Origin of the sequence: Citricoccus sp., from assembly GCF_035445025.1 — a bacterium.
Taxonomy (GTDB): Bacteria; Actinomycetota; Actinomycetes; order Actinomycetales; family Micrococcaceae; genus Citricoccus.
The window spans coordinates 1-55,447 of record NZ_DAOMPX010000018.1; the positions used below are offsets into that span (position 1 = coordinate 1).

Genomic DNA, 55,447 nt, shown 5'->3' on the forward strand with positions numbered 1-55,447 from the left:
ACCACCTGGTCGCGGCCGGGGCCCACGCCGATCGCGGAGATCCGGGTGCCGGACATCTTCTCCAGGGCCAGGACGTAGTCACGCGCGTTGGCCGGCAGGTCCTCCATCGTGCGGGCGCCGGAGATGTCCTCGGTCCAGCCGTCGAAGTACTCGTAGACCGGCTGGGCGTGGTGGAACTCGGTCTGGGTCATCGGCATGTCGTCGTGCCGCACCCCGTCCACCTCATAGGCCACGCACACCGGGATCTGCTCGATGCCGGTGAGCACGTCCAGCTTGGTCACGAAGTAGTCGGTGAAGCCGTTGATGCGGGTGGCGTGGCGGGCCATGACGGCGTCGTACCACCCGGTGCGGCGGGGCCGGCCGGTGTTCACGCCGAACTCGCCGCCCACGGTGCGCAACCGGGTGCCCATGCCGTCCTCGTCGAACAGCTCGGTGGGGAACGGTCCGGAGCCCACGCGGGTGGTGTAGGCCTTGACGATCCCGATGGTGCGGGTGAAGCGCGTGGGGCCGATGCCGGCGCCCACGGAGGCCCCGCCCGCCGTCGGGTTGGAGCTGGTGACGAACGGGTAGGTGCCGTGGTCCACGTCCAGGTAGGTGGCCTGGCCGCCCTCCATGAGCACGACCTTGCCCTCGTCCAGGGCGTCGTTGAGCAGGATCGTCGAGTCCACGACCATCGGGCGCAACCGCTCGGCGAAGGACAGGAAGTACTCGGCGATCTCGTCCACCGTGATGGCCCGGCGGTTGTAGAGCTTGACCAGCAGCTCGTTCTTCTGCCGCAGGGCGCCCTCGATCTTCTGCCGCAGGATCGACTCGTCGAACACGTCCTGGACGCGGATGCCCAGGCGCCCGACCTTGTCCATGTAGGTGGGGCCGATGCCGCGGCCGGTGGTGCCGATGGCGCGCTTGCCGAGGAAGCGCTCGGTCACCTTGTCCATGGTCTGGTGGTACGGGGCCACCAGGTGGGCATTGGCGGAGATGCGCAGGTGGTCACAGCGCTGGCCCCGGGACTCGAGGCCGTCGATCTCCTCGAACAGTGCCTCGAGGTTCACCACCACGCCGTTGCCGATCACGGGCACGGCGTTCGGGGACAGGATGCCGGCCGGCAGCAGCTTCAGCTCGAACTTCTCGCCGCCCACGACCACGGTGTGCCCGGCGTTGTTGCCGCCGTTGGGCTTGACCACGTAGTCGACCCGGCCGCCGAGCAGATCGGTGGCCTTGCCCTTGCCTTCGTCGCCCCACTGGGCGCCGACGATCGCGATTGCTGGCATGAGTGCATCTCTCCTGAGCAGGCCGGAGGGATGTTCCCGCCCGGCCCTCGACATGGAAAACGCCCCCGGCGAGCGGTCCGACGGGGTCATCCCGGGACTCGACCGTGTGGTACATCACCTGAGGGCCTTACATCGGGAGTTTACCAGCCGTCGCCGGGGCCCTCCCGACGACGGCCACGCACCGTCACGCCGCACGACGCCGTGGGACCGCCGCCGGACTAGGGGGCCTTCTCCGCGTAGGCGCGGAACTCCTCCAGCTGGGCGGCCTCGGCGTCGGCGAGCGCGGTGGCCAGGTCCTCGGCCTCGTCGTGCAGGTCCTGGACGGAGCGGACGGCCACCCGCAGCTGCACCCGGGTCCAGTCACCGTCCGGGAGCAACAGGTAGCCGTACTCCACGCGCAGGTCCGAGTCGTCCGTGCCGTTGACCATGGTCAGGCCGTGGCCCGGGTCGAACGTGGACAGGGTGTACTGGCGTTCGTGCCCGCCGGCCACATAGGTGAGCTCCTGGCCCGGGCCCACCGGCCCGTTGACGTGCATCTCGTCCACTCCGGGCAGCCAGACGGGCGCGGCCGCCCAGTCCGTGAGCAGCTCCCAGACCCGCCCGGCGGGCAGGTGGACCACGATCTCGTCCTCGAGGGCGGTGAACGTCTCCATGCCTGAATCCTGACGGGCGGCGCCGGGTGACGGAAGGGCGCATGGGCGGGCGATCCTGGGTGACCGGGGAGGGGCGGATTGACCGGGGCATGGTCCCTCCATACCGTGAGAGGCGTCACGCTCGAGGCTGCAGGATCCCCTGCACGCCCCACCTGCCCGCCGCCGGGATACGGCGGCAGATGAGGAGACCGCACCATGTCCAGCGCGCCCGGTAGCACCGAGACCCGCCCCCGCAAGGAGGGGACGCCCCTGTCCCGGGCCATGCGCCCCATCAACAACGTGGTGGAGCGGTTCATCCCCTCCGCCCTCGTGTTCTCGATCGCCCTGACGTTCATCGTCGCGATCCTGGCCCTGATCCTCACCGACACCGGGCCGGCCGACCTGATCCTGTACTGGGGTGACGGCCTGGCCGGGCTGCTGTCGTTCATCACGCAGATGGCGCTGATCCTGCTCCTCGGACACATCCTGGCCAACACGGGACCGGTCCGCCGGCTGCTCGCCTTCCTGGGGAGCATCCCGAGCTCGCCGTTGATGGCGTACGTCTTCGTCTTCGTGGTGGCCGCCGTCGCCAGCCTCATCACGTGGGGCCTGGGGCTGGTGGTCGGCGGGCTGCTCGCCCGGGAGGTCGCCTACCAGGGCCGCGAGCGCGGGATGAAGCTGCACTTCCCCATGCTGGTGGCCTCGGGCTTCGCCGGGTTCGTGGTCTGGCACATGGGCTACTCGGCCTCCGGTCCCCTGACGGCCGCGACGGAGGGCTCGTTCCTCATCGAACCGCTGGGCGGGGAGACGCTGCCGATCACCGAGACCGTCTTCTCCTCGTGGAACATGATCGCCGCCGTCGCGACCATCCTGGTGGTGGGCCTGGCCCTGTTCCTGGTGGCCCCGCGCCCCGGGGACAGGATCAAGGAGCTGGAGATCGACGCCCGGGAGCAGGCCGACGACGGCCAGGAGGAGATCGTCACCCCGGCCGACCGGCTGGACGCCAGCCGGGTGGTGACCCTGCTGCTGGGCCTGATGCTCACGGCCTACCTGGTCCTGCACTTCGCCCAGGGCGGCACGCTGACCCTGGACACCGTGAACTGGTCCTTCCTGGCCCTGATCCTGCTCCTGGTGCGCAACCCCTTCGAGCTGATCGCCCTGACGAAGAACGCCGCCTCCAACGTGGGCGAGATCCTGCTGCAGTTCCCCCTCTACGCGGGCATCCTGGGCATGATGACCGGTTCCGGACTGATCCAGGTGTTCTCGGACGCCTTCGTGGCGATCTCCACCCCGGTCACCTTCGGGCTGCTGGCCTTCCTGTCCGCGGGCCTGGTGAACTTCTTCGTCCCCTCGGGCGGGGGGCAGTTCGCGGTGCAGGGCCCGATCATGCTCTCGGCCGGTGCCGAACTCGGGGTGGACCCGGCGATCACGGTCATGGCGGTGTCCTACGGCGACCAGTGGACCAACATGGTCCAGCCGTTCTGGGCCATTCCACTGCTGGCGATCGCCGGGCTGAAGATGCGGGACATCCTGGGGTACACCACGGTGGTGCTGATCGCCTCCGGCCTGGTCTTCGGCGGGACGCTGTTGCTCGTCTCCCTGTAGGGGCCCGGGGGCGAGCCCCGGGGTGGACACGGTCGGCGGCCCGCGGGCTTGAAAAAGTTAGCAGTACGTTGCTAACTTTGTTAACCGGCAGGCACCACCGCTGCCAGGGACATCAACGCGAGGAGACACCATGGCTGCAACCACCACCGCCGACCAGGCCCAGGCCACCGCCGACCAGGCCACCCAGACCACCACCACCATGCTGGAGGAGACCCTCGAACGCTTCGAGGAGAACTCCGAGCGCCTCACCCGGATGGTCGAGGACGCCGCCAAGCGCTTCGAGGAGAACTCCGAGCGCGTCAAGGCGTTCAACACCGAGATGATGGAGTCGGCCAAGGCCAACAGCCGCGTCGTCGTCGACAACTACGCCAAGGCCGCCAAGATGGCCGAGGAGACCACCAAGCGCCTCCAGGAGAACTCCGAGCACGTCGCCAAGATGACCCAGGAGGCCGCCAAGAGCTTCCAGGAGAACTCCGTGCGGGTGCACGAGGTCAACTCGGCGATGATGGACTCCTCCAAGTCCGGCAGCCGCCTCGTCGTGGACAACTACGCCCAGGCCGCCCGCAGCGTGTTCGCCGCGCAGCGCCAGATGGTCGACGCCGCCCAGGTCCAGTGGGTCCAGGACGCCGCCGTCACCCAGATCCGGTTCGCCGAGGACGTCACCGCCGCGTGGACCCGGGCCGCCCGCGCACTGCTGAAGTGAACTGAGCGGCACTGACCTGACGTCAGCGCCAGAGGGGCCCTACCGATCGCGGTAGGGCCCCTCTTTCGTCGTGCTTTCGTCGTGCCGGCAACGGCCGGTTCCCCCGAGGGACGGTACGACGGTGCGGTCAACGGCCCGGACGCGGCGGCAGCCTCACCGGCAGCACCCCGGCGAGCGCCGCGGCCAGCGCGGTGGCCGCCCGGGAGACGGCCTGCTCCGGGGCGGAGGACAGGCCCTCCGGCAGCGCTCCACCCCAGGCATAACCGTGGTCCCGGGCCGTGGCGCGCAACCGGCCCAGGTTGGCGCGGTGCACCGCGGTCGGTTCCACCGGCCAGCTGCCCACGATCAGCGTCCCCGGCCGCACGCCCCGGCGCGCGGCGGCCTCGAGCGTCAACCCGGTGTGGTTCAGCGTCCCCAGGTCGGGGCGCGTGATCACGGCCAGTGGCGCACCCGCGCCGAGGGCGAGGTCGGCAATGGTCGCCCCGCCAGGGGTCAGCTCCACGAGCAGTCCCCCGGCGCCCTCGACCAGGACGGTGTCCTGGTCGAGGGCCAGTGCCTCGATGCGCTCCAGGTGCCAGTCCAGTCCCGGCAGCGCCTCCACCGCGGCCTCTCCCCCGGCCTCGAGCGCGGCGTCCACCGGTGCCATCGCCGGGCCCAGCCTCACGCCCTCCGCCACGGTCAGCCGGTCCGGGTGCCCCAGCAGCCGCGCCACGGTCTCGACGTCCCCGGCCCCGACCGGGCCGACACCCGTCTGCGCCGGCTTGTACACGGCCACCCGGTCGCCCCGCGCCAGCGCCGCGGCGGCCAGGCATGCCGTGGCCATGGTCTTGCCGACGTCCGTGTCCGTGCCGGTGACGCACAGGACCGCCGCGCTCACGGGTCGACCCCGACGGCGGCGGACCGGACCGGGACCGTCCGCGGGGCCTGGAAGGAGAGCAGGTGCTCCCATTCCGGTTCGTCGGCGAGCTTCAGCCCCGGGAGGGCGCGGGCGGCCTCCTCGAGGATGAGCGCCGCCTCCAGCTCGGCAAGCCCGGCGCCCAGGCACCGGTGCACCCCGAACCCGAAGGCCAGGGAAGGATCTCCCGTCTCGCCCAGCGCCCCACCGGACAACCGCAGCACCAGGTGCTCGCCAGCGGCGAAGCGCTCAGGACCCACCTGCGTGTCCTTCACGACCAGCCGCCGCCAGGTCGGCACGGAAGAGGCTCTCGCCAGAGAGCGGCGGACCACCTCCCGGCTGGCCGCGGCGCCGCCGTCGGGATCCGCGCACTGTGCCCAGCGGCCCTCGGCCAGCGCCGTGACCAGCACGGTCTGGGCGAGCATCGCGGTGGTCTCCTGCCCGGCGATGACCAGGAAGTAGCCAAGCGATCGGATCCTCTCGCGGTCGACGCCTCCCGCGTGCAGTGCCGCGAACAGGTTCGGCCCGGGCGCTCCCGGGTCGGGGCCCGCCCCGGACCCTACGGTCGCGGTGGAGCGATCGACCTCGTCCCGCAGCCAGGCGTGGAAGTCGATCGCGCTGTCCGACAGGTCCAGTTGCCGCTCGGCGTCGGGCCAGCCCCAGAACAGTTCGAGCGAGTCCCGGCTCCAGCGCTTCAGGTCCGCCGGCGGCGGGGTGGCCACGCCGGTGAGAGCGGCCATGATCCTCGGTGGGACCACGGCGGCCAGGTGGGTGGCGAGGTCTACGGTACCTCCGGCGTCGAGCTCGGCCCGGAGCCCGTCGCAGACCCGTTGCACCAGCGCCCGGATGGGCTCCGACTGGGCTGCGACCTTGGCGGGGCTGAAGAAGCGAGCGACGATGCGGCGCACCTCGCGGTGCGGCTCGCCGGAGGCGCTGGCCAGGACAGGGGGGAGGCTGAAGCGCCGAGCGGCAAGCCGGCGCAGCGTGGCCGGGGCCAGGGGCATGGCCGTCGTCAGGGCGTTGTCCGCAGCGAAGTACTCGGGGCGCCGGAGGATCTCCCGGACGGTCGCCGGGTCCTCGACGCACCGGTGCTGAGCGAGGACCTGCTCCGGGTACACCGTGACCAGCGGATCGGACAGGGGCGCCCGCGCAGTGGGGGCGGTGCCGGTCGGGGCCGCCGTGGCGGTGGACGCGTAGGGGCAGCTCACGGGTCCTCCCGTCCGATCGCTGCGGCCACCGTCTCCAGGGCCCGCACCAGGCGGCGCGGTGCCAAGTCGGCGTGCACGGTGATCCGCAGCCGGGCGATCCCGTCCGGGACGCTGGGCGGGCGGAAGCAACCGACCGCGATGCCGTTCCGGCGCAGCGCCTCGGCCGTGCGCACAGCGGCGGCGGGGCTGCCCATCCGCACCGAGTGGACGGCCCCCTCCCCGCGCTCGACCCGGTTCGCGGTGACCGGGTGGGCGGCCAGCACCCGGTGCGCCAGGGCCGCATTGCGGACCAGCCGGCCGATACGTCGGTCGTCGGCCAGGGCGAGCGCACGCCGGGCGGCGCCGGCGGTCGGCGGGGCGAGGGCGGTGTCGAAGATGAAGGTCCGCGCGGTGTTGAGCAGGTGCGAGCGCCACCGTGCCGCGTCGTCACCACCGAGCAGGATCGCCCCGCCCTGGGCACCGAGGGCCTTGGACAGGGTGGCGGTCACGATCACGTGCCCGGTGTCCGCCAGGCCCGCGGCGCGCACGGCGGAACCCCCCGGCACGGCGGCCAGGGTGTGCGCCTCGTCCACGATGAGCAGGGCACCGTACCTCGCGCACAGTGCCGCGGCCTCGGCCAGGGGCGCGGTGTCCCCCAGCACGGAGTACAGGGACTCCATCACGACGGCGGCCCGGGCACCGGTCCCGGCCGTGGTGCGGTGGGCGAACAGCGCCTCCTCGACCGCCCCCAGGTCCCCGTGGCCGACGACGCGCACCTCGGCCTTGGCGAGCCGGGCGCCGTCGATCAGGCTGGCGTGGGCGTGGGCGTCGGAGACCAGCAGCGTCCCGGGCCCGCCGAGGGCCCCGAGCAGCCCCTGGTTCGCGGCGTAGCCGCTGGAGAAGACGAGGGCCTCCCGGCGGCCGGCGTAGCGGGCGAGGTCACGCTCCAGGGCGGGCAGCAGCGCGTGGGTGCCGGTGACCACGCGGCTGGCCCCGGCACCGGTGCCGTACCGGTGCGCGGCCCGGGCGGCCGCGCGGGCCACCGAGGCGTCCCGGGACAGGCCGAGGTAGTCGTTGGAGGCCAGGTCGATGTCACCCCGCGGCCGAGGGTGGTCGTGGCGTTCGCCGTCGCGGGTCCGCCGCACGCGGGCGCGGGTCTCGACCCAGTCCGTCCAGGGACCGGCCGCGGCACCGGTCGCACCCGTGCGTGCGGCGTGCTGTGACTCAACCGTGGACACGGTCCACCCCCTCAACGATCGCCGCACCCAGCGCCCGGACGTCCCCGGCGGTGCAGACGTAGGGCGGCATGACGTAGACCAGGTCCCGGAAGGGCCGCACCCAGGCGCCCCGGGCGACGACCTCACGGGTCACGGCGGTCACGTCCACGGGGCCACGCAACTGGACGACGCCGACCCCGCCGAGGACCCGCACGTCCCGGACGCAGGCCAGTTCCCCGGCCGGGGCCAGCGCCTGCCGCAGCCCCGAGTCCAGGGCGTGCACCTGGGCCCGCCACGGCTGGGACCCGTCCGGGCCGGTCAGCACGTCCAGGGAGGCGTTGGCGACCGCACAGGCCAGCGGGTTTCCCATGAACGTCGGCCCGTGCAGCAGCGCGCCGCCGTTCGGGCCGGAACCGAGGTCGGCGGCCACCTCGGCGGTGCACAGCATGGCCGCCAGCGTCAGGTACCCACCGGTCAGGGCCTTGCCCACGCAGAGGATGTCCGGGACGACCTCACCCCCGCCACGCGGCAGGGACTCCTCGCTCGCCCATTCCGCGGCGAAGAACCGGCCGGTCCGGCCAAAGCCCGTGGCGATCTCGTCGAGGATCAGCAGCAGGCCGTGCTCGTCCGCGATCTGGCGGAGGATCCCGACGGCGGCCGGCGGGTAAGCGTGCATCCCGCCGGCCCCCTGCAGCACCGGCTCGCAGATGATGCCCGCCAGCTCCGGGGCGAGTCCGGCCGCGATCTCCCGGGCCGTCTCCTCCCACGAGGCCAGGGCACCGTCGTCGTACGACCAGGTGCCGTCCACCCCCAGGCGGGCGGCCGGGGGACGGGGCAGGAAGACCTGTTGCGGGACGAGTCCCGTGAACTCGGCGTGCATCCCGTCCTCGGGATCACACACGCCCATGGTGGCGAAGGTGTCCCCGTGGTACCCGCCGCGCAGGGCCAGGAAACGACGCCGACGGCGCTCGCCGCGGGAGGCCTGGACCTGCAGGGCCAGCTTCAGGGCGACCTCGACGCTGATCGAGCCGGAGTCGGCCAGGAAGACGTGCCGCAGTCCGTCCGGGGCCGCGTCCACGAGCCGTTCGGCCAGGGCCACGGCGGGCTCGTGGGTGAGCCCGCCGAACATGACGTGGCTGAACGAGTCGAGCTGCGTGCGGGCCGCGGCGTCCAGTGCGGGGTGGCGGTACCCGTGCACGGCGGCCCACCACGAGGACATGCCGTCGATGACCTCGTGGGTGCCGCCGTCGGGTCCTTCCAGGCGCAGGCGCACGCCCTCGGCCCCGCGGACGGCGTAGAGCGCACCGGCGTCCACCGGGGCGTAGGGATGCCAGACCAGGCCGGCATCGCGCTGCAGCAGAGAGGGCGCGGCGGACGACACGGTGGTCGACGAGGTAGTGGTGGACGAGGCGGTGCCGGGCCGGGCCTGGTCGAGGGTGGGACTCGTCATGCGTTCGGCGCCTCGGCGGTGCCGGCCCCGCGCCGACGGATGCGGGGTTCTACGCCGGCCGCCTCCATGCCGGCCGCCTGCTCGGCGGGGTGGCCGCAGCCGCAGCCCGGCCCGGTCTCGGCGTGCGAACCGCAGGGCGAGGACGCCGGGCCGCCGGCACCGGCGGGACCTCCGCAGGGCCCCGGAATTGACGCCCCGGCCTGCGAGAGGGAGGCCTGCGGGGTGGAGTCCTGGGGGGAGGAGGTCTGGGTCGGGACCGCCGCCCAGGGCGCGGCCTGCCCGGTCGCCGCCTCCGCGCCGGGCCTCTCCCCGGTGCCGAGGACGCGGAAGCCGGAGTCGGCGATCATGGCCAGGTCCTGCTCGGCGGTCTGGCCCTCACTCGTGAGGTAGTCGCCCAGGAACAGGGAGTTGGCGACCTCCAGGGCGGTGGCCTGCAGGCCGCGCAGGTGCATCTCGCGGCCTCCGGCCAGGCGCAGTTCCGTGGCCGGGGCCGCCAGGCGGACCAGTGCGAGGATGCGCAGGCAGCGCAGCGGGGTGAGCTCCCACGTCCCGGCCAGCGGGGTGCCCTCGAAGGGCATCAGGAAGTTCACGGGGATGGAGTCGCTGTCCAGGTCCCGCAGGGCCAGCACGGCCTCGACGACCTGCTCGTCCGACTCCCCCATCCCCACGATCAGCCCGGAGCACGGCGACAGCCCGGCACCCTTGGCGCGCTCGACCGTCTCCACGCGGTCGGCGTAGGTGTGGGTGGTGGAGATGTCCGCGTACTTGGACTCGGCCGTGTTGAGGTTGTGGTTGTAGGCGTCCACCCCGGCCTCGCGGAGGCGGTCCGCCTGGCCGTCCTTGAGCAGGCCCAGGCAGGCGCAGACCTCGACCTCGGGATGTTCGGCCTTGAGCTGGTCCGTCATGGTGGCCACGCGCTCCACGTCCCGGTTGGACGGGCCGCGGCCGCTGGCGACGAGGCACACGCGGGAGGCGCCGCCGCCGATGCCCAGCTTGGCCTGCTCGACGGCCTCCTCCGGCTTCAGCCAGCTGTACTTGAGGATCTCCGCGGTCGAGCCGAGGCGCTGGGAGCAGTAGGTGCAGTCCTCCGGGCACAGTCCGGACTTCAGGTTGACGAGGTAGTTCACCTTGACGGTGTTGCCGAAGTGCCGCCGGCGCAGGCGCCCGGCCTCGGTGACGAGCCGGAGGGTGTCCGTGTCCGGGGTGGACAGGATCGCCAGCCCGTCCTCCGCGGTGAGCCGGTGACCCGTGGCGACGGCCGCGGCGATCGCGAACGGGTCGGCGGACACGGGGCGGGTCGAGACGGGGGGCTGGGTCGCCTCAGGGGTGTCGGCGGGGGCGTCGGCGGTGGTCTCGGGAGCGGTCTGGACCATGGGGGGCCTTCCGGTTCGGCCGCAGGCCCCAGGGGCCTTGAACGGCGTTCAAGTCTGTGTGCTCGGAAGTACAGCACAGTCCTGAACGGTGTTCAAGATCATGACGGGGCGCGGTCCGACGGCCAGGGGCGCGACGGAGCTGGCCCGGACCGAGTCGGGGTGCGGCCGGGGGCGCGGACGCAGGACCGGACTCGGAGCGGGGGCCGGACCCTACACTGGAGCGCATGACGCTGACCCGGGACCAGGTGGAGGACACGGCCCTGGCCATCCTCACCCGCTTCGGCCTGGCGGACCTGTCCATGCGCAGGCTCGCCCGGGAACTCGACGTCCAGGTCGGTGCGCTCTACTGGCACGTGAAGAGCAAGCAGGAGTTGTTGGTGGGCGTGGCCGCCCGCCTGCTCAGCGGGCTCGACGGTCCCGATGGCCTCGCCGGCCCCGATGACGCGGGCCGGCCGGGACCGTCGGCACCGCAGGACGCCTCTCCGGCGGGGGGCCGCAGGGCGGAGCGGCGGGATCACGCCGCCGGACGCGCCGGCGTCGCCGGCCTGGCGACGGGGATCCGCTCAGCGCTCGTGAACGTGCCGGACAGCGCCGAGGTCGTGCAGGTGGCCCAGTCGTTGCAGCCGGACGCGCTGAAGCCGCTGAACCGCCTGCGCTCCCTGCTGGAATCGGCGGGCGTCGCGCACCCCGCGTGGGCGCAGCACCTGGTCATGAACCACGTCCTGGGCTCCATCGCGGCGGCCCAGGAGGCCGCCCGGCTGGCCGCCGTGGACCCCACCGCCTCCGCGACGCCCCTGGGTGAGGACGCGTTCCAGTGGGGGCTGCAGGTCATCCTGGACGGGCTCTTCGGGACGGCGCCCGTGGCGGCGCGCCCCTGAGGGCGGTCCGGGCCGGTCAGCCGAGGTCGACGACCTCGAACTCCAGCAGCTCCGCCCCCGTGGCCACGGGCTGCCGGGCCGGTCCGCCGTCGTCATGACCGTTGTTGCGGGCGCTCCGCCAGGCCTCGAAGTCCTCCTCGGTGGCCCAGTGGGTGATCACGAAGTACCGCGACTCCCCCTTCACCGGGCGCAGGAGCTGGAATCCCTCGAAGCCGGGGGACTGGTCCACGGCGTGCTTGCGCGCGGCGAACCGGGCCTCGAGCTCGGGCCCCTGGCCCTCGGGAACGGTGATGGCGTTGATCTTCACGACGGTCATGCTCGGTCTCCTGGTCCTCCGACGGGTGTGGACTGGTGCGCCACGCCGTGCGGTCAGGGCACGGGCGGCGGCTAGGGGCAACCTACCCCAGCCTGCCGCCGGATTCCTCCAGGTAGCAGACGCCGCACAGGGACTCGTAGGTGACCTCGACGCCGTCGATCGCCACCTGGTCGCCCTCGAAGATGAACCGCTCCACGGCCTCGTCCCCGCCCACCTCGACGACCTTGCGGGTGTTGAAGATGGCCTTGCGCCCGCACCGGCAGATGGTCTTGAGCTCCTCGAGGGAGTGCGCCAGTTCCAGGAGCCGCGCCGAGCCGGGGAACGAGTCGGTACGGAAGTCGGTCCGGATGCCGTAGGCCATCACGGGAACACCCTGCAGCACGGCGATGCGCAGCAGGTCGTCCACCTGCGCCGGCTCCAGGAACTGCGCCTCGTCCACGAGCAGGCAGGCCACCGGCTTGACCACGGCGTCCACGTGCTCGATCAGCGCGGCCGGGTCATCCCCGGTGGCGTGGCGACGGAAGAGTTCCAGCAGGTCGGCCCCGTGGGGGATCAGGAAGTCGACCGCCCGGGTGACGCCGAGCCGGGACACGATCTCGTCGTCTCCCTTAGAGTCCACCTGCGGCTTGGCCAACAGGACCCGCTGGCCCCGTTCCTCGTAGTTGAAGGCGGCCTGGAGCAGTCCGGTGGACTTGCCCGAGTTCATCGCCCCGTAGCGGAAGTAGAGTTTGGCCACGGTCGACGAGTCTAGTTCGCCGCCGGGCCGGTCCCCCGCCCCGTGCTCACCGGATGGAGTTGGGGTGCTTCGCCAGCGGGGTGACCTTGATCTTCATGTACGGGTACATCGGGAAACCGGACAGGACGGCGTGGAGCTCGTCGTTGTCCGCCACGTCGTAGACGGAGTAGTTGGCGTACTCCCCGACGACCCGCCAGATGGACTGCATCTTCCCCTGCCGCTGCAGGTTGCCCGAGTACTCCTTCTCCTGGGCCACGAAGTCGGCCTTGACCTCATCCGTCATCGACTCGGGAAAAGTGACGTCCATGCGCGCCAGGAACAGCATCGTGCAGCCTCCAAAGGGTCTGGGATCGGGTCGAGGCCACCCTACCGGCCCCCGGGAGCCCTCCCGGGGCAGATGAACCCGGCTCAGTCCAGCGGCAGCACGAACCCGGGGCGCCGGACCGCGGTCCGTCCGGTGACGCCCCGCGGGATGCTCTCGGCATCGAACGGCAGGTGCACCACGGCGTCGCCCCGTTCCAGCGCGACGAGCAGTCCCTGCCCCCCGGGCGGCCCGGCCAGGGCGATGTGGCGGGGCCAGTCCCCGCCGCACGGCACCTCGGCGACCAGCTCGGGCGCCTCGCCGCGGCGGATCACCCCGATGGTGTTCCGCCCGCGGTTGGCCACGTAGACCAGGGCGCCGTCCGCCGAGACCACCAGGTGTGAGGGCAGGTTGTCCCGGGCCGACTCCGGATCCGCGTCCTGGGCGTGGGTCGGGACGATGCCGATCTCCGGGAAGCCCTCCGGCCCGGCCTCGAGGCCCAGGATGTGCAGTCGCGAGTCCAGTTCGCCCACGACCGCGAGGTGCGGCCCGGGCCGGTCGGACCCCGGGAGCGGGGGCAGCACCGCGAGGTGACGCGGTCCGGTGCCACCGGGCAGGCGGTGCACGGCGGTCGGTTCGGTCTCCACGCGCACGACGTCGGTCGCGTCGCCGTCCGCGGAGCTCCCGCCGTCGCGGTCGTCCAGTCCCTCCCCGACGACCCCGCTGGTCTCGCGGTAGGCCTGGCCGTCGGCCGCGCCGGGGGTCTCCTCCGTGGCGTCGCCCCCGGCGGCCCGGGCCGAGGCCTCGAGGGCGGCCACCGAGTACTCCAGGATCCGGTCGCCGCCGAGGTCCGTGACGAGCAGGCGGTCGTCGTCGAGGAACAGCACGAAGTGCAGGTGCGGGGCCTCCTGACGGGAGGGCACCGGCCCGGAGCCCTCCGGGGCCTGGACCGCGATCGGCCGGCCCAGCCGGCCGTCGTCGAGGACCCTGGCGACGGTCAGGGTGCCCGAGTCATAGGAGGCCGCAGCCAGCCACGTCCCGGCGGGGTTCAGGTCGGCGTGGCAGGTGTTCTCGCCCCCGCTGGGGATCCGCTGGGTGGTGATCCAGCCGACGTCCTCCGTCCCGGCGTCCGGCTCCGACGGTGACAGGACCGCCAGCGCTCCCTCGGGCACGTGCTGGGCGGCGTACAGCAGGCCCTCCGACGGGGTGCCCGGGCGCCCCGCGACCAGCCAGGACGGGGCGTCCGGACCGGAACCGGCCACCGCCTCCGGGCCCTCCGGCCAGCCGGTCGTGCGCACGATGCCCCCCGAGGTGGGCAGGGCGGGGACGTGCTCACCGGGTTCGTTGAAGGTGCCGACCAGGACGGAGGCGGTCACGGCTCAGCCCCGGGCGATCTCGTCTTTGGCGCGGGGGTCGGCGTCGGCCAGGAAGGCGTCGATCCGGTGGACCTCCTCGCCCTCGCCGATGGCCGCGGCGGCCTGGCCGAGCAGGTAGAGCGAGCGCAGGAAACCGCGGTTGGGCTCGTGGCTGTACGGCACGGGGCCGGCCCCGCGCCAACCGGCGCCGCGCAGGGCGTCCAGTCCGCGGTGGTAGCCGACGCGGGCATAGGCGTAGGCATCGATGGTGCGGCCCTCGCCCCAGGCGTCCTGCGCCATGAGGGCCCAGGCCAGCGAGGACTTCGGGAACCGGGTGGCGAGGTCCTCCGGCAGGTCACCGGCCTCGATCCGCGCGAGGACCTCGTGCTCCTCGGGCAGGTAGGTGGGTTCGGGCTGCATCAGGTTCCTGCCGACCAGGGACGCGTCAGACATGGTGCTCCTTCCGGGGCGGTCGTGGGCGGGGCGGGTTCACCCCCGACTCTAGCCGTGCCCCGGCTCCCCGCCCTCGTCCCATCCGAGCTCGCGGGCCTGCCGGGCCCACCGGTCGTGCTCCACGTCGCGCGCCTCCCGGCGGTCCTGCCGGGCCTCCAGACGGTCGACCCGCTGCTCCAGCTCCGGCCGGGCCGTGCCCTTCTCGAGCGCCTCGACCCGCTTGCGCAGTGCGTCCAGTTCCTGCGGATCGGCGCCCTCGGACCACGGCAGCGGCCTGCCCGTGGCCATGCTGAACACGGTGATCCCACCCCAGACGAGGATGGCGATGATGGCGATCCACGCGTACCACGGCATGGGCGTTCCTTCCGGTGGGCAGCCCGGGCCGGCCGGCCCGGGCTGTCGGTGGGGTTACTTGATGGACTTGCCTGCGGAGCCCAGTTCCTGACAGGCCTGGACGATGCGCTCGGCCATGGACGTCTCGGCCAGGGCACCCCAGACGCGCGGGTCGTACGCCTTCTTGTTGCCGACGTCGCCGTCCACCTTCAGCACGCCGTCGTAGTTGGTGAACATGTGCCCGGCCACCGGCCGGGTGAAGGCGTACTGGGTGTCCGTGTCCACGTTCATCTTGATGACGCCGTAGGAGACGGCATCGGAGATCTCCTGCTGGGAGGAGCCGGAGCCGCCGTGGAAGACCAGGTCGAAGGGGCGCTCCCTGCCGATCTTCGCCCCGACCTCGCGCTGGATCCCGTCCAGGATCTCCGGGCGCAGCTTCACGCCGCCCGGCTTGTAGACGCCGTGGACGTTGCCGAAGGTCAGCGCGGTGATGTACCGGCCGTTCTCCCCGGTGCCGAGGGCCTCGATGGTGGCGAGCCCGTCCTCGACGGTGGTGTAGAGCTTGTCGTTGATCTCGTGGGCCACGCCGTCCTCCTCCCCGCCGACGACGCCGATCTCCACCTCGAGGATCTGCCGGTTGGCGTGGGTCCGGGCCAGCAGCTCGCGGCCGATGCGCAGGTTCTCCTCCAGGGTCTCGGCGGAGCCGTCCCACATGTGGGAGTTGAAGAGCGGGTCCCGGCCGGCCTTCACCTCGGCCTCGGAGGCGTCCAGCAGCGGCATGACGAAGCCGTCCAGCTTGTCCTTCGGGCAGTGGTCGGTGTGCAGGGCGATGTTGACGTCGTACTTCTTCGCCACCTCACGGGCGAAGGCCACCATGGCCAGGGAACCGGTGACCATGTCCTTGACGGAGGAGCCGGAGAAGTATGCCGCGCCGCCGGTGGACGCCTGGATGATGCCGTCCGAACCGGCCTCGGCGAAACCGCGGATGGCCGCGTTCAGCGTCTGGGAACTGGTGACGTTGATCGCCGGGTAGGCGTAGCCGCCCTCCTTGGCGGAGTCGATCATCTCGGCGTACTTGTCCGGGGAAGCGATGGGCATTGCGGCTCCTTGGCATCTGGTGACCGTGAGCGCCGGCGAACATGCCGGCGTCGGGAAGTCCGGCCTGCGGGCGGGGCGGGCAGGCAGCCCCGGTGCAGACCCTGTCCGCAAGCCATCCTAGCGACCGGACGGGCACGGGGGCCGCGCCCGCACCAGGGTGACCTGGTCGCGGGCCCGGCGCCCGCCGGTTCAGCCCTGGGGCCCCCGGTCCGCGGTGGCGGCGTCGACGTCATCGCCCTCGGGTGGCGCCTGGGCGGGCCCGTGGGATCCGGCCGCCGCCGGGGTCACGCTCCTGCGGCGTTGGCGGCGCATGCGCTGGTAGCGCAGGCGCTGGGCCGGGGTGGCCTTGGCGGAGGCCCGGTCCTTCGGGTCGAGGGGGTCCTGGCCCAGCACCGGGTCGGGGCCGGTCTGGTAGCGATCGGACCAGACCTGGATCAGGGTCCACGCCACGGCGGTGTAGGGCACGGCCAGGATGGCACCGAAGATCCCGCCCACGATGGTGCCGACCGTCAGGGCCAGCAGCACGATCAGGGCGTGCAGGCTCAGGGTGCGGCCCATGACGACGGGCTGGAGCAGGTTGCCCTCGAGCTGGTTGACGGCGACCACGATCGCGACCACGATCAGGGCCTCGACCGGCCCGGTGGTGACCAGGGCGACCAGGGCGGCCAGGATCCCGGCGACCGTGGCCCCCACGATGGGCACGAACGCACCGATGAACACGATCACCGCCAGGGGCAGGGCCAGCGGGACGCCGATGATGAACAGGCCGAGCCCGATCAGCACGGCGTCCACCAGGGCCACGGTGGCGGTGCCGCGGACGTAGCCGCCGAGCACCTGCGAGGACCGGTCCACGGACTCGGCGAGTTTGGCGCGGGTCCCGTCCCGGAACCAGCGGAGGGTGAAGCTGGTGATCTTCCAGCCGTCCTTGAGCAGGAAGAACAGCACCACGACCATCAGCACCACGCCGGTGAGGAACTCGGTGGCCGCGGACAGGCCGGTCAGGGTGTTGCTGGCCAGGCCCCGGGCGAACTCACCACCGGTGAGGAAGTCCGTGACCTGACCGGTGGCGTCCTGCAGGGCCCCGGCGTCCACCGGCAGCGGGCCGGAGGTGATCCAGTCCTGCAGTTGCTGCCAGCCGGCGATCGCCGAGGCGGTGAGGGCGTCCCACTCGTTCCGGACGGCGACGACCACTCCGGTGACCACGCCACCGACGAGGACCAGGATGCCCAGGAAGGCCGCGAGGGTGGCCCAGAGGTGGGACCAGCCCCTGGCCACCAGCCACCGCACCAGCGGGGCCACGGCGGCCGCCAGGATGAACGCGACCAGCACCGCGACCAGCACGACGCTCACGCGCAGCAGGAGCCACAGGACCCCGACGACGACCGCGGCGATCAGCAGCGTCTGCCCGGCCCGGGCCCCGGCCCGGCCCATCCCGTCCGACCACGGTCCCGGTGGCCGTGCGGCCGGGGACCCGGTGGCGGGCTCGGCGTCACCGTCCGGGGTGGCGCCGGGGCCGGCCCGGTGCGGACCGGTGCCGGCCAAGGGATCCTGCGGGTGCTGCGGGGCATGCGGTGTGGTCACGGGCTGGCTCCTGAGGCCTGGAGGACGCGGTGCTGTGGTCCAGCCTACGAGCACGCGCGGCCGGTGGACTCCCGTGAGGGTGTCCGGCGGATGCCGCGGCGGCGGTCAGGTACCGAACACGTGGCGGCGGACCCAGGCGTGCATGGCGATCCCCGCCGCCACGCCGGCGTTGATGGACCGGGTGGAGCCGAACTGGGCGATGGACAGCGTCGCCTCCGCCGCGCGGTGCACCTCCTCGGACAGTCCCGGCCCCTCCTGGCCGAAGACCAGCACGCACCGCTCGGGCAGCCGGTAGGTCTCCAGCGGCACCGAGTCCGGGAAGATGTCGATGCCCAGCACCGTCAGTCCCTCGGACCGTGCCCAGTCGATGAAGTCCTCCACCGTCGGGTGGTGGTGCACGTGCAGGTAGCGGTCCGTGACCATGGCCCCGCGCCGGTTCCAGCGGCGCCGGCCGATGATGTGCACGCCGGCGGCGTTGAACGCGTTGGCGGTGCGCACCACGGTGCCGATGTTCAGGTCGTGCTGCCAGTTCTCGATGGCCACGTGGAAGGAGTGCCGGCGGGTGTCCAGGTCGGCGACGATCGCCTCCAGCGACCAGTAGCGGTAGTGGTCGGCCACGTTGCGCCGGTCCCCGTGCCGCAGCAGGTCCGGGTCCCAGTGCTCCCCCGTCGGCCAGTCACCCTCCCAGGGGCCCACGCCCACCTCGCGCGGGTGCCCCTCACCGGGCACGACGCCGGCGTCCGCCTCGGCCGGCACGTCCGGGTCCAGTGCGGCCGGCACCGGGGCACCCGGGGTGCCGGGTCCGGCGTCGGGCGTCACCCCTTGCGGTCCACCAGCGCCCACGAGGCCAGCGCCGAGGCGGCCGCCACGGTGAGCACCGAGGGCCAGGCGCCGATCTTCTTGGCCAGCGGGTGCGAGGCGCCGAACCCGCCCAGGTACACGGCGGACAGCGCGGCGGTGGTGCCCGCGCCGGCCTTCGCCGCCCAGGTGCGGCCCGCGTAGGCGCCGACCGCGGCCAGGACGACCCCGCCGAGGGGACGGATCCCGGTCTCGCGGGCGGTCAGGTAGCCGCCGATCAGCCCGAGTGCCGCCAGCGGGGCGGTGGTGACGGACTCGGCGGGCTTGAAGACTCCACGTTCACTCATGGCCCCTACGCTAGCCGCCCCAGCGGTGGGTATTGACGTGCTGACGCGCGCCGGAGGACAGTGGTCATGCACCCGCCGCGCCAGCCTCCGGGACGAGGCCCCCCGCACCACGCGGCACCGTGAGATGAGGGATGAGATGACCGAGAGTTCCGCGCCCACCACCGGATTGCCACCGACCGCCGTCGACCCCGAGGTAGCGGAGCAGGAGGACCGGAAGTGGACTCCGGGCAAGATCATCCTCTGGGCGGTCATCGCCCTGGTCGGCGGCATCGCGTGGGCCATCCTGGCCATCTCCCGCGGCGAGACGATCAACGCCATCTGGTTCGTGTTCGCCGCCGTGTGCACCTACCTCATCGCCTACCGGTTCTACTCGAAGTTCATCGAGCGGAAGATCACGCGGCCGGATGACACCCGGGCCACGCCGGCCGAGTACAACAACAACGGGCGGGACTTCATGCCGACGGACCGGCGGGTCCTGTTCGGCCACCACTTCGCGGCGATCGCGGGCGCCGGCCCCCTCGTCGGCCCCGTCCTGGCGGCCCAGATGGGCTACCTGCCCGGGACCGTGTGGATCATCATCGGCGTGGTGCTGGCCGGCGCGGTCCAGGACTACCTCGTCATGTTCTTCTCGATGCGCCGCGGGGGCCGCTCCCTGGGTCAGATGGCCCGGGAGGAACTGGGGATCATCGGTGGCACCGCCGCCCTGTTGGCGACCCTGATGATCATGATCATCATCGTGGCGATCCTGGCGCTGGTCGTCGTCAACGCCCTGGGCGAGTCCGCCTGGGGTGTCTACTCGGTCGCCCTGACCATTCCCATCGCCCTCTTCATGGGCGTCTACCTGCGCTTCCTACGCCCGGGCCGGGTCATGGAGGTTTCCGTGATCGGTTTCGCGCTGCTGATGTTCGCGATCATCTCGGGCCGCTGGGTCGCCGAGTCCGCGTGGGGCGCCGAGCTGTTCCACCTGGACCGGACCACCATCGCCTGGGCGATCATCATCTACGGTTTCGTGGCCGCCGTCCTGCCCGTGTGGCTGCTCCTGGCCCCCCGCGACTACCTCTCCACGTTCATGAAGATCGGCGTCATCGGCCTGCTGGCCATCGCGATCGTCGTGGTGCGCCCCGAGATCACCGTGCCGGCCATCTCAGAGTTCGCCGGACGCGAGGACGGTCCGGTCGTCCCCGGGTCACTGTTCCCCTTCCTCTTCGTCACCATCGCCTGCGGCGCGTTGTCGGGATTCCATGCCCTGATTTCCTCCGGGACCACGCCGAAGCTCGTGGAGAAGGAGAGGCAGACCCGCTTCCTGGGCTACGGCGGCATGCTCATGGAGTCCTTCGTGGCGATCATGGCGCTCGTCGCCGCGATCTCGATCGACCGCGGCGTCTACTTCGCGATGAACTCCTCGGGGGCCGTGACCGGGGGCACCGTGGAGGGCGCCGTCCAGTTCGTCAACTCGCTGGGGCTGATGGGCGTGAACCTGGCGCCCGAGACACTCACGGACCTTGCGGCCAATGTCGGCGAGGAGTCCGTGGTGTCCCGCACCGGTGGCGCCCCGACGCTCGCCGTGGGCATCGCGACGATCATGAACCAGTGGTTCGGCGGGCCCGCGATGATGGGCTTCTGGTACCACTTCGCGATCATGTTCGAGGCCCTGTTCATCCTCACCGCCGTGGACGCGGGTACCCGCGTGGCCCGGTTCATGCTGCAGGACACGATCGGCAACTTCATCCCCCGGTTCAAGGACACGTCCTGGCGCCCGGGCGCCTGGTTGTGTACGGCGATCATGGTCGCCGGCTGGGGATACATCCTCATCCTCGGCGTCACCGACCCCCTGGGGGGCATCAACACGTTCTTCCCGCTCTTCGGCATCGCCAACCAATTGCTCGCCGCGATCGCACTGGCCGTGGTCATGGCGATCGTGGCGAAGCGGGGCACCTTCAAGTACCTGTGGGTGGTGGTGCTCCCACTGGCGTTCGCCGCCGTGGTCACCATCACCGCCTCGCTGTACAAGATCTTCTCCCCGGTTCCGGCGGTCGGTTACTGGGCCCAGCACAACGCGTTCCGCCAGGCGCTCGAGGACGGGCAGACCAGCTTCGGCACGGCCAGATCGGTCGAGGCCATGGAGGCGGTCGTGCGCAACACCTTCGTGCAGGGGACGCTGTCGGTGGTGTTCATGGTGCTGACGATCATCGTCATCACCATGGCCGTCGTGGCGACCGTGAAGTCCTACCGGACGCGCGGCGTGCCGGAGAACGAGGATCCCCGGGTCGAGTCCCGCATCTACGCGCCCTCCGGGCTCATCTCCACCCCGGCCGAGAAGGCCCTCGAGGCGCAGTGGAAGGCCCTGCCGCCCGAGCGCCAGCCGGTCCGCGGGAGGCACTGACCGTGGCGGCGCAGGCACTGCGCACACTGGCCGCCTCGCTCACCACGGCCTGGCGGAGCACCGTGTGGTTCCTTCGCGGCGTGCTCGGGGCGGACGCCTACCAGCACTACCTGGCCCACCAGGCCCGGGTGCACCCGGGTGTCGAGCCGATGTCCGAGCGGGCCTTCTGGAAGGACAGGATGGACTGGCAGGACCGGAACCCGCAGGGACGCTGCTGCTAGCACACTGACTGGACGTCCGGCGCAGCACAGCCCGGAACGGGCGGCTCCCGGGGCATCGGGAGCGCTGGCTGCGCTGATCCGAGCGCTCCGCGCATCCAGGGGTCAGCGGAAGGGCGCCATGCCGTGTGGATCTCTGGGCCGAGAACCCTGAGTACGCCGAGAGGCCGCATGTGCCCGGCTGGGAGGAGGGCCCTAGGCGCCTGGAGTGAGGTGTTCCCGGATGGCGTGCGCGACGTCGAGGGGAGAGTCCTCGGTGGGGATGTGCTTGCCGTGTACCTCGACCAGGTCCGAACCGGGGATCTCGGTGACGTAGCGGCGGGCGTAGTGGAGCTTCTGGAAATCATCCTCCCGGCCCCACACCAGCCGGGTCGGAATGGCCGCCTCCTGCAAGGCGGGAATCAGGGCCAGGGTGTATTCGGGGGCGGCGGCCGCGGCCATCGCCGTCCAGGACCGCACCCTGGCCGGATCGCGCCAGGGACTGAGGTAGTCGGCCAGTTCGGCATCGCCCAGGGTGCGGTGGACGCTGCCCCGGGTGGAGGTGGTGCGCGCCTCGAGGAGGTCCTCGACGGTGGTGGCTGCCCGTACCTGGGGGTCGCGGTATCGTTCGACGGCCGGTACCGGCCAGGAGTCGAACATGACCGCGTTCATCAGCACCATCCTGTGGATCCGGCCGGTGGTCGCGGCCAGGTGTTGGGCGATGCCTCCGCCGATGTCATGGCCGGCCACGTCGAAAGTGCCCAGTCCTAGGGCATCGGCGGCCGCCAGGACGGTCCGCGCCAGAGCCGGGACGGTGGCCTGCTCGACGGGGAGTTCTCCGGCGCTGGCCCCGAAGCCCGGCAGGTCCAGGGCGATGCACCGGGCGGTGTGCCCCAGTTCGGGCAGGATCGGCGCCCACACCCGGCTCCAGAAGGTGCCGTGCACCAGGACCAGGGGCGGGGCGTCTTCATCTCCGCTGGTGAGGTAGGACAGGTCGGCGCCATCGACCGTGATGGTGCGGCGGGCCACCGGCTGGTGTTCCATGGTTCTCCTCTTCTGGCCAGCGTGGGTGTCGGCGGTGCCGGCCTGGATCGGGGGTTGCGTTCAGGATGCCGTGGTGAGGGCCGGAGCCAGATCCGTCAGGGCGGCCACTGTGAGGTCAGGGTGTGCGCAGGAGGAGGGGTAGACAGCTCCGTTTCGGTTCACCCAGGTGGTGCATGGCCGACATGTCCGAGAGGGGCTCGTTGACATCGAAGACGATGACCGTCGGTGTTCCGGTCATGGTGAGATTCCTTCCAGTGGTCCTGGGAGCGGCCGCCGCGTGCCGCCGCGGCACGGTGACCGTGTCCACCCTGCCATCTCATCGGCCGCCGCACCACGGCCCCCGGTGATGGGCGGTGTCCCGGACGCCGGCCACGGGGCGGGCCCAGGCTGAGCGGACGGAGGCCTTCAGCGTGACGTCCGCTCAGCTGCGCGACACCCTGGGGATCGAACTGTGGCGCATCCCCGTGGTGGTCGTCACGGCGATCGCGATCCACCTGGTCTTCCTGCTGCCGATCCGCCTGTCCGGTCCTCGGCATGATGGCTTCTCTCCGGGTTGCGGTATCAGGCTCCTCTGGTCTGTCGTCACCCCGGGCGGAAGGGGCCACGCAGGCCAGCCGCCAGTCCGGGTCATGCCGATCAGGCTCTCACCGCACCGGACGGCGCGGCCAGTGGCTGTGCCCGCGGGCCCGGTCCGCAGGGCGCACAATGGAGCCGTGACCATCGTCGACAACGCCATCTACAAGGACGGCAAGCGCATCCTGGCCCCCACCAGCCTCCAGGAGACCTTCGAGGAGTGTGAACGGCTGGGTGGCATGGCCTGGGTCGGGCTGTACCGGCCGGACGAGGCGGAGCTGCAGGAGGTCGCCGAGGAGCTGAACCTGCACGAGCTGGCGGTCGAGGACGCGCTGGCCGGCGGGCAGCGGGCCAAGCTCGAGCACTACGACGACGACCGGTTCTTCGTGCTGATCCCAGCCCGCTACATCGACGAGACCGAGACGGTCGAGTTCGGCGAGCTCAACGTGTTCGTCGGGGCGAACTTCGTGGTCACGGTGCGCCACTCCGAGGTGCCGGACCTCTCCCGCGTGCGGTTGCACCTGGAGCGGGACCGGCCCGAACGGCTCGCCGCGGGGACCTCCGCCGTGGTGCACGGGATCCTGGACACGGTGGTGGACGACTACTTCCCGGTCGCGGACGGCCTGGACAACGACATCGCGGAGATCGAGGACCAGATCTTCGCGGGGGACGGCAACGTCTCCCGGCGCATCTACCAGCTCTCCCGGGAGGTGGTGAACTTCCAGCGGGCGATCCGGTCCCTGCCGTACATGCTCGACAACATGATCGAGAACCTGGAGACGGACCCGTCCAAGGTCGAGGTGGTCCGCAAGCTGCGGGACGTCCAGGACCACACGGAGCAGCTCAACGACCGCGTCATGGCCATGCGGACCATGCTCGAGCACGCCCTGGAGCTGGACTCGACCCTGACCTCCAAGAAGCTCGCCGAGGAGTCCGTGCGGCAGAACGACCAGGTGAAGAAGATCTCGTCCTGGGCGGCCATCATCTTCGCCCCGCAGTTGATCGGCTCCATCTACGGCATGAACTTCGACCGCATGCCGGAACTCCACTGGGCCTGGGGCTACCCCTTCGCCCTCGGGCTCATGCTGGCGATCGCCGTGGTGCTCTACGTCCTGTTCAGGCGCAACGACTGGCTGTAAGCGCGCTCCGGCGCCCCGCCGTCAGTCGAGGCCCAGGTCGTCCTTGCCGAAGGCGAAGAGGTAGGGCACGCCGGCCTCGGACTCGATCCGTTCGGCGGCACCGGTGGAACGGTCCACGATCACGGCCACGGCCCGCACGGTGCCACCGGCGGCGCGGACGCCCTCCACGGCGGTCAGGGCGGAGCCACCGGTGGTCGAGGTGTCCTCGAGCACGACGACGTCCCGGCCCTCGACGGCGGGACCCTCGACCTGGCGGCCCATCCCGTAGGACTTCTGGGCCTTGCGCACCACGAACGCGTCGACGCCCCGGCCCTGCCGGCCGGCCTCGTGCAGGATCGCGGTGCCGACCGGATCGGCCCCCATGGTCAGCCCGCCCGCGGCGCTGAACCCGATGCCGGCCCCATCCAGCAGGTCGAGCATGACGCGGCCGACCAACGGTGCGGCCTCATGGTGCAGGGTGACCCGGCGCAGGTCGATGTAGTAGTCGGCCTCCTGCCCGGAGGACAGCGTGACCCGGCCCCGGACGACGGCCAGTTCCTGGATGAGCTCGAGCAACCGGGCACGGTCCCGCGCCTTCTGGTCCGCCGAGCGGGCGGCGGGGGAATCCGGGGTCTGAGTAGTCATGCCGTCCATCCTAGATTCTCGGGCGGACCCCTCCTAGGGTGGTGACATGAGCGATCCCCAGCCTCCCCAGGAACCCCTGTCGGACCGTCCCACCGAACAGCTGCTCAGCTACTGGCTCAACATGGTGGACACGCTGCTCACCCAGCGCGTCAACGAGTCCCTGGCCGAACACGGCCTGACCCGGGCCCAGTGGCAGCTGATGAACGCCCTGACCTCCCGCCCGCAGTCCGCCGAGGAGCTCGGGCACGTGCTGCCGCCGCCCGTGGCCGGGTCGGACGAGGGCCCGCGCACGGTGAAGGAGAACCTGGACGAACTGGTGGAGTCCGGCTGGCTCGTGGTGGAGGGCGATCTCTACACCCTCACGAGCACCGGACGCACCAGCGGCGAGCGCGTGGCCGCCGTGGTCGAGGAGATGCGGGCCGACATCACCGAGGGCCTGGACGAGGAGCAGTACGAGACCGTGATGACCGCGTTGCAGACCATGGCGCGGAACCTCGGCTGGTCGCGCACCTAAAACCGCCCCTAGGCTGGGCCCATGCGCGAAATGCAGAAGGCCATCATTGCCGAGTTCGGTGTCAAGCCGGAGATCGATCCAGCCGCCGAGGCGGCCGCACGTGTCCAGTTCCTCCAGGACTACTTGCGAGCCAGCGGCGCGAGGGGATTCGTCCTGGGCATCTCGGGCGGACTCGACTCCACGCTGGCCGGCCGGCTCGCCCAGCTGGCCGTCGAGGGGTTGCGCGCCGAGGGCATCCAGGCCGAGTTCGTCCCCGTCCGGCTGCCCTACAACGTCCAGCATGACGAGGACGACGCCCAGGCCGCCCTGGACTTCATCGACGGTGACGCGGAGACCACGTTCGACATCGCGGCCGCCGTGGATGGCTTCGAGGCTGAGTTCACCGCCGCCACCGGGGAGCCGATCACCGATTTCAACAAGGGCAACGTCAAGGCCCGGGTGCGCATGGTGGCCCAGTACGCCATCGCCGGTGCGCACGGGCTGCTGGTGATCGGCACCGATCACAGCGCGGAGTCCGTGACCGGCTTCTTCACCAAGTTCGGGGACGGAGCGGCCGACGTGCTGCCGCTGTTCGGCCTGAACAAGCGGCAGAACCGGCAGCTGCTGAAGCACCTGGGCGCCGAGGAGCGGCTCTGGGCGAAGGTCCCCACCGCGGACCTGCTGGACGACAAGCCCGGTCAGACCGATGAGGCCGAGCTCGGGCTGAGCTACGACGTGATCGACGACTACCTCGAGGGCAGGGTGGTTCCCACCGACGCGGCGGAGAAGCTCGAGCAGGTCTACCTGCGGTCCCGCCACAAGCGGACCACCCCGGTCAGCATCCTCGACTCGTGGTGGCGCCAGGACTGAGCCCGGCCCGAAGCGCCCCTGGCGGAAGGTCTTGGCTAGGCTGGCCGGGTGAAGATCGCGACCTGGAATGTGAACTCCCTCCGTGCCCGTGCCGACCGCGTGGAGTCCTGGCTCGAGCGCACGGACGTGGACGTCCTGGCGATCCAGGAGACCAAGTGCAAGGACGAGAACTTCCCGTGGGAGCTCTTCGAGCGCATGGACTACGAGGTGGCGCACTTCGGTTTCTCGCAGTGGAACGGGGTGGCCATCGCCTCGCGCGTGGGCCTGGCGGACGTGGAGCGGACCTTCGTGGGCCAGCCGGAGTTCGGCAAGGGCGGCGTGGATGCCGTCCAGGAGGCCCGGGCGATCGCCGCCACCGTCGGCCAGGGCGAGGACTCTCTGCGGATCTGGTCCCTCTACGTCCCCAACGGCCGTGCCCTCGAGGACGAGCACATGGCCTACAAGCTGCACTGGCTGGACGTGCTCCGTGAGCACGCGGTGGATGCGGTCGCCGGGGACCCCTCGCTCCGCCTGGCCCTCACCGGGGACTGGAACATCGCCCCGCGGGACGAGGACGTCTGGGACATGCAGTTCTTCCTGGACGAGGGGCTGACCCACGTCTCACCCGCCGAGCGCGCCGCTTTCCACGCCTTCGAGGAGGCGGGCTTCCAGGACGTGGTCCGTCCCCGCCACCCCGGCCCGGGGGTCTACACGTACTGGGACTACAAGCAGCTGCGGTTCCCCAAGAAGGAGGGCATGCGCATCGACTTCGTGCTTGCCTCTCCCGCCCTGGCCACCTCCGTCACGGACGCCTGGATCGACCGTGACGAGCGCAAGGGCAAGGGCGCCTCGGACCACGCCCCCGTGGTCGTGGAGCTCGGCCCGGCCGCGGGGGCCTGAACCGGGCCCATGGAATACCAGTCCGAGCTGCGCGTCTACCAGCCCCTCGCCGCGTTTCCCGACGCCGTCCAGGCCGGGTTCCTGCGCGTCCGTCACCGCACGCGTGCGGCGGCGGAGGAGGAGGCGTCCCGACGGGCGTGGCGCCGGCTGCTGCGCGACGTCACCGACCCGTTCCCCCACGGGTCGGACCTGGTCCGCGTGTTGCAGGTGCCCGGGCCGGCGGACGGCCCCGTCTCGGAGTACTTCTGCCCGGACGAGATGGCGCTGCGCTGTGAACTGTCCGCGGAGCAGCTCGCGGAGTCGATGCGTCCGCAGACCTTCAACCTGGTGGTCCCGGAGGCGGCCCGGCGGGCCAACCTGGAACGCCTCGCCGAGCACCTGGAGGCGGACGGCCCCGAGGAGCTGCGGCACGTCCACACCCGGACCGCGGTCTGGGGCGTGCCGGCGTCCTGGTTCGCCCTCGTCCACGAGGACGACACCATCGAGGTCGAGACGGACCCCGGTTCCGCACCGGCCGGGGGCGCCTTCGACGCGGGCGCCGTCCGGACCGTGCGGGTCACCGTCCCGCTCGCCCTCGCCCTCGAGCGGGCCCGGCGGGCGGCCGTGGTGCTCTCCCTGCACGCGCCGGACATGGACCTGCTGAGCGACCTCACCGTCCTCGTGGCCTGGCTGGAGTCCTTCCACCCGGACTCCATGGTGGAACTGGACTACGGCGGCCTGGCCCGGCTGGTCTGGCCGGACGACTCCCCCTTCGACGTCCGCACCGCGCTCGAGGCGCTGGAGGACGGCGACCAGGAGGCGGCGGTGGTGGCGAACCACCGCATGGTGCGGCGGTGGCTGCCCGTGCGGCAGCTCGGCCGCGCCAGCTGAGCCCCCGCGAGCCCCGTCCAGGGGCGGGGGCCGTGCGAAGGACCGCCCGCGGTGCCCGGCGCGGCGGACGAGGGGTGGCGGATCCGCCCCCTGCCCCGGAAACCGTGGACCACTAGGCTGGGCCCATGACCACGGGACCCCTGAGCACTCCTCCGTCCGAAGCCCGCAACCGTCCGCAGAACCCCTGGTGGGTGGACGCCGTGATCTACCAGGTCTATCCCCGCTCCTTCGCAGACGCGGACGGCAACGGCATGGGTGACCTGGCCGGGGTGACGGCGAGACTGCCCTACCTGCAGCAGCTCGGGGTGGACGCCGTCTGGCTGTCCCCGTTCTATGTCTCCCCGCAGAAGGACGGCGGCTACGACGTCGCCGACTACCGGGACGTGGACCCGCTCTTCGGCACCCTGGCGGACGCCGACGCCCTGATCGACGCCGCCCATGAGGCCGGATTGCGCATCATCGTGGACTTGGTCCCCAACCACACCTCCTCGGCCCACCCCTGGTTCACCGAGGCACTGGCCGCCGACCCGGACACGGAGGAGGGCCGGGCGGCCCGGGACCGGTACATGTTCCGTCCCGGGGCCGGGGCCGACGGTTCGGAGCCGCCGAACAACTGGCAGTCCACCTTCGGCGGGCAGGCCTGGACGCGCACCACGAACCCGGACGGCACGCCCGGGGACTGGTACCTGCACCTGTTCGACTCCTCCCAGCCGGACCTGAACTGGGAGAACCCGGAGGTCAGGGACGAGTTCGAGGACATCCTGCGGTTCTGGCTGGACCGGGGGGTGGACGGGTTCCGGGTGGACGTGGCCCACGGGCTGGTCAAGGCCGAGGGCCTGCCGGACCACGCCGAGCGCCCCGGCATGGTCTCGGACGCCGGCCTGGCGCCGGCGGCGTTGAGCACCGATGACGGGATGGACGTCTCCGGCCACGCCGAGGAGAACCCGCAGGACCACTCCCACCCGGTCCCGTACCACGACCAGGAGGGCGTCCACGAGATCTACCGCTCGTGGAACGCGGTGCTCTCGGAGTACGACCACGACCCGGTGCTGGTGGCGGAGGCCTGGGTGGCCCCGCTGGAGCGGCTCTTCCGCTATGTCCGCCCGGGCGAGATGCACCAGGCGTTCAACTTCACCTTCCTGATGGCCGGCTGGGACGCCGTCCGGCTCTCGGATGCCATCACGGTCTCCGTGGAGGAGGCGGACAAGGTGGGCGCTCCGAACACCTGGGTGCTGTCCAACCATGACACGGTCCGCCACGCCTCCCGCTTCGGACTGACCGACCCCACCCGCTACCCCTCGGGAATCGGTGCCGAGGACGAGCAGCCGGACGAGGCGCTCGGGTGGAAGCGCGCCCGCGCGGCCGCCCTGATCGAGCTGGGGCTGCCCGGCTCCGCCTACGTCTACCAGGGAGACGAGCTGGGCCTGCCCGAGCACACCGAGCTGGACGACTCCCTGCGGCAGGACCCCACCTTCTTCCGCACCGAGGGCGCCGAGAAGGGCCGGGACGGCTGCCGGATCCCCATGCCCTGGCGCGCCGGGGCGCCCGGGCTCGGCTTCGCCGTCGGGAACCCCGCGGACGACGACGGCGCCGCCCCGGGCGCGGACGCGCGGCCGGCCGCCCCCTGGCTCCCCCAGCCGGAGTCCTACGCCCGGTACGCCGCCGACCAGCAGGTCGGCGTGAAGGGCTCGACCTTCGAGCTGTACCGCCAGTTGATCGCCGTGCGCGGCGAACTGGACCTGGGCACCGGGGCGTTCGCCTGGTCACGGTTCCACGCCCCGGACCACGGGGTGCTCGCCTTCACCGTGACCACCGGTGGCGGCCGGCACCTGGGTTCCGGGGAGCCGATCCCCGAGAAGGTGGTGCTCGTGCTGGCCAACCTGGGCGAGACCGCCGTGGACGTCCCCGAGCACTACGCCGCGGCCATCTTCAGCCAGGACGAGGCCCTGCAGGACGGGCAGCTGATGCCGGACTCGGCGGCCTGGTTCCTCAGGCACTGAGGCCCGGCCGGATCAGCGTCGGCCCGGATCAGCGGCGGTCCGGATCAGCGTGGGTCCGGCCGGCTTCCCCGCCGTGTGGCGCACGTCATGTTCGCGCCCGGCCGGGTAACCTGCCGAGCATGGACCTGAAGAACACCTCTGCCCTCGTCACCGGTGCCGCCTCCGGGCTCGGCGCCGCCACCGCCGCGCTGCTCGCCGGTCGCGGCGCCCACGTCATCGGCGTGGACCTGCCCTCCTCGATCGAGAACGCGTCCGCGGTGGACGGCGTCTCCTACGTCGCCGCCGACGTGACGGACCCGGACCAGGTGCGCGCCGCCGTTGCGGCCGCGACCGAGGCCGGCCCCCTGCGCACGGTGGTGAACTGTGCCGGCATCGCCCCCTCCGCCCGCATCCTCGGCAAGTCCGGTCCCCACGACCTCCGCCTGTTCGAGACGGTGGTGCGGGTGAACCTGATCGGGACCTTCACGGTGCTGTCCCTGGCCGCGGAGGCGATGGCGGCCACGGAACCCGTGGACGAGGACGGCCAGCGGGGCGTCGTGGTCAACACCGCCTCCGTGGCGGCGTTCGAGGGGCAGATCGGCCAGGCCGCCTATTCCGCCTCCAAGGGCGGGGTGCACAGCCTGACCATCACCGCGGCCCGGGACCTGGCCAGCAAGGGCATCCGGGTGAACACCATCGCCCCGGGCGTGGTGGAGACGCCCATGCTGGCGACGATCAGCGAGGAGTACCGGGCGGGTCTGGCCGAGGGCGTGCCGTTCCCGCACCGGCTGGGCCGGCCGGCGGAGTTCGCCCAGCTGGTGGAGACGTTCGTGGACCACCACTACCTCAACGGGACCACCATCCGGATGGACGGCGCCCTGCGCATGGCCCCGCGCTGACCCCACGCTCTCCAGGACGGGCACGGCCCGGGAACGGCGAAGGCCCCCGCTGGAAGCGGGGGCCTTCGGTCGTGCTGGTGGCTCCGACCGGCGTCGATCCGGTGACCTTTCGATTTTCAGTCGAACGCTCTACCAACTGAGCTACAGAGCCTGGCACCATCCGGTGGCTAGACCGGTGATCACCAAGATCCTCCGTGCCGGTGTTATCCGGCAATCGGAACATCCGAGCGACCCTGACGGGACTCGAACCCGCGACCTCCGCCGTGACAGGGCGGCGCGCTAACCAACTGCGCTACAGGGCCAGTGTGCGAGAAACCACTCTACCAGACGTTTTGCAGTGGTTTGACCACTTCGTCCGGCGGCCCGGCCTGACGGCTGGACCAGCGTTTCCTGCGTACCCCCAACGGGATTCGAACCCGTGTCGCCGCCGTGAAAGGGCGGTGTCCTAGGCCTCTAGACGATGGGGGCCTGAACACTTCGGGTTCCCGAAGTGGACCTGCAAGAGTCTAGAGGCTTCCCATGCCGAACCGCAAACCGGGGCGATGCCCGAAGACCCCCCCCGGGAACGGGCACGATGGACGGGTGGACCCATCCGATCACCACCCCGACCCTCCCGAGCCCGCCGAGATGTCCGAGGAGGACTTCGACCGTGCCGTCTCCGACGCCCTCGAGGCGATCCCGCCGGCCCTGACCGAGCGCCTGTCCAACGTGGCGGTCTTCGTCGAGGAGGAGTATGAGCCGGAGCCCTGGGAGGACCCCGGCACGGAACTGCTCGGGCTCTACGACGGCATCCCGCTGACCGAACGCGCGGAGATGCCCTGGCAGCTCCCCGATCGCATCGTGATCTTCCGGGGTCCGCTGCTGCGGATGTGCCGGGACCGGGAGGAACTGGTGGAGGAGATCACGGTGACGGTCGTCCACGAGGTGGCGCACTTCTTCGGGATCGACGACGCCACGCTGCACGATCTCGGCTGGGGATGAGGTGCCCCCTCAGGCTGCGCGGGTCAGGAGTACATCGGGCCGAAGCTCGCCCGCGTCGCCAGGCGGCTGTCCTTGAGGTAGGGCACCACCATGACGGGACCGTGGGCGTGCGAGATGATGCCCTGGCTCGTGGACCCCAGCAGGGCGCCGGTGAATCCGCCGTGGCCGCGGGTGCCGACGACGGTCAGCCGGGCGGTCTTCGACTCCCCGACCAGGACGTCCACCGGCACGCCGTCGATGATCTCGGAGCTGACCTCCAGCCCCGGGAACTCGGAACGCAGCCACTCGACCCCAGCCTCGAGCTTCTCCTGCATCTCCTCGATCATGGCCTGCTCGTCCACGGTGGCCGGCAGCCAGGCGACCGCACCGGAGATCGGCGGCATGGCGATGACCACCCGCAGCGGGGACCGGCGGACGTCGGCCTCCAGGGCCGCGGCCAGCGCCGCCACGCGGCCCTGTTCGGATCCGTCCACGCCGACCACCACGGGGATCCCCTCGGCGGCCCGGCTGGCGTGTTCACCCTTGGGCACGATCACCACGGGGCACTTCGCGTGGGCCGGGAGCGCTCCCGCCACCGAGCCCAGCAGTCGTCCGAGGAACCCGCCGCGGCCGCGCGTGCCGGCCACCAGCAGGTTGGCATTGGCCGAGTAGTCCACCAGCACCCCGGCGGCGTCGCCCATCTCCACCCGGTGCACCAGCGGCACGTTGAGGTTGCCCAGTTGGTTCACCACGCCCTGCAGCACCTGCATGGCGCCGTCGCGGATCATGGTGTCGTCCGGGATGCCGTACCCGGCCTCCAGCGCGGAGGCCGCGAACACGGGCATCGTGTAGGCGGTGACCAGGGTCAGGGGCAGGCCGCGCAGTTCCGCCTCCCGGGCTCCCCACTTCGCCGCCGAGACGGACTGTTCGGAGCCGTCCACGCCCACCACGATGCCGTGGGTGGTGGCCTGTTCGGGAGTGATCGGGCTGTTGTCGTGGTCCTGTGAACCGGTCATGACGGCCTCCTGTCGTTCTCGCCGGTGTCGTCGTTGACACGGGCGGATGATGATCCCAGTTTAGTTCCCGGGAGCGGTTCGGCTAAGGGCCGGGCCCCTGCCGCGAAGTCCGTGACGGGGTCCACGAGGCGGGCCGGGAGCGGGTCGGCGAGCAGGTGCCGCACCAGGCCGTCCCGGCTGAGGGCCCCTCCCCCGTCCCGGGCCGTGAGCCGGCCGTCCGTGGCGGCGAAGACGATGTTGCCGCGACGCCGGCCCTTGAGCATCTGCGGGTCGGCGATCGCCACCACGGTGCCGAAGACGGCGCGGAGCGTGGCCGCCTCCCGCCGTGCGGCGGTCAGGTCCGGGCCCCCGCCGTGGTTCACCAGGTAGACCCCGTCCGCGCCCAGCACCCGCCGGGCGTGGCGGGCCGCGTCCAGGCCGATCAGGTGATCCGGGGTGACCTGGTCCTCGGGCGTGGTCCCGGCGAAGACGTCCCGGACGATCACGTCCCGGCTGTGCTCATGGGCACCGCCCAGTACCTCTCCGGCCTCACCCACGCGGATCCGCAGCCGCGGGGCGCGGGGCAGGGCGAAGCGGTCGCGGGCCAGCGCGGCCAGGCCGGCGTCGAGCTCCACGGCCGTCTGCCGGGAGTCCGGGTACCAGGCCGCCGCCCAGCGGGCCAGCGTGCACCCGGCGGCGCCCAGGTGCAGGATCCGCAGTGGCTCCTCCGGTGCCCAGCGGTGCATGATGACCGCCGCGATCCAGCGCATGTACTCGAAGCCCAGGTCCAGCGGGTCCTCCGGGTTGAGCTGGGAGGACTCCGCGCCGTTGAGCTTGAGCAGCCAGGCCCCGTCGGTGAAGGGATCGCGCAGGATCTCCGCGGTGCCCGAGTCGATGGTGAAGACGCCGGGTTCGATCCCCGGAACCTCCCCGCCGCGCGAGGCCGGGCGGCCCCCGGCACCGCCCTTCCTGCCCGCGGACTTCCGGCCGGAACGCTCACGCGCCACGGCGCACCATGAGCTGCTCGTCCAGCCCGGCCCAGGGGCCGGTCATCGGGACGGGGGCGCCGACCTCGGCGAAACCGTGCCGGCGGTAGAAGGCGCGGGCGCACTCGTCGGCCGAGACGATCCGGACCCGGCAGGGTGAACTGCCGACGGCCCGGGCCAGGAGGGCGTCGGCCACGCCGGACCCCTGGGCCTCGGCCAGCACGTAGAGCGCGCGGAGCTCGAGTGGGGGCAACCCGGCATCGACCGACCCAACGACCCCCGCCTCCCAGGACCCGGTGGCCCCGGGCCCGGCTGCCGGGTCCGGGGCATCCGCGGTGACGAGGGGACCGGCCGAGGCCAGGCCCACGCAGCGGCCGCGGGCGTCCTCGGCCAGCCACAGCTCGGTGCCCCGCGCCAGTTCCCGGCGCCAGTGCTCGACCTGTTGCGGCAGGGTCGCCTCGGCGGCGGTGAAGAACGGTTCGTCCCTCAGGTGGCCGTAGGCCTCGCGCCAGGCGACGGCCTTCATGGCCAGCACGGCCTCGAGGTCGGCCTGGGCGGCGTCGCGGACGTAGAAGCGGGCCTGGTTCCCGGACCCGCTCACCGGTTCTTCAGGGCCGCTTCCAGGCGCTCGACCTTGCCGTCGAGCTCACCGGTGTGCCCGGGCCGGATGTCCGCCTTGAGCACCAGCGAGATCCGTGAGCCGAACGGGGCCACGGCGTCCACGGCGTCCTTGACGACCGCCATGACCTCGTCCCACTCCCCCTCGATCTCGGTGAACATCGAGGAGGTGCGGTTGGGCAGCCCGGAGTCCCGGACCACCTGCACGGCGGCGGCCACGGCGTCGTGCACCGAACCGTCCTCGGCCTGGTGCTGCGTACCGGGATCCCCGGGGCGGGGCGTTCCGGAGGGGGCGACGGAGAAGGCGACGATCATGCATCCAGTCTGCCCCACCGCCGCCGGGGGCCCAAGGGGTGGGCTATGCGCCGCCGCCGAAGAGCGGCGCCACCGCCTTGATGAGCTCGTAACCGCCGAGGACCACGAAGACGAGGGCGGTGAGGCCCAGCAGGGCGTTGTGGAACCAGCGGTTGCGGAACTTCGCCGGGACGAGCTTGCGCTGGTTGTTCAGGAACAGCAGCGTGACGGCCAGGAACGGCATGAACAGCGCCCCGAGCGTGCCGTAGAGCAGGATCAGGAAGATCGGCCGCTCCAGGAACAGCAGGGACATCGGCAGGATGGTCAGCCAGATCAGGTAGAACCGGGCCGGCTTCGACTCCAGCGAGGGGGCGTCGTCCTGGTCCAGGCTGTCGGCCGGCTTGCGGAAGTTCGTCCAGAAGTCGGCGAACATCAGCGAGACGCCGTGCCACACGCCCAGCAGGGAGGAGAAGGAGGCGGCGAAGAAGCCGATCAGGAAGATGATGGAGAACGCCTGGCCGTAGCGGTCGGCCAGCACGTTGCCCACGTCCAGCAGCCCGCGGTCACCGGCGGAGATGGCCAGCCCGGCCGAGTGCAGCAGCTCCACGCCCATGATCATGGTGGCGATCACGAAGATGCCGGTGAGGACGTAGGCCGTGGCGTTGTCGTAGCGCATGACCTTCATCCACTTGGGCGTGTTCCAGCCCTTCTCGCGCAGCCAGTAGCCGTAGGCGGCCAGGGTGATGGTGCCGCCGACGCCGCCGGCCAGTCCGAGGACGTAGAACATGGCGCCCTCCTCCGCGGGGATCATGGGGATCAGCCCGGTGAGGATCTCCCCGAGGTTCGGCGCGGTCAGGGCCGCCGAGACCAGCACGGCGAAGAACATGATGCCGATGAGCACGGTCATGAGCTTCTCGATGAGCCCGTACTTGTTGATCCACACCAGGCCCAGGCCGATCAGCCCGGAGACGATCGCGAAGATCTTGGAGTCGACCTCCGGGAACAGCGCCGAGAGGGGCAGCGCCACCGAGCTCATGGCGGTGGCCCCGTAGACGAAGCCCCAGATCATGATGTAGATGCCGAAGTACCAGCTGGTCCAGACGCCCAGGGTGCGCCAGCCCTGGAAGATGGTCTTGCCGGTGGACAGGTAGTACCGGCCGGTGCCCTCCACGAGCACGATCTTGAAGATGACGCCCAGCACCACGGCCCACATGAGCCCGTAGCCGTAGCGCGAGCCCGCCGTCAGGGTGGCGACGAGGTCCGCGGCGCCCACGCCGGTGGCGGCGGCGACGATGCCGGGACCCAGCGAGTTCCACTTGACCTTGACCGGCGTCTCGTCGATCTCGGCCTGCGTGAACCCGACGATCTCGGGGTTGTGGACCGGATGATGGCGGTCCACGGGGTCGTGACGTGACATGGTGTCCCCTAGGTGAGGTGCGATGGGATGACAGGAGAATGGCGTAGGACACGGTAGCCGGTGATCAGGGCCGCTCCCAAAGCGCCCACGTGGCCGGAGCCCGCGGAGCGCGCGCCTAGAGTGGGATCCGAGGCACACCGTCCACGGGAAGGCTTGGAACGCGACATGACCCAGGGCATCTTCGTCACCACCACCACCAACGGGGCCGGCAAGTCCCTCGTGACGCTCGGGCTGGCGGACTCGCTGTACAAGCGCACCGGTTCGATCGGCTTCTTCCGCCCGGTGGTCCCGGGTGACTCGGTGGAGGCCGACCCCATGGTCCAGCTGATGCGGGAGAGCTACGGGCTCGACGCCGGCCGGTCCCGGGGCGGGGTGACGGCCGCCGAGGCGCGGGGCATGCTGGCCGAGGGCCGTTCCGACGAACTGCACGAGCGCTGCGTGGCCCAGTTCGACGAGATGGCTGCGGCCTGCGCGATCATCGTGGTCGAGGGCACGGACCTGACCGGGGCAGACCCGGCGATCGAGCTCGACCTCAACGCCTCGCTGGCCCGCCACCTGGGCACGCCCGTGGTGGGCGTGGTCTCCGCTGCCGGGCTGGACGGGACCGGCGTCGCCGATGCCGTGGACCTGGCCCGGCGCACCCTGGACGAGTCCGGCGTCGAGCTGCTGGCGATGATGGTCAACCGGGCCGACCCGGCACGCCTGGACACGGTCACCGAGGCCATCCGCCCCGGCCGCCACGCCTGGCCGGTGTACGTCCTGCCCGAGCTGCCCGAGCTGGCGCTGCCCTCGGTGGCGGAGATCGCCGCCGCCCTCGGCCTGACCCAGGTGGCCGGCAACACGAACCTGGACCGTGACGTCTCCGAGGTCAGGGCCGTGTCCATGGAGGGCGGGAACTTCCTGCAGATCCTGCGTGAGGGCGCCCTCGTGCTGGTCTCCGGGGACCGCTCGGACGCCGTGCTCGCCACCGTCGCCTCGTCCCTGGCCCCGGAGTTCCCCGTGGCCTCCGGGATGATCCTGACCAACGGGATCGAGCCCAACGAGCAGATCCGCCGACTCTACGCCGGGGCGACCTTCCCGATCTTCAGCACTTTCGCCGACACCTTCAGCACGGCCCGGTCCGTCGCCACGGTGCGCAGCGAGCTCTCCAGCGCCCAGCCCCGCAAGACCGCCGCAGCCCTGGGCGCCTGGCACCAGCGCGTGGACGGCAACGAGTTGTTCGAGCGCATCCAGCTGCCGCGCGCCGAGCGGACCACCCCGCTGCGCTTCCTGCACGGGCTGATCGAGCGGGCCCGGGCCGACCGGAAGCGGATCGTGCTCCCGGAGGGCGAGGACCCCCGCATCCTGCGCGCCGCCGAGATCCTGCGCCGCCGGGACGTGTGCGACCTCGTGGTGCTCGGCGACGAGGCCCTGGTGCGCGACGTGGCGGCCCGCGAGGGCGTGGACCTGACCGGCCTGGAACTGCTGGACCCCGCCACCGCGCCGGCCCGTGAGCGCTACGCCGAGGAGTACGCCCGGCTGCGCTCCCACAAGGGGGTGGACATCGACCGGGCGCGCGAGGTGATGACCGAGGGCGCGTACTTCGGCACGATGATGGTCCACCTGGGAGACGTGGACGGCATGGTCTCCGGGGCGGCACACACCACCGCCAACACCATCCGCCCGGCACTGGAGTTCGTGAAGACCCGTCCCGGGGTCTCGATCGTCTCCTCCGTGTTCTTCATGCTGCTGCCGGACCGCGCCCTGGTCTACGGCGACTGCGCCGTGAACCCGGACCCGGACGCCGACCAGCTGGCCGACATCGCCTACGCCTCGTCCGTGACCGCCCACCAGTTCGGCGTGGACCCGCGGGTGGCCATGCTGTCCTACTCCACCGGCGGCTCCGGCTCCGGGGAGGCGGTGGACAAGGTCCGCACCGCCACCGAACTGGTCCGGGCGGCCCACCCGGAGCTGAAGGTGGACGGCCCGCTGCAGTACGACGCGGCGGTGAACGCCTCCGTGGCCGCCTCGAAGATGCCGGACTCCGAGGTGGCCGGCCAGGCGACCGTGTTCATCTTCCCGGACCTGAACACGGGCAACAACACGTACAAGGCGGTCCAGCAGTCCTCCGGGGCCGTGGCCGTCGGGCCGGTGCTGCAGGGACTGAACAAGCCGGTCAACGACCTCTCCCGCGGGTGCACGGTGGACGACATCGTCAACACCGTGGCCATCACCGCCATCCAGGCCCAGGGCGACTGACCACCGGCTCCGGCCCCCGCCTCCCCAGAAAGGCTCTCCCAGACATGCTCATCCTCGTCATCAACTCCGGCTCCTCCTCACTGAAGTACCAGGTTCGTGAGGTCAATGCCGACGGCACGGAGCCGGCGGACCCGGTGGTGGCGAAGGGCCTGGTGGAGCGCATCGGGGTGCCCGGCTCCGGGATCGACAACCACGTCGAGGCGCTGGAACGGGTCAACGAGGAACTGGAGGAGATTCTCGGGGACCGTCAGATCGCCGCCGCCGGCCACCGCGTGGTGCACGGCGGCGAGCGCTTCAAGGCCCCGGCCCTGGTGACCATGGAGGTCATCCGGGCGATCGAGCGGCTGGCCCCGCTGGCCCCGCTGCACAACCCGGCGGCCGCCCAGGGCCTGCGGGCCATCGCGGACCGGTGGCCGGACATGCCCCAGGTGGTCGTCTTCGACACCTCCTTCCACCAGACCATGCCGGAGGAGGCCTGGCGCTACGCCCTGCCGGACGCGCTCTACACCGAGAACGGCATCCGCCGCTACGGCTTCCACGGCACCAGCCACGACCTGGTCACCGGGATCGCGGCCGAGACCCTCGGCATCGACCGGGACGACTTCAACGCGGTGATCCTGCACCTGGGCAACGGCGCCTCGGCCACCGCCATCCGCGGCGGGAGGTCCGTGGACACCTCCATGGGTTACACCCCGCTGGCCGGTCTCGTCATGGGCACGCGCTCCGGGGACGTGGACCCGTCGATCATCACGCACCTGATCCGGAACCACCACTACGACGCCGAGCAGATGGACCGGCTGCTGAACAACGAGTCGGGGCTGCTGGGGATGTCCGGCAACGCGGACATGCGCCAGGTGCTGGACTCCGCCCACGCCGGCCACCGCCGCGCCCGGACCGCCATCAAGGTCGCCTCCTACCGGCTGGCCAAGTACGTGGGCGGCTACCACGTGGCCGTCGGCGGGGCGCAGGCGATCGTGTTCACCGCGGGGATCGGGGAGAACTCCGCCCCGTTCCGCGCCACCGTGCTGGACCGGCTGGAGCCGCTGGGCGTGGAGTACGACGCCGAGAAGAACCTCGAGCGCTCGCACGCGCCCCGGGTGATCTCCACCGAGGAGTCCGCCATCCCGGTGCTGGTGGTGCCGACCAACGAGGAGATGGCGATCGCCCAGCTCACGCTGAAGGTCGCCCGGCAGCAGGGCGCGCTCTGACGGCCCGCCCCGCCGGGCGTGACGGGCCCTCAGGCCACGCCGGTCTCGATCCCCAGTTCGTTGCCCGGGATCGAGGCCAGCAGCCTGCGCGTGTAGGCGTGCCGCGGATTGGTGAAGATCTCCTCGCTCGTGGCGGCCTCGACCAGTTCCCCGTCCTTCATCACGCAGACGTAGTCCGAGATCAGCCGGACCACGGCCAGGTCGTGGGAGATGAACAGGTAGCTCAGCCCCAGCTCCTGCTGCAGGTCGCCCAGCAGCGTCAGGATCTGGTCCTGGACCAGCACGTCCAGGGCGGAGACCGGTTCGTCGCACACGATCAGTTCCGGGCGCAGGGCCAGGGCCCGGGCGATCGCGACCCGCTGCCGCTGGCCTCCCGAGAGCTCGGCCGGATACCGGCGGTGCATGCTCGACGGCAGCGCCACCTGGTCCATCAGCTCCGCCACCCGGTCCCGCCGCTCCCGGGCCCCGCCCCGCTTGTAGGCGATGAGCGGCTCCTCGATGATGCGTCCCACCGTGAACATCGGGTTCAGGGAGGAGTAGGGGTCCTGGAAGACCGCCTGCACGCGCTGGCGGAAGTCCCGCAGTCCGCGGCGGTCCAGGGTCAGCACGTCACGGCCGTCGAAGCTGATGGATCCCGACGTCGGCTCGATCAGCCTCAATAGCATCCTCGCCGTGGTCGTCTTGCCCGAGCCGGACTCCCCCACGATGGACACGGTGGTGCCGCGGGGGATCTCCAGGCTGACGTTCCTCGCGGCGTAGAAGTCGTCCCCGCCGCGGACGGGGTAGACCTTGGTCAGGTCGGTGATGGTCACCAGCGGCTCCGTGTCCGCCCCGGCACCCCACCCCCTGCCCCGACCGTCCCCGGCACGGACGGGGGCCGACGCCGGCAGTGAACCGGCCGTGCCGCCGTCGGGAAGCGGGCGGGCAACCGGGTGGTCCTCCCGGTGCCCCGGGGCCGGGTGGCCTTCGCCGCGCGCTCCGGTGAAGGCGTCCGGGGCCAGCCGGACCGCGGCCACGGAGGGCGCCGCCCGCACGAGGGACCGGGTGTACGGGTGCTGGGGGTCCTCCAGCAACTGGGCCGCCGGTCCGGACTCCACCACCTTCCCGCGGTGCATCACCACCAGGTCCTGGGCGCGCTCGGCGGCCAGTCCGAGGTCGTGGGTGATGAGCAGGATGGCGGTGCCCAGTTCGTCGGTCATCTGCTCGATCTGGTCCAGGATCACCTGCTGGACGGTCACGTCCAGCGCGGAGGTCGGCTCGTCCGCGATGAGCAGCCGCGGCCGGCAGGCCAGCGCCACGGCGATCAGGGCACGCTGGCGCAACCCCCCGGAGAGCTCGTGCGGGTACTGCCTCGACCGCCGTCCGGCCTCGGGGATCCCGGCGGCCTCCAGGACCTCCACCACCCGGGCGTCCACGTCCCTGCGGGTGGCCAGCCGGTGGGTCAGCAGGGTCTCGGCGACCTGCGTGCCGATCCGGGACACGGGATTCAGGTTGGACATGGGGTCCTGCGGGACCAGGCCGATCTGGCGGCCCCGGATGTCCCGCATCCTCGACTCGGGCAGACCCACCAGGTCCTGGCCGTTGAACCGGATGGACCCGCCGGTCACCTTCCCGTTGCCCGCCAGCAGCCCGATCGCGGCCATCGCGGTGGTGGACTTGCCGGAACCGGACTCGCCCACGACGGCCAGGGTGCGTCCGGCCTCCAGGGACAGCGAGGCGTCCTCCACGGCCCGCACGGAACCGTGCATGGTGGTGAAGTCGACCTGCAGGTCCCGGATCTGCAGCAGGGGTTCAGGCTCCACGCGGGGTGTCCTCTCGTCCTCGGTGCGCACGTCACCCATCCCGTTCACCGTGCCCTCGACTTCGGGTCCAGCGCCTCGCGCAGCGACTCGCCCAGCAGGGTGAATCCCAGCGCCGTGACGGCGATGCAGAGGCCGGGCAGGAAGGCCAGCCACGGGGCGATGCCCAGCTCGGACTGCGCGTAGGTGAGCATGCGTCCCCACTCGGCCGTCTCCGGGCGGCCACCACCCAGGCCCAGGAAGGACAGGGCGGCGGCATCGATGACGGCGGTCGCCAGGGTCAGCGTGGCCTGGACGATCACGGGTCCCACCGAGTTCGGCAGCACGTGGCTCATGGTGATGGTCCGCCGGCTCAGCCCGAGGGTCTGGGCGGCCAGCACGTAGTCCGCGCTCTTCTGGCTGAGCATGGACGAGCGCAGCAACCGCGCGAAGATCGGCACCTGGGAGACGCCGATCGCGATCATCACCGCGTACGGTCCCTGGCCCAGCACGGCGGCGATCGACACGGCCAGCAGCAGGTTCGGCACGGACAGCAGGATGTCCACGATCCGCATCACCACCCCGTCGACCCAGCCGCCGAACGCACCGGCCAGCAGGCCCAGCACCATGCCCCCGGCCAGGCCGAGCGCCGTGGAGACCACGCCGATCATCAGCGAGGACTGCGCTCCCCAGATGAGCTTGGACAGCACGTCCCCGCCGAAGCGGTCCAGGCCCAGGGGGAACTGCGGCAGCTCGCCCGGGCCGGGGATGTGGCCCGGAGTGATCTCCCGGGCCCCCGGCACCGCCTCCCCCGGGTACGGGGCGATCAGCGGGGCCAGCACGGCCACCAGCAGGAACAGCGCCACGATCACCGCACCGGCGATCGCGGCGGGGTTGCGCCGCAACCGCAGGAAGGCGTCCTTCCAGACGGAGGTGCCCTTCACGGGACCGCCATCGTCCCGCCGGGGCCCCGCTGTCACGACCGTCCCGGTCGTCCCGGGCAGCAGGCCCCCGGACGCCGGGTCGGAAGCGGGCGGACCACCGGGCGTCCGGCCCTCCGTGGGACCGCCGGCGGCGGGAGGCAGGTTCACGCTCATGAGACACGCACCCTGGGGTCGATGAGGCCGTACGAGACGTCCACCAGCAGGTTGATCAGGGAGTAGATGACGGCGATGAAGATGATGAACCCCTGCAGCACCGGGAAGTCGAGGTTGAAGATGGCATCCCACAGGAAGCTGCCGATCCCGTTGAACGCGAACACCGTCTCGGTCAGCACCGCCCCGGAGATCAGCAGGCCCAGCTGCAGGCCCAGCGTGGTGGTCACCGGCAGCAGCGCGTTGCGCATCACGAACCGGTTGCGGATCAGCCGGGGGGCCAGGCCCTTGGCCCGGGCGGTGCGCACGTAGTCCGCGTTCTGCACCTCGAGCACCGAGGCCCGGGTGATCCGGGCGATGATGGCCAGCGGGATGGTCCCGAGCGCCACCCCGGGCAGCACGAGGTGCGTCAGGGCATCCCAGGCGGCGTCGTACTCCCCGGTGATCATCCCGTCCCAGACGAAGAAGTTCGTGTAGTGGGTGGCGTCGATCCGGGGATCCTGGCGACCGTCGGTGGGCAGCCAGCCCAACTGGACGGCGAACACCCACTTGAGGATGAAGGCCAGGAAGAACACGGGCACCACCACACCCATCAGGGACAGCAGCACGGCGGCCTGGTCCTGCCAGCGGCCCACGTGCCGAGCGGCCCAGTAGCCCAGCGGGATCCCGAAGCCCACGGCGAAGAGGAGGGCGAACGCGGTCAGTTCCAGCGTGGCCGGGAACCGGGCCGCGAACTCCTCCAGCACCGGCCGGCTGGTCAGCAGGGAGTTGCCGAAGTCACCGGAGAGGATCCGGCCCATGTAGATGAAGTACTGCTCCAGGATCGGGCGGTCGAAGCCGTAGGCCTCGTTGACCCTGGCCACGGCCTCCGGGGTGGCCTTGTCCCCCAGCAGGGCGGTGGCCGGCCCCCCGGGCAGCGCCCGGACCCACAGGAAGAGCAGGACGGAGAGCCCGATGATGGTGGGGGCCAGCAGCAGCAGTCGGTTGCCGATGAGGCGGAACACTCAGCGTCCCTTCGCGGAGGGCAGGCGGACCGGGGCGGGACCGGGGTGGACCCGGTCCCGCTCCAGGGACGGTCGGATCACTTGTTCAGTTCGATCTGGTTGTAGACCTCGTCGTTGACCGGGCTGGCCGGGTAGTCGTCCACTCGCTCGGCGAAGGCCAGCGAGGGGGCCGGGTGGGCCAGCGGGACGGCGGGGACGTACTCGGAGACCATCCTGTTGACCTCCTCGTACATGGGCGTCTGCTCCTCCAGCACCGGTTCCTGCCGGGCCTCGCTGAGGGCCTCGAACAGCTCCGGGTTGTCGAAGCCGAACTCCGGCTTCTGCTGGCCGAAGAACACGCCCACGAAGTTGTCGGTGTCGTTGTAGTCACCGGTCCAGCCCAGCAGGTGGATGCCGTGGTCGGCGGTGCCGTTGACGCGGTCCAGGTAGTCCGGGCTCCACTTCTCCGGGACCGCCGTGACCTCGATCCCGACCTCGGCCAGCTGGCCGGAGAGGTTCGAGAAGACCTGTTCGGGGGTGGGCATGTACGGACGCGAGACGCCGGTGGGGTAGTTGAAGTCCACCGTGAAGCCGTTCTCGTAGCCCGCCTCGGCCAGCAGCTCCTTGGCCCTCGCCGGGTCGTAGTCGTAGGTCTCCACGTCCTCGGTGTAGCCGTTGACCGAGTCCGGGATGAACTGGGTGGCGGGCTTGGTGCCCTCCGGGAGCGTCTGCCGGATCAGGGCGTCCTTGTCGATCGCGTAGGAGATCGCCTGGCGGACCTTGGGGTCCTTGAGCTCCTCGACCTCCTGGTTCAGGCCCAGGTAGAGGATGGTGAACGGATCCCGGGTGAAGATCTTGAACCCGGCCTGCTCCAGGTCGGCCACGTCGGCCGGGGCCACCAGGTCATAGCCGTCGATCTGGCCGGCCTCGAGGGACTGGCGGCGGGCCACCGGGTCGTCGATCACCCGGAAGGTGATCTCCTGGACGTCACCCTGCTCACCCCAGTAGTCCTGGTAGGCGCTCAGGGAGATGTCCTGGCCCACGTTCCAGGACTCGAAGGCGAACGGGCCGGTCCCGGTGGGGTGCGCGCGGGCATACTCGCTCAGTTCCGGGGACTCGGCGGTGCCACCGGCCTCGTCCGCCCCGAACTCCTCCATCGCGGCCGGGGACTGCATGGCGAAGGCCGGCAGGGACAGGGAGGCGATGAAACCGGCGAACGGCTGGGCCAGGGTGATCCGGGCCTGGTGCTCGTCCACCGCCTCACAGGACTCGTAGACCGCGTCCTCGGGCGAGTCCGCGAACCCGCGGAACAGCTTGCCGTAGTAGTAGGACATCGTCTCGGCCTGCTGGATGCCCGTGAAGTTGTACCAGCGGTCGAAGTTGGCGCAGACGGCCTCGGCGTTGAAGTCCGTGCCGTCGTGGAAGGTCACGCCCTGCTTGAGCTGGAAGTCGTAGGTGAGCCCGTCCTCACTGGTCTCCCAGGACTCCGCCAGCAGCGGGGCCGGGTCCGGGGTGCCCGGTTCGGTGCCCACCAGGCCCTCGAAGATCTGGCGGGAGACCCGGAACGTCTCGCCGTCGTTGGCGAAGGCCGGGTCCAGGGACTTGGGGTCGGAGGAGGCGGCGAAGATGAACTGGCTGTCCACCGAGGACGCGTCGCCCTCGCCCCCGCTCGCCTCCCCGCCGGCGTCGTCGCGCTGGCTCTGCGCACAGCCGGACAGGACCAGGGCGACCGCGGCCCCCGCTGCGGTCACCGCGGCGATGCGTCGCCGGAGGAATGAGGACATGGTTGCTCCCGAGGGTGTCGAGTGATCATCGTGACAGGGATCACGTCACGAGGGATAGGGGAGAGCATAACCGCATCGCCCCAGATCATGCACACATCCCGCGGGGCCGCACCCCGCGGGGCCCACCCGCGGACGCCCGCGAAGGCCCGAGAACGCCCCTCGTCGACTTCTCCGCCACCGGCCCGTGGCGCGGCGGCGACCGGCCCGGACCCGCCTCAGTGCCCGGCGTACGCCGGGACGGGCGCGCCGCGCCGGACCACCTGGGCCAGCACCGGTCCCGGCCGGTTCGTGGTGATCTCCTGGACGCCCACGGCCCGCAGCAGCTCCACGTCCTCGGACCGGTCCACGGTCCACACCCGCAGGGTGCGGCCAGCGGCGAGCCAGGCCTTCACGTCCGCCAGGTGGTGACGGACGTAGTCCACGCCCGGGCCCGCCATCCCGGCCCGGCCCTCCCAGATCAGCCGCTCGGCGTCCGCCACGGCCTGGCGCAGCGCCGCCCGCAGCGCGGCACGGCTCAGCGGTCCGAGGCCGAACCGGCCGGCCACCGGTGCGTCCGGCACGGTGGACACCAGCGGGCAGAGGTGGTCGGTGTCCACCACCGGGGCCAGGTACTGCAGGGATCCGGCATAGAAGCTCATGAAGGAGACCTCCACCGCCCCGATCCGGGAGGTCTCCGGATCCCAGCCCGCCTGCAGCAGGCAGGACAGGGCGCGCTCCTCCAGCTCGTGGCCGAACGGGCTCGGATGCTTGAGCTCCAGGGCCAGCCGCACCGGGCGGCCGGCCGCCGCGAGCAGTTCGACCAGCTCCGGCAGCGTGAGCAGTTGCGCCGAGGCCGGACCGTACTCGCCGGGAAGGCGTGCCCCCTTCCAGCCGTGGAAGTCCAGCCGGCGCAACTGGGCCAGGGTGTGGTCGGCGACCGGCCCGGAACCGTCGGAGGTCCGTTCCAGGGTCGGGTCGTGGAGGCAGACCAGGTGCCGGTCGCGGCTGAGGTGGACGTCCACCTCCACGCCGTCGGCCCCCTCGGCGAGCGCGTGCAGGAACGCGGCACGGGTGTTCTCGGCGAAGGCGGCGGAGGATCCGCGGTGGGCGATGACCAGGGGTCGGTGATCCGTAGGATGAGGGTGTTCCGGGCCGGTGACGTGCATCGAGGTGTCGGACACGGGCCCAGCCTAGGAACGGCGGGCACGCGCCGGCCCGCCAGCAGGCGACCTGCTGGTTAACTTGTGCTGACACTTTGACCCCGGCCGGAGGATCCATGGACCAGAACCTTCCCGATGCCGGCCTGCCCGCCTCCGCGCCCGGCCCCGCCCGGGCGCAGCACCGGGCCGACGTCACCCCCGGGCCCGCCGTCACGCCGGGCTCCGCCGGGGCCGGTGAGGCCGAACGCGAGGCCGCCCTGAAGCGGATGAAGCTGGTGGCGACCGGGCTGCTGGTGGTCATGGCCGTGATCTTCGTCCTGGCCTTCGCGCTGCAGGAGAGCTATCCGTGGCTCGCCTACGTCCGGGCGGCGGCGGAGGGCGGGATGGTCGGCGCGCTGGCGGACTGGTTCGCGGTGACCGCCCTGTTCCGGCACCCGATGGGCCTGAAGATCCCGCACACGGCGATCATCCCGCGTAAGAAGGACACCATCGGCGAGTCCCTGGGGACCTTCGTGCAGGAGAACTTCCTGGCCGGGGACGTGGCCCGGGAGAAACTGGAGGGCCTGCGGGTGGCGGACCGGGCGGGCGCCTGGCTGCGCCGGCGCCCGAACGCCGAGCGGGTGGCGCGCGAGGTCTCCGCGACCGCGGAGGGCATCCTGGACGCCCTGGACGACGTCCTGGTCCGGGACGTGCTGGCCGGCCTGGTGCAGCGCCACATGGTCGAGCCCGACTGGTCCCCGACCCTGTCCACCGTGCTGGGCAAGGTGGTCTCCGAGCGGCACCATGACCGGGTGGTGGACCTGGTGGTGGCACGTACCGGGGACTGGGTGGCCCGCAATCCCGAGTTCTTCGTGCGCAGCGTCCGGCGCCGGTCCCCGCAGTGGGTGCCCGAGGTGGTGGACCAGCTGCTGGCCGAACGGATCCATGCCGAGGCCCTGAAGTACCTGGCCTCGGTGCGGGCCGAGCCGCAGCACGAACTGCGCCGTTCCGTGGACCAGTGGCTGGACGAGCTGATCCGGGACATGCGCGAGGACCCGGTCACGCGTGACCGGGTGGAGCAGGCCAAGCGGGACCTGTTCAACGACCCCAGGATGCGCGAGTGGGCCGGACAGGCCTGGGCGACCACGAAGGAGGCCCTGCTGGTCCAGCTGCGCGATCCCGCCTCGGACCTGCACCAGGCCATGGTGGCCGCCCTCCAGGACCTCGGTGGGCGGCTCCAGGAGGACCCGGCCCTCGCGGACCGGGTGGACGGCTGGGCCTCGGACGCGGCCCAGCACCTGGCCCGGGCCTACGGCCCCGAGGTGGTGGGCGTCATCGGGGAGACCATCCAGCGCTGGGACGGCCGCCAGGCCTCCCGGACCATCGAGCTCTACATGGGCAAGGACCTGCAGTACATCCGCATCAACGGCTCGATCGTGGGCGCGCTGGCGGGCCTGGCGATCTACACCGTGGCCCACGCCGTCTTCGGCTGAGGCGGGCGGCCCTACCGGTCCCCGCGGGCCCGCCGGTGGGCCTCGCGGGCGGCCTCGACCTCGGCGGCGAAGGCCTCCGGGTCCTCGCGCCGCAGGTCCTCGAGCGTGCCGTCCGCCGTCAGCTGCTCGAAGTCGGTCTCGATGTCCTCCGCCAGCAGCTCGCCGAACTCCTCCGCGTCGCCCTCGGGGCCGGCGTCGTCCCTGCGGCCCTTCCGGCCGGCCGGCAGGGCCTTGAGCTCGCTGGCCAGGGCTCCGGGGATCGTGGCCGGGAGCGGGCCGAAGAGGTTCTGCGCGGCCCTGACCACGCCCTTGCCCATGACCCGGTTGGCGAGGCCGCCGACGACGGCCCCCACCCCGAAGGGCACCACCCGCCCGAGCATCCCGGCCCCCTGCCGGACGATGAAGCGCTTGATGAACATCCTCTTCATCTGGTTGAACAGCACCTCGGAGACGCCGGCGGAGCCGCTGACCAGAGAGAGCGGCCCGGCCAGCGGGCCCATCCCGCGGCCGTTGGCCTGGCTGGAGAAGTCCCGCAGCATCCGGCGGCCGTCCTCACCGAGCATGACGGCCATGACGAGGGTCTGCGCCCGCTGGGGGTCGTCGGTGGGGATCCCCATCAGCTCGGCCACGGACTGGGCGTAGAGCGCGGTCGCCTCGAGGAAGCCCACGGTCGCGGCCGCGGAGAGTCCCAGCGCCGCGGCCGTTCCCACACCGGGCACGACGGCGGTTCCCCCGACGGCGGCCCCGCCGCCGGTGACCGCTGCCAGGTACTGCCTCCCCAGCCGTTCCGCCAGCTGGGCGGGGGTGTCCTCCGGGTTCTGGCGGCGCAACCGGTTCAGGTTGCGCAGCACCAGCGGCCGCTGCACGTCGAGGGCCTTGAGCACCACCTTCTGGAAGGCGGGGGTGGGGTTGCCCTGCTCGTCGACGACGCGCTGGATCGCGAAGTCGGCGGCCTTCTGGCCCGCCACGCCGGCGATGATGGACTTCTTCTTAACCATGGCTGCCTCCTGCACGTCGGTGACACGATGGGCTGCGCGGTCTGGTCCCGCGCGGCCGTGGTCCTCCATGAAACACTACGCTGACCACGTCCGACCGCGCCCGCGTCCGGACGACCGACTGGAGGAGACCCCATGCGCTTCGGCACGTCCATCGCCCTGATCGCCATCGGCGCGATCATCGCCTTCGCCGTCCAGGACGTGATCCCGGGGATCGACCTGACGATCGCCGGCTACATCCTGATGGCCGCCGGGGCCCTGCTGCTGGTCCTCTCCCTGGTCCAGATGGGCGCCTCCGGTTCGGCCAGCCGTCGGGTCACCGAGTCCCGCAACATCCAGGACCCGCACACGGGGGAGTCCATCTCGCGCAAGGAGACCCGCGACTACTGACCTCGGCTCATCGCCAGGGCGTGCTTCAGGAAGATCCGCACGTCCCGGGCCTCCTCCGCGCTGGTGCCGTGGCCCATTCCCTCGTACGTCCGGGCCGTCAGGTGCGTGTGCTCCTGGAGCCAGGCCGCCGTGTGGGCGATCGCGTCCGGGTTGATGACCAGGTCCTGGACGTCACGTCCCCAGAAGAACGGACGCGGCCCGGGGCCCTCCGGCGGGCTGTCCAGGGTCGCCAGCAGGGGATTGGACAGCACGAAGCCGCTGAGCCCCACCACGCAGTCGAAGGCCTCCGGACGCAGCCGGTACACCGTGGAGGCCATCGCCATCCCCTGGGAGTGGCCGAGCAGCGCCACCGAGCGGAATCCCGCCCCGGTGACCTCCTCGGCGTCGAGCACGTCGAACACCCGGTGAGCCGAGGCCACCACCTCGGCGAAGTCGTTGGTGAGGAAGTAGTCCAGCAGGAACCAGCCCCACGCGCCCGGGTCCGGGCCGCCGGGACCGGAGCCCAGTCCGTCGACGCCGTCGGCCACCGGGTAGGCGCCGGCGTCGATCTCGAAGCCACCGCGCACGGCCAGGCCCGTGGTCCCCTCCGGAAGCATCTCGAAATAGGCCTGGGCGGCCCTCACCTCGTTCGCGCCGTAGCCGTGGATGACCACCACCAGGTCGGTCCCCCGGCGTTCGCCCGCCGGACGGGACCAGACGACGTGATGGCCGCTGGAGAGGGTCTGTCGTTGCACGGCGGGGTCAGTCCATTCCCAGGTCGGTCCACACGAGCCGGCGCTCGGTGACCCGGCGGTCCTCCCCGTCCTCGGCGGAGTCGGTGATCCGGGTCAGGTGGGAGCCCAGCTGCCCGTTGGCCGGCCAGAACACCCCGGCTGCCGTGGCCTCCAGCGTCGCGGACGGCAGCACGTAGTCGGAGCGCAGCAGCTCCACGCCGCCGCCGTCCCGGACGGCCCGGGTGGCCGTCGCGGCATCCGGGTCCGCGGCCAGGGCGCCGGCGGAGCGGGGCGCGGGGTCCTGAATGGCCTCCGACTCCAGCAGGGAGGCGATGGCCGCGGGGTGGTCGCCGTCGAGCGCCCGCTCGGCGCGCGGGCCGAAGTCCCCGACGAGCACGAAGTCACTGCCGGCGGGCAGTCCACCGGCACGTCCCTCGTCGTCCTCGAGGTACCCGGTGTCCCCGGCGTCCCCGGCGATGTAGTCGGCCCAGAAGCGCATCTCGTCGTGGTGCCGTTCGACCGGGGCGGTCCCGGCCCCGGGGTCCTCGGGCTGCGCGGCGAGGACGTGCACGGTCCGGTCGCCGACCCTCACGGGGATGTCCCAGTGGGCGGTGGAGGACAGGCGCAGCACGGACCGCTCGAGCTCCGTGTACTTGCCCTCCGGGATCGCGTTGCCGGGCACCGTGTTCCAGCGCAGGTCGCGGAACGTCCGGATCCCGTCCTCCTCCAGCGGGTGCCGGGAGAACAGGACCATGCCGTGCTGCCCGGCGAACTCACCGGGGCCGAACGAGTCGCCCGGGCCGCCGATCACGCCGTCGTTGTCCAGGTCGGCCCCGGTGTCCACGCCGTTGTTGACCTCCGCGGTGTAGACGTACGGATAGTCGATCCCCTCCTGCCCACCGGTACCGACGGCCAGGTAATTCGTGCGGAAGGACCGCGCGGCGGCCTCACCGCTGTCCACGTCGAAGTCCGTCAGCAGCACGACGTCCGGGGCGGCGCGCTGCACGGTCTCCGCGACCCGCTGGGCCTGGACCGAACCGGGTGCGGCGAGCTCATCGGCCAGCAGGCCCGGGGCGGACCGGGTCAGCCCGGCGGAGAAGGTGGCCACGCGCAGGTCGCCGGCGGTGGCCGCCGGCACCTTCCCGGAACGGGACCACAGCATGTGCCGCAGCAGGTCGGGGTTGGTCGGCAGGGACTCGTCGACGCCGAACAGGGCCATCGGCCCCACGCCCGAGTGCATCGCGGCGTGGGTGGCCAGCCCGCCCGCCGGTGCCGCCGACGCCGCGGGTACGCCGATGACCGCTGCCACGACGGCAGCAGGCACGAGGGCGCCGCCACGCAGAAGCCGCTGACGGAGCGCCCGAGGGGAAGCACTCATGCCTACCAGCGTAGGCACGGACCGGTGGCCTGCGCAGCCCTGTCGGAATGACGACTGGGGGACCGCTGCTCCGCCGCCCGACCCGGCGCCCGGCCGGCGGGGAGGCCGACCGCGGCGGGGAAACCGCGCGGCCACGCGGGATTCGGGCCCCATCGCGGTCCGCCCTGAAGGGCATCCGGGCGCCTCGGGGCCGAGGACGCCACCCCGTTGGGTTATCGAATCTTGATCATCCGGGGGGGCTCGAGACGTTCCTGAGATCAATTCGGCTCGGCGGCGTTCCGTTCCCCTGGCCCTGGCCCCTGGCCCTTGCCCCTTGCCTCCGGGACACGGTGGAGACGACGAAGGCCCCCGGCACGCGTCCCGGCGCCGGAGGCCTTCCCAGGTGGGCCCTGTGGGGATCGAACCCACGACCCGCGGATTAAAAGTCCGATGCTCTGCCAACTGAGCTAAGGGCCCACGGCCTGCCTGCAGGAGGCCGCAGTCCATGCTAGCGGACGGCGGCCGCGGGGTCCGGGGAGATCCACCATCGCGGAGCGAGATCCCACCCGTCCCGCGCTGCACCGGGGCTCCCGGGACGCCCCGCACGCGCGCCCGCGCGCCCGCGCAAGGCGTACCGTAGAAGGGCAGCATCTTCCTTCCCCCTTCTCCAGAGAGGCACCCCGCCCGTGACGTCCCCCCGGAGGCATTCCGGCCGGTCCCCGAGCTCGACGGCGGCCGGCACCGTCCGCCACCATCGGCCCCGCCACTTCGCCCCCGAGCAGTTCGCGGCCTTCGAGGGGGGTCCGGACCCGGCACAGACCGCGGAGGGCGCGGCCCTGCTCGCCCACGCCCTGCTCGACGGCGGCCGGTCCGGTGCCAGCGAGGAGACGGTCGGGCGGCTGGTCGCGCTGGTCGAGGACGCCGGCATCGACACGGTGGCCCGGCTGTGGGCCGACGCTCCCGCCGTGTCCCTCGGTGGTGCCCTGTGGCGCCTGTACGCCCTGCGGACGGCGACCACCCGCAATGGCCAGCTCTGGGCCTCCTGGTACCGCTCCGGTCATGACGCCCACGTGGCCCGCGCCATCGCCGGGGCGATCGAGCCGCCCGGGGCGCGCGAACTGCAGCTGCTCACGGACCACATCCTCACCGGTGCCTTCACGGGGGACTTCGGCGTGGCACTGGAGCGCGCGGCCGCCTACTGCCGCGTGGTCTGCCTGGGCCAGGCGCACCACGCGGAGGCGCTGGACGCGGCCCAGCCGGCACAGGCCACGGCCCTGCTGCGCCAGGCCAAGCGGTTGCTGGGTACGGCCGAGGACCTCGAGGCCGCCGCCGCTGCCTGGCGGGCCGGAACCCTCGACTGAGTATTCCGCGTTCAGCGGCGGGCTGATCCCCGCACCCGAGGTGGACAGTCCGGGGCCGGGGCGCGCACACTGGATACCGGTGCCGGGCCGCGGTAACCCCGGGCTCCAATATTCTGCCGCCATGAGCGGCCACTCGCCGAGAGGCGTTCCCGGTCCGGCACCGCCCCACCCTTCGGGATATCCTGCACGGTGATGAACCTTTCTCTCTCGCGCCTGCTGGCACCGGACCCGGTCAGCCTCGAGCATCTCGCCGCCCTCGCCCAGGGGATGCGCGCCGCCGTCGACCGCGTGGCCCAGCTGATGGCCGCCCCCACGGCGCCCGCGGCCGGAGCCGACCAGGAGCTGACCGTGATCGACACGGAGGCCACCGCCCGTCACATGGCCCTGCTGACCAGCCTCCGCAGCGCCTTCATCACCCCCCTGCCCCGGCAGGACCTGTACCTGCTGGCGGACGGCCTGAACGACGCCGTGGAGAAGATCTGCAACGCCGGGATCCTCATCCTCTTCACCGAGCAGTACCGCCTTCCCGAGGCTCCCCTGGACATCCTGGAGATCCTGGGCCGGCAGGCCGACCTGTTCCGCGACGCCACCGGACAGTTCCGCGACCTCGACGAGCTCGAGGAGACGTGGATCCAGCTCCAGCGGTTGTCCAAGCGGTCCGAGCGGCTCATGACCCAGTGGGTCGCCGGCATGAGCGACGACCTGCTGCAGCGCAACTACAACCGCCAGCGGGAGACCGCCCACGCGCTCAACGCCGCCCTCGCCAGCGTGCGCGGGGTCATCGCCCATCTCGGCAGCATCCTCGTCCGGGAGTCCTGAGCCCGTGCCCGCGGTCATGACGATGATGCTGGTCGTCGTCCTCGCACTGTCCGTCGTCTACGGGCTCGTCAACGGCATGCGCGACGCCCCCAACGCCGTCGCCCTCCCCGTGCGCCAACGGGCCCTGACCCCCGGGGCGGCCCTCCTCCTCGCCGCGGCCATGAACCTGGTCGGCGGCGTGCTCTCCGGCGGATTCATGACGGCCGCCTGGCAGGGCCTCCCGGAGGAGCTGCACGGAGGCGGGCAGGGACTGCTGCTGGCCGGCGTCGGGTTCCTCGTGGCGGTGGGCTGGGGCCTGTTCACCTGGTCCCGCGGCATGCCGGTCTCCATGACCCACTCGATCATCTCCGCGGTCCTCGGCGGCAGCCTCGCCCTGGCGATCACCGGAGACCTCGGACTGTACGCCGACTGGTCGGCCGGGCTCCTCGTCGCCATGATGCTGGGACTGGTCCTGAGCGTCCTGCTGGCCTGGTTCCTGTCCTGGCTGCTCGTCACCCCGGCCACCTGGCTGGCGCGGGACGCCGCGCCCGGCACGGTGAACCACGGATCGCGGATGGCCCTGGCCGTCAGCGCGGCCGCCAACGCCCTCGGCCACGGCGTGCAGTCCGGGACGCGGATGACCTTCGTGCTGCTCCTGGCATTCGCCGGCGCCGGGGCACCGTCCGCCGTGGACTGGTGGGTCCCGCTGTCCGTCGGGACGGTCCTGGCGGCCGGCACCCTGTTCGGGGGATGGCGCATCGCCCACACCCTGACGGAGCGGATCGTCGACCTCGATCCCCTGCGGGCCGGCATCGCGTCCCTGGTCAGCGCCGCACTGCTGTTCGTGGGCGCCTATGCCCTGCACCTCCCGCTGTCCTCCACGCACGCCACGGTGGCCTCCATCGTCGGGGCCGGGCAGAACCAGCCCTACACCTCGGTGCGCTGGCCCGCGGTGTCCCGGATCGTGGCCTACTGGGTGGCCACGCTGCTGGTGTGCGCCGGCGCCGCCCTGCTGATCACCGCGGCCGGCTCCCCCCTGCTCTGAGCGGCCGGCGGACGACGACGGGGTGGGACCCATCCTGGGTCCCACCCCGTGGAGCGTCGCGCCCGGATCAGCCGAAGCGGCCGGAGACGTAGTCCTCGGTCTGCTTGTTCGAGGGGTTGTTGAAGATCACCGAGGTGTCGTCGTACTCGATGAGCTTGCCCGGCTTGCCGGTGCCGGCGATGTTGAAGAACGCCGTCTTGTCCGCCACGCGCGCCGCCTGCTGCATGTTGTGGGTCACGATGACGACGGTGTAGTTGTCCTTGAGCTCGTTGATGAGGTCCTCGATCGCCAGGGTGGAGATCGGGTCCAGTGCCGAGCAGGGCTCGTCCATCAGGATGACGTCGGGCTCCACCGCGATCGACCGGGCGATGCACAGGCGCTGCTGCTGGCCGCCGGACAGGCCGGAACCCGGCTTGTCGAGGCGGTCCTTGACCTCGTTCCACAGGTTGGCGCCGCGCAGCGACTTCTCCACGATCCCGTCCGCGGTGGACTTGGACATGCGAGTCCCGTTCAGCTTGTAGCCGGCCAGGATGTTGTCCCGGATGGACATGGTGGGGAACGGATTGGGCCGCTGGAAGACCATGCCGACCATGGTGCGGACGGTGACCGGGTCCACGCCCGGGTCGTAGATGTCCTCCCCGTCCAGCAGCAGCCTGCCCTCGGCCCGGGCTCCGGGCAGGACCTCGTGCATGCGGTTGATGGTCCGCAGGAAGGTCGTCTTGCCGCAACCGGAGGGCCCGATGAACGCGGTCACGGACCGCGGCTCGATGTTGATGTTGACGCCCTCCACAGCCCGGAAGTTGCCGTAGTAGACGTTCAGGTCGACGGCGTCGATGCGCTTGGACATGTGTCTTTCCTTCTCCTTGTGGTCTGCTCGGCTCAGCGGCCGGTCTTCTTCGGCGCGAAGGCCTTGGCGACGATGCGGGCGATGAGGTTGAGCAGCATCACGATGACGATGAGGACCAGGGCCGCGGCCCAGGCACGCTCAGCGGACGGGTCGGCCGCGGCGGGCGCGGTGGGATTGATGAGCTGGCGGTAGATGTACACCGGCAGGGCGGTCATCCAGCCGTCGAAGGGGTTCCAGTTGGTGGTGGCGATATACCCGGCCGTCACCAGGATCGGGGCCGTCTCACCCGTCACGCGGGCGATCGACAGCGTCACGCCGGAGGCGATGCCGGACATGGCCGTCGGCAGGACCACCTTGAAGATGGTCCGCCACTTGCGCACGCCGAGGGCGTAGGAGGCCTCCCGCAGCTCGTTCGGCACCACCCGCAGCATCTCCTCGGTGGAGCGGACGACCACCGGGATCATCAGCACGGACAGCGCGATGGCCGCGGTGAGCCCCA

At 71.7% G+C, this 55,447-nt stretch carries 55 protein-coding genes and 4 tRNA genes (1 of these 59 cut by a window edge); 20 read left to right on the forward strand and 39 right to left on the reverse strand.

Annotation, left to right across the window (positions count from 1 at the left end):
* The coding region (locus PLJ28_RS07620; protein WP_324590014.1) for an adenylosuccinate synthase at positions 1-1,268 on the reverse strand (1,268 nt) is incomplete at its 3' end.
* 218 nt (positions 1,269-1,486) lie between these two features.
* On the reverse strand, positions 1,487-1,921 hold the full coding sequence (locus PLJ28_RS07625) for an SRPBCC family protein (RefSeq protein WP_183529377.1): 435 nt from the start codon (positions 1,919-1,921) through the stop codon (positions 1,487-1,489).
* A gap of 261 nt (positions 1,922-2,182) precedes the next feature.
* Between PLJ28_RS07625 and PLJ28_RS07630 the strand changes: the two genes are divergently transcribed.
* Positions 2,183-3,505: a short-chain fatty acid transporter gene (locus PLJ28_RS07630; RefSeq protein ID WP_183529532.1), complete on the forward strand. Its 1,323-nt coding sequence runs from the start codon at positions 2,183-2,185 to the stop codon at positions 3,503-3,505.
* Between the two features lie 130 nt (positions 3,506-3,635).
* Complete coding sequence (locus tag PLJ28_RS07635) at positions 3,636-4,208, forward strand: hypothetical protein (RefSeq protein ID WP_298042093.1); 573 nt, start codon at positions 3,636-3,638, stop codon at positions 4,206-4,208.
* Positions 4,209-4,335: 127 nt separating this feature from the next.
* Here the strand turns inward: PLJ28_RS07635 and bioD are convergent, their stop codons facing one another.
* Genes bioD through bioB form a run of 5 tightly spaced genes read right to left on the reverse strand, consistent with a single transcriptional unit; the run spans position 4,336 to position 10,246 of the window.
* Complete coding sequence (gene bioD, locus PLJ28_RS07640; protein ID WP_324590015.1) at positions 4,336-5,085, reverse strand: dethiobiotin synthase; 750 nt, start codon at positions 5,083-5,085, stop codon at positions 4,336-4,338.
* Positions 5,082-6,311 (reverse strand): cytochrome P450, encoded by a 1,230-nt coding sequence (locus PLJ28_RS07645; protein WP_324590016.1) that lies wholly within the window; start codon positions 6,309-6,311, stop codon positions 5,082-5,084. Before PLJ28_RS07645 ends, bioD begins: the two co-directional genes overlap by 4 nt.
* The gene (locus PLJ28_RS07650; RefSeq protein WP_183529384.1) at positions 6,308-7,528 is read right to left on the reverse strand and encodes an aminotransferase class I/II-fold pyridoxal phosphate-dependent enzyme; all 1,221 of its coding nucleotides are present in this window, start codon (positions 7,526-7,528) and stop codon (positions 6,308-6,310) included. The genes PLJ28_RS07645 and PLJ28_RS07650 overlap by 4 nt, the downstream gene beginning before the upstream one ends.
* Positions 7,515-8,957, reverse strand: a complete 1,443-nt coding sequence (gene bioA / locus PLJ28_RS07655) for an adenosylmethionine--8-amino-7-oxononanoate transaminase (protein WP_183529386.1) — start codon at positions 8,955-8,957, stop codon at positions 7,515-7,517. Before bioA ends, PLJ28_RS07650 begins: the two co-directional genes overlap by 14 nt.
* Positions 8,954-10,246: a biotin synthase BioB gene (gene bioB, locus PLJ28_RS07660; protein WP_183529533.1), complete on the reverse strand. Its 1,293-nt coding sequence runs from the start codon at positions 10,244-10,246 to the stop codon at positions 8,954-8,956. The genes bioA and bioB overlap by 4 nt, the downstream gene beginning before the upstream one ends.
* A 308-nt stretch (positions 10,247-10,554) precedes the next feature.
* Here bioB and PLJ28_RS07665 point away from each other — a divergent pair, with 308 nt between their 5' ends.
* Entirely contained in the window at positions 10,555-11,208 is a 654-nt protein-coding gene (locus PLJ28_RS07665; RefSeq protein WP_183529388.1) for a TetR/AcrR family transcriptional regulator, read from the forward strand.
* A 16-nt stretch (positions 11,209-11,224) separates the two neighbouring features.
* Here PLJ28_RS07665 and PLJ28_RS07670 read toward each other — a convergent pair whose 3' ends face one another.
* From PLJ28_RS07670 to PLJ28_RS07715, 10 genes are all read right to left on the reverse strand, one after another.
* Positions 11,225-11,524, reverse strand: coding sequence for an antibiotic biosynthesis monooxygenase family protein (locus PLJ28_RS07670; RefSeq protein ID WP_183529390.1), 300 nt, complete (start codon positions 11,522-11,524; stop codon positions 11,225-11,227).
* Positions 11,525-11,606: 82 nt separating this feature from the next.
* A complete protein-coding gene (locus PLJ28_RS07675; RefSeq protein ID WP_298042085.1) occupies positions 11,607-12,260 on the reverse strand; it encodes a thymidine kinase in 654 nt (217 codons plus the stop codon).
* 46 nt (positions 12,261-12,306) lie between these two features.
* Positions 12,307-12,585 (reverse strand): muconolactone Delta-isomerase, encoded by a 279-nt coding sequence (catC, locus tag PLJ28_RS07680; protein ID WP_183529394.1) that lies wholly within the window; start codon positions 12,583-12,585, stop codon positions 12,307-12,309.
* Positions 12,586-12,668: 83 nt separating this feature from the next.
* Positions 12,669-13,937, reverse strand: coding sequence for a lactonase family protein (locus PLJ28_RS07685; RefSeq protein WP_324590017.1), 1,269 nt, complete (start codon positions 13,935-13,937; stop codon positions 12,669-12,671).
* A 3-nt stretch (positions 13,938-13,940) separates the two neighbouring features.
* On the reverse strand, positions 13,941-14,369 hold the full coding sequence (locus tag PLJ28_RS07690) for a DUF3151 domain-containing protein (RefSeq protein ID WP_010143545.1): 429 nt from the start codon (positions 14,367-14,369) through the stop codon (positions 13,941-13,943).
* A 48-nt stretch (positions 14,370-14,417) separates the two neighbouring features.
* Positions 14,418-14,723, reverse strand: a complete 306-nt coding sequence (locus tag PLJ28_RS07695; protein WP_183529397.1) for a hypothetical protein — start codon at positions 14,721-14,723, stop codon at positions 14,418-14,420.
* Positions 14,724-14,777: 54 nt separating this feature from the next.
* Positions 14,778-15,800 carry a class II fructose-bisphosphate aldolase gene (gene fbaA, locus PLJ28_RS07700; RefSeq protein WP_183529399.1) on the reverse strand — a complete coding sequence of 341 codons (1,023 nt, stop codon included), beginning with the start codon at positions 15,798-15,800 and terminating at the stop codon, positions 14,778-14,780.
* 189 nt (positions 15,801-15,989) lie between these two features.
* On the reverse strand, positions 15,990-17,381 hold the full coding sequence (locus tag PLJ28_RS07705; protein ID WP_298042079.1) for an AI-2E family transporter: 1,392 nt from the start codon (positions 17,379-17,381) through the stop codon (positions 15,990-15,992).
* A gap of 105 nt (positions 17,382-17,486) precedes the next feature.
* Complete coding sequence (locus tag PLJ28_RS07710; protein ID WP_370577191.1) at positions 17,487-18,200, reverse strand: TrmH family RNA methyltransferase; 714 nt, start codon at positions 18,198-18,200, stop codon at positions 17,487-17,489.
* A complete protein-coding gene (locus tag PLJ28_RS07715) occupies positions 18,197-18,526 on the reverse strand; it encodes a hypothetical protein (protein WP_029139052.1) in 330 nt (109 codons plus the stop codon). Before PLJ28_RS07715 ends, PLJ28_RS07710 begins: the two co-directional genes overlap by 4 nt.
* 136 nt (positions 18,527-18,662) lie before the next feature.
* Between PLJ28_RS07715 and PLJ28_RS07720 the strand changes: the two genes are divergently transcribed.
* Together PLJ28_RS07720 and PLJ28_RS07725 are read left to right on the forward strand one after the other, a co-directional pair.
* Positions 18,663-20,909, forward strand: a complete 2,247-nt coding sequence (locus PLJ28_RS07720; protein ID WP_298042075.1) for a carbon starvation CstA family protein — start codon at positions 18,663-18,665, stop codon at positions 20,907-20,909.
* 2 nt (positions 20,910-20,911) lie between these two features.
* On the forward strand, positions 20,912-21,130 hold the full coding sequence (locus tag PLJ28_RS07725; RefSeq protein ID WP_183529406.1) for a YbdD/YjiX family protein: 219 nt from the start codon (positions 20,912-20,914) through the stop codon (positions 21,128-21,130).
* 192 nt (positions 21,131-21,322) lie between these two features.
* Here PLJ28_RS07725 and PLJ28_RS07730 read toward each other — a convergent pair whose 3' ends face one another.
* Entirely contained in the window at positions 21,323-22,150 is an 828-nt protein-coding gene (locus tag PLJ28_RS07730) for an alpha/beta fold hydrolase (protein ID WP_183529408.1), read from the reverse strand.
* 115 nt (positions 22,151-22,265) lie between these two features.
* A complete protein-coding gene (locus tag PLJ28_RS07735) occupies positions 22,266-22,388 on the reverse strand; it encodes a hypothetical protein (protein WP_298042072.1) in 123 nt (40 codons plus the stop codon).
* Positions 22,389-22,863: 475 nt separating this feature from the next.
* Here PLJ28_RS07735 and PLJ28_RS07740 point away from each other — a divergent pair, with 475 nt between their 5' ends.
* Positions 22,864-23,862, forward strand: coding sequence for a magnesium and cobalt transport protein CorA (locus PLJ28_RS07740; protein WP_183529410.1), 999 nt, complete (start codon positions 22,864-22,866; stop codon positions 23,860-23,862).
* 21 nt (positions 23,863-23,883) lie between these two features.
* Here the strand turns inward: PLJ28_RS07740 and pyrE are convergent, their stop codons facing one another.
* Positions 23,884-24,486 (reverse strand): orotate phosphoribosyltransferase, encoded by a 603-nt coding sequence (gene pyrE, locus PLJ28_RS07745; protein ID WP_183529412.1) that lies wholly within the window; start codon positions 24,484-24,486, stop codon positions 23,884-23,886.
* 46 nt (positions 24,487-24,532) lie between these two features.
* On the opposite strand from pyrE, the gene PLJ28_RS07750 reads away from it, so the two are divergent.
* The 6 genes from PLJ28_RS07750 (at position 24,533) to PLJ28_RS07775 (ending at position 30,476) form a co-directional block, all read left to right on the forward strand.
* A complete protein-coding gene (locus PLJ28_RS07750; protein WP_183529414.1) occupies positions 24,533-25,000 on the forward strand; it encodes a MarR family winged helix-turn-helix transcriptional regulator in 468 nt (155 codons plus the stop codon).
* A gap of 21 nt (positions 25,001-25,021) precedes the next feature.
* Positions 25,022-25,849, forward strand: coding sequence for an NAD(+) synthase (gene nadE, locus PLJ28_RS07755; RefSeq protein ID WP_183529416.1), 828 nt, complete (start codon positions 25,022-25,024; stop codon positions 25,847-25,849).
* Between the two features lie 48 nt (positions 25,850-25,897).
* Positions 25,898-26,728 (forward strand): exodeoxyribonuclease III, encoded by an 831-nt coding sequence (locus PLJ28_RS07760; RefSeq protein WP_183529418.1) that lies wholly within the window; start codon positions 25,898-25,900, stop codon positions 26,726-26,728.
* Positions 26,729-26,737: 9 nt separating this feature from the next.
* On the forward strand, positions 26,738-27,598 hold the full coding sequence (locus PLJ28_RS07765; protein WP_183529420.1) for a DUF8083 family protein: 861 nt from the start codon (positions 26,738-26,740) through the stop codon (positions 27,596-27,598).
* A gap of 125 nt (positions 27,599-27,723) precedes the next feature.
* Complete coding sequence (locus PLJ28_RS07770; protein WP_183529421.1) at positions 27,724-29,598, forward strand: glycoside hydrolase family 13 protein; 1,875 nt, start codon at positions 27,724-27,726, stop codon at positions 29,596-29,598.
* Between the two features lie 119 nt (positions 29,599-29,717).
* Complete coding sequence (locus PLJ28_RS07775) at positions 29,718-30,476, forward strand: SDR family NAD(P)-dependent oxidoreductase (RefSeq protein WP_183529423.1); 759 nt, start codon at positions 29,718-29,720, stop codon at positions 30,474-30,476.
* 75 nt (positions 30,477-30,551) lie between these two features.
* Here PLJ28_RS07775 and PLJ28_RS07780 read toward each other — a convergent pair.
* The 3 genes from PLJ28_RS07780 to PLJ28_RS07790 all read right to left on the reverse strand — a co-directional run bounded on the left by PLJ28_RS07780 (position 30,552) and on the right by PLJ28_RS07790 (position 30,944).
* Positions 30,552-30,627 (reverse strand) — tRNA-Phe (locus PLJ28_RS07780).
* 77 nt (positions 30,628-30,704) lie between these two features.
* Positions 30,705-30,778 (reverse strand) — tRNA-Asp (locus PLJ28_RS07785).
* A gap of 93 nt (positions 30,779-30,871) precedes the next feature.
* Positions 30,872-30,944: transfer RNA gene (locus tag PLJ28_RS07790), tRNA-Glu, on the reverse strand.
* Between the two features lie 114 nt (positions 30,945-31,058).
* On the opposite strand from PLJ28_RS07790, the gene PLJ28_RS07795 reads away from it, so the two are divergent.
* On the forward strand, positions 31,059-31,457 hold the full coding sequence (locus tag PLJ28_RS07795; protein ID WP_298045108.1) for a metallopeptidase family protein: 399 nt from the start codon (positions 31,059-31,061) through the stop codon (positions 31,455-31,457).
* Between the two features lie 23 nt (positions 31,458-31,480).
* Here the strand turns inward: PLJ28_RS07795 and PLJ28_RS07800 are convergent, their stop codons facing one another.
* From PLJ28_RS07800 to PLJ28_RS07820, 5 genes are read right to left on the reverse strand one after another with little or no spacing between them, the layout of a single operon-like run.
* Complete coding sequence (locus tag PLJ28_RS07800) at positions 31,481-32,452, reverse strand: universal stress protein (protein WP_183529425.1); 972 nt, start codon at positions 32,450-32,452, stop codon at positions 31,481-31,483.
* Complete coding sequence (locus tag PLJ28_RS07805) at positions 32,449-33,438, reverse strand: spermidine synthase (protein WP_324590018.1); 990 nt, start codon at positions 33,436-33,438, stop codon at positions 32,449-32,451. The genes PLJ28_RS07800 and PLJ28_RS07805 overlap by 4 nt, the downstream gene beginning before the upstream one ends.
* Entirely contained in the window at positions 33,428-34,018 is a 591-nt protein-coding gene (locus tag PLJ28_RS07810; RefSeq protein ID WP_298045106.1) for a GNAT family N-acetyltransferase, read from the reverse strand. Before PLJ28_RS07810 ends, PLJ28_RS07805 begins: the two co-directional genes overlap by 11 nt.
* Positions 34,015-34,350, reverse strand: a complete 336-nt coding sequence (locus PLJ28_RS07815) for a thiamine-binding protein (protein ID WP_010143582.1) — start codon at positions 34,348-34,350, stop codon at positions 34,015-34,017. The genes PLJ28_RS07810 and PLJ28_RS07815 overlap by 4 nt, the downstream gene beginning before the upstream one ends.
* 43 nt (positions 34,351-34,393) lie before the next feature.
* Positions 34,394-35,746, reverse strand: coding sequence for an Nramp family divalent metal transporter (locus tag PLJ28_RS07820; protein WP_298045104.1), 1,353 nt, complete (start codon positions 35,744-35,746; stop codon positions 34,394-34,396).
* 165 nt (positions 35,747-35,911) lie between these two features.
* On the opposite strand from PLJ28_RS07820, the gene pta reads away from it, so the two are divergent.
* Together pta and PLJ28_RS07830 are read left to right on the forward strand one after the other, a co-directional pair.
* Complete coding sequence (pta, locus tag PLJ28_RS07825; protein ID WP_183529431.1) at positions 35,912-37,984, forward strand: phosphate acetyltransferase; 2,073 nt, start codon at positions 35,912-35,914, stop codon at positions 37,982-37,984.
* A gap of 44 nt (positions 37,985-38,028) precedes the next feature.
* Entirely contained in the window at positions 38,029-39,192 is a 1,164-nt protein-coding gene (locus tag PLJ28_RS07830) for an acetate/propionate family kinase (RefSeq protein ID WP_298045102.1), read from the forward strand.
* Between the two features lie 29 nt (positions 39,193-39,221).
* Here PLJ28_RS07830 and PLJ28_RS07835 read toward each other — a convergent pair whose 3' ends face one another.
* The 5 genes from PLJ28_RS07835 to PLJ28_RS07855 form a co-directional block, all read right to left on the reverse strand.
* The gene (locus PLJ28_RS07835) at positions 39,222-41,033 is read right to left on the reverse strand and encodes a dipeptide ABC transporter ATP-binding protein (protein ID WP_324590019.1); all 1,812 of its coding nucleotides are present in this window, start codon (positions 41,031-41,033) and stop codon (positions 39,222-39,224) included.
* Between the two features lie 5 nt (positions 41,034-41,038).
* Positions 41,039-42,067 (reverse strand): ABC transporter permease, encoded by a 1,029-nt coding sequence (locus PLJ28_RS07840; protein WP_298045100.1) that lies wholly within the window; start codon positions 42,065-42,067, stop codon positions 41,039-41,041.
* Positions 42,064-43,068 (reverse strand): ABC transporter permease, encoded by a 1,005-nt coding sequence (locus tag PLJ28_RS07845; RefSeq protein WP_298045099.1) that lies wholly within the window; start codon positions 43,066-43,068, stop codon positions 42,064-42,066. Before PLJ28_RS07845 ends, PLJ28_RS07840 begins: the two co-directional genes overlap by 4 nt.
* A gap of 77 nt (positions 43,069-43,145) precedes the next feature.
* On the reverse strand, positions 43,146-44,831 hold the full coding sequence (locus PLJ28_RS07850) for an ABC transporter substrate-binding protein (RefSeq protein ID WP_298045098.1): 1,686 nt from the start codon (positions 44,829-44,831) through the stop codon (positions 43,146-43,148).
* A gap of 215 nt (positions 44,832-45,046) precedes the next feature.
* Complete coding sequence (locus PLJ28_RS07855; RefSeq protein ID WP_298045097.1) at positions 45,047-45,991, reverse strand: glycerophosphodiester phosphodiesterase family protein; 945 nt, start codon at positions 45,989-45,991, stop codon at positions 45,047-45,049.
* Between the two features lie 95 nt (positions 45,992-46,086).
* Here PLJ28_RS07855 and PLJ28_RS07860 point away from each other — a divergent pair, with 95 nt between their 5' ends.
* Complete coding sequence (locus tag PLJ28_RS07860) at positions 46,087-47,442, forward strand: DUF445 domain-containing protein (protein WP_183530208.1); 1,356 nt, start codon at positions 46,087-46,089, stop codon at positions 47,440-47,442.
* Positions 47,443-47,453: 11 nt separating this feature from the next.
* Here PLJ28_RS07860 and PLJ28_RS07865 read toward each other — a convergent pair whose 3' ends face one another.
* Positions 47,454-48,440, reverse strand: coding sequence for a hypothetical protein (locus tag PLJ28_RS07865; protein WP_183530210.1), 987 nt, complete (start codon positions 48,438-48,440; stop codon positions 47,454-47,456).
* Between the two features lie 132 nt (positions 48,441-48,572).
* On the opposite strand from PLJ28_RS07865, the gene PLJ28_RS07870 reads away from it, so the two are divergent.
* On the forward strand, positions 48,573-48,827 hold the full coding sequence (locus PLJ28_RS07870; RefSeq protein ID WP_183530212.1) for a DUF6458 family protein: 255 nt from the start codon (positions 48,573-48,575) through the stop codon (positions 48,825-48,827).
* On the opposite strand, the gene PLJ28_RS07875 is transcribed toward PLJ28_RS07870, so the two are convergent.
* The 3 genes from PLJ28_RS07875 to PLJ28_RS07885 all read right to left on the reverse strand — a co-directional run bounded on the left by PLJ28_RS07875 (position 48,821) and on the right by PLJ28_RS07885 (position 51,374).
* A complete protein-coding gene (locus PLJ28_RS07875) occupies positions 48,821-49,561 on the reverse strand; it encodes an alpha/beta hydrolase (protein WP_183530214.1) in 741 nt (246 codons plus the stop codon). The genes PLJ28_RS07870 and PLJ28_RS07875 overlap by 7 nt on opposite strands.
* A gap of 7 nt (positions 49,562-49,568) precedes the next feature.
* A complete protein-coding gene (locus tag PLJ28_RS07880) occupies positions 49,569-50,918 on the reverse strand; it encodes an endonuclease/exonuclease/phosphatase family protein (protein ID WP_183530216.1) in 1,350 nt (449 codons plus the stop codon).
* A 383-nt stretch (positions 50,919-51,301) separates the two neighbouring features.
* Positions 51,302-51,374 (reverse strand) — tRNA-Lys (locus PLJ28_RS07885).
* A gap of 209 nt (positions 51,375-51,583) precedes the next feature.
* Between PLJ28_RS07885 and PLJ28_RS07890 the strand changes: the two genes are divergently transcribed.
* The 3 genes from PLJ28_RS07890 (at position 51,584) to PLJ28_RS07900 (ending at position 54,101) form a co-directional block, all read left to right on the forward strand.
* On the forward strand, positions 51,584-52,258 hold the full coding sequence (locus tag PLJ28_RS07890) for a hypothetical protein (RefSeq protein WP_183530218.1): 675 nt from the start codon (positions 51,584-51,586) through the stop codon (positions 52,256-52,258).
* Positions 52,259-52,450: 192 nt separating this feature from the next.
* Positions 52,451-53,077 (forward strand): hypothetical protein, encoded by a 627-nt coding sequence (locus PLJ28_RS07895; protein WP_324590020.1) that lies wholly within the window; start codon positions 52,451-52,453, stop codon positions 53,075-53,077.
* 16 nt (positions 53,078-53,093) lie between these two features.
* The gene (locus PLJ28_RS07900; protein ID WP_298045093.1) at positions 53,094-54,101 is read left to right on the forward strand and encodes an inorganic phosphate transporter; all 1,008 of its coding nucleotides are present in this window, start codon (positions 53,094-53,096) and stop codon (positions 54,099-54,101) included.
* Between the two features lie 67 nt (positions 54,102-54,168).
* Here the strand turns inward: PLJ28_RS07900 and pstB are convergent, their stop codons facing one another.
* Both pstB and pstA read right to left on the reverse strand, forming a co-directional pair.
* Positions 54,169-54,948 carry a phosphate ABC transporter ATP-binding protein PstB gene (gene pstB, locus PLJ28_RS07905; protein WP_010143600.1) on the reverse strand — a complete coding sequence of 260 codons (780 nt, stop codon included), beginning with the start codon at positions 54,946-54,948 and terminating at the stop codon, positions 54,169-54,171.
* Between the two features lie 32 nt (positions 54,949-54,980).
* Positions 54,981-55,447, reverse strand: the end of a protein-coding gene (gene pstA / locus PLJ28_RS07910) for a phosphate ABC transporter permease PstA (protein ID WP_183530224.1). It continues 718 nt past the right edge of the window; only the last 467 of its 1,185 coding nucleotides appear in the window; its start codon lies off the right edge, out of view — the gene reads right to left on this strand; its stop codon occupies positions 54,981-54,983.

Excerpts from the sequence above, each read along its gene's own strand:
- PLJ28_RS07750 (WP_183529414.1), top strand. The coding sequence starts at position 24,533 with ATGAGCGATCCCCAGCCTCCCCAGGAACCCCTGTCGGACCGTCCCACC.
- PLJ28_RS07865 (WP_183530210.1), bottom strand. The coding sequence starts at position 48,440 with ATGGTTAAGAAGAAGTCCATCATCGCCGGCGTGGCGGGCCAGAAGGCC.
- PLJ28_RS07870 (WP_183530212.1), top strand. The coding sequence starts at position 48,573 with ATGCGCTTCGGCACGTCCATCGCCCTGATCGCCATCGGCGCGATCATC.
- PLJ28_RS07850 (WP_298045098.1), bottom strand. The coding sequence starts at position 44,831 with ATGTCCTCATTCCTCCGGCGACGCATCGCCGCGGTGACCGCAGCGGGG.
- PLJ28_RS07670 (WP_183529390.1), bottom strand. The coding sequence starts at position 11,524 with ATGACCGTCGTGAAGATCAACGCCATCACCGTTCCCGAGGGCCAGGGG.
- PLJ28_RS07815 (WP_010143582.1), bottom strand. The coding sequence starts at position 34,350 with ATGATCGTCGCCTTCTCCGTCGCCCCCTCCGGAACGCCCCGCCCCGGG.
- pstB (WP_010143600.1), bottom strand. The coding sequence starts at position 54,948 with ATGTCCAAGCGCATCGACGCCGTCGACCTGAACGTCTACTACGGCAAC.
- PLJ28_RS07770 (WP_183529421.1), top strand. The coding sequence starts at position 27,724 with ATGACCACGGGACCCCTGAGCACTCCTCCGTCCGAAGCCCGCAACCGT.
- PLJ28_RS07625 (WP_183529377.1), bottom strand. The coding sequence starts at position 1,921 with ATGGAGACGTTCACCGCCCTCGAGGACGAGATCGTGGTCCACCTGCCC.
- PLJ28_RS07765 (WP_183529420.1), top strand. The coding sequence starts at position 26,738 with ATGGAATACCAGTCCGAGCTGCGCGTCTACCAGCCCCTCGCCGCGTTT.
- PLJ28_RS07630 (WP_183529532.1), top strand. The coding sequence starts at position 2,183 with ATGCGCCCCATCAACAACGTGGTGGAGCGGTTCATCCCCTCCGCCCTC.
- PLJ28_RS07720 (WP_298042075.1), top strand. The coding sequence starts at position 18,663 with ATGACCGAGAGTTCCGCGCCCACCACCGGATTGCCACCGACCGCCGTC.
- PLJ28_RS07830 (WP_298045102.1), top strand. The coding sequence starts at position 38,029 with ATGCTCATCCTCGTCATCAACTCCGGCTCCTCCTCACTGAAGTACCAG.
- PLJ28_RS07900 (WP_298045093.1), top strand. The coding sequence starts at position 53,094 with ATGACGATGATGCTGGTCGTCGTCCTCGCACTGTCCGTCGTCTACGGG.
- PLJ28_RS07715 (WP_029139052.1), bottom strand. The coding sequence starts at position 18,526 with ATGAGTGAACGTGGAGTCTTCAAGCCCGCCGAGTCCGTCACCACCGCC.
- PLJ28_RS07835 (WP_324590019.1), bottom strand. The coding sequence starts at position 41,033 with ATGGGTGACGTGCGCACCGAGGACGAGAGGACACCCCGCGTGGAGCCT.
- pta (WP_183529431.1), top strand. The coding sequence starts at position 35,912 with ATGACCCAGGGCATCTTCGTCACCACCACCACCAACGGGGCCGGCAAG.
- PLJ28_RS07665 (WP_183529388.1), top strand. The coding sequence starts at position 10,555 with ATGACGCTGACCCGGGACCAGGTGGAGGACACGGCCCTGGCCATCCTC.
- PLJ28_RS07840 (WP_298045100.1), bottom strand. The coding sequence starts at position 42,067 with ATGAGCGTGAACCTGCCTCCCGCCGCCGGCGGTCCCACGGAGGGCCGG.
- bioA (WP_183529386.1), bottom strand. The coding sequence starts at position 8,957 with ATGACGAGTCCCACCCTCGACCAGGCCCGGCCCGGCACCGCCTCGTCC.
- PLJ28_RS07880 (WP_183530216.1), bottom strand. The coding sequence starts at position 50,918 with ATGAGTGCTTCCCCTCGGGCGCTCCGTCAGCGGCTTCTGCGTGGCGGC.
- fbaA (WP_183529399.1), bottom strand. The coding sequence starts at position 15,800 with ATGCCCATCGCTTCCCCGGACAAGTACGCCGAGATGATCGACTCCGCC.
- PLJ28_RS07635 (WP_298042093.1), top strand. The coding sequence starts at position 3,636 with ATGGCTGCAACCACCACCGCCGACCAGGCCCAGGCCACCGCCGACCAG.
- PLJ28_RS07860 (WP_183530208.1), top strand. The coding sequence starts at position 46,087 with ATGGACCAGAACCTTCCCGATGCCGGCCTGCCCGCCTCCGCGCCCGGC.
- PLJ28_RS07695 (WP_183529397.1), bottom strand. The coding sequence starts at position 14,723 with ATGCCGTGGTACGCGTGGATCGCCATCATCGCCATCCTCGTCTGGGGT.
- PLJ28_RS07820 (WP_298045104.1), bottom strand. The coding sequence starts at position 35,746 with ATGTCACGTCACGACCCCGTGGACCGCCATCATCCGGTCCACAACCCC.
- PLJ28_RS07775 (WP_183529423.1), top strand. The coding sequence starts at position 29,718 with ATGGACCTGAAGAACACCTCTGCCCTCGTCACCGGTGCCGCCTCCGGG.
- PLJ28_RS07895 (WP_324590020.1), top strand. The coding sequence starts at position 52,451 with ATGAACCTTTCTCTCTCGCGCCTGCTGGCACCGGACCCGGTCAGCCTC.
- PLJ28_RS07735 (WP_298042072.1), bottom strand. The coding sequence starts at position 22,388 with ATGACCGGAACACCGACGGTCATCGTCTTCGATGTCAACGAGCCCCTC.
- PLJ28_RS07690 (WP_010143545.1), bottom strand. The coding sequence starts at position 14,369 with ATGTCTGACGCGTCCCTGGTCGGCAGGAACCTGATGCAGCCCGAACCC.
- nadE (WP_183529416.1), top strand. The coding sequence starts at position 25,022 with ATGCGCGAAATGCAGAAGGCCATCATTGCCGAGTTCGGTGTCAAGCCG.
- PLJ28_RS07730 (WP_183529408.1), bottom strand. The coding sequence starts at position 22,150 with ATGGAACACCAGCCGGTGGCCCGCCGCACCATCACGGTCGATGGCGCC.
- catC (WP_183529394.1), bottom strand. The coding sequence starts at position 12,585 with ATGCTGTTCCTGGCGCGCATGGACGTCACTTTTCCCGAGTCGATGACG.
- pyrE (WP_183529412.1), bottom strand. The coding sequence starts at position 24,486 with ATGACTACTCAGACCCCGGATTCCCCCGCCGCCCGCTCGGCGGACCAG.
- PLJ28_RS07800 (WP_183529425.1), bottom strand. The coding sequence starts at position 32,452 with ATGACCGGTTCACAGGACCACGACAACAGCCCGATCACTCCCGAACAG.